A 57,181-nucleotide genomic window follows, 5' to 3' on the forward strand; every position below is an offset into this window, starting at 1 on the left:
CCGCGGCGTAGGCGACGGAGGAGCAAGCCGCGGTGCCTGACCGGCGGCCCCTCCGGGGCCGCGAACTCGAGCGCGCCAGCGCTCCAACAACACAGGAGCAACTGTGCGTGACATGGTCGAGATCGGTATGGGGCGGGTCGCCCGGCGGACCTACGAGCTGGACGACGTCGACATCGTTCCCTCGCGGCGGACCCGCTCGTCGAAGCAGGTCTCGCTGGCCTGGCAGCTCGACGCCTACCGTTTCGAGATCCCGGTGCTCGCGCATCCCACCGACGCGCTCGTCTCCCCGGAGTTCGCCATCGAGCTGGGTCGCCTCGGCGGCCTCGGTGTCATCAACGGCGAGGGCCTGTGGGCGCGGCACGCCGACGTGCAGGCCAAGGTCGACCAGCTGATCGATCTGGTCGACAAGGGGGGTTACGAACGGGCCATCGCGCTGCTGCAGGAACTGCACGCCGCGCCCATGCAGCCCGATCTGCTCGCCGCCGCGGTCGCGCAGGTGCGGGCCGCCGGTGTGACTACCGCCGTCCGGGTGAGCCCGCAGAACGCGCGCGCCCTGACCCCCGCGCTGGTGCAGGCCGGGGTCGACCTGCTGGTCGTGCAGGGCACCATCATCTCCGCCGAGCACGTCGGTGACGGCGAGCCGCTGAACCTCAAGACCTTCATCGCCGAGCTGGACGTGCCGGTCGTGGCCGGTGGCGTGAGCGATCACCGCACCGCGCTGCACCTGATGCGCACCGGCGCGGCGGGCGTCATCGTCGGCTACGGCTCCTACCCGGGCGCCACCACCACCGGCGAGGTGCTCGGCATCGGGGTGCCGATGGCCACCGCCATCGCCGACGCCGCCGCCGCGCGCCGCGACTACCTCGACGAGACCGGCGGCCGCTACGTGCACGTGATCGCCGACGGCGACGTGGCCACCTCGGGCCAGCTGGCCAAGGCCATCGCCTGTGGTGCCGACGCGGTCATGCTCGGTGTGCCGCTGTCGGTCTCGGCCGAGGCCCCCGGCCACGGCTGGTACTGGCCCTCGGCCGCCGCGCACCCCTCGGTGCCGCGCGGTTCGTTCCTGCCGGTCGACGAGTCCTGGCTCGACGGCGCCGACGGCGCGGTCGCCCGCCCGAGCCTCGAGCGCGTGCTCTACGGCCCCTCCGACGACCCGTTCGGCTCGCTGAACCTGGTCGGCGGCCTGCGCCGGTCGATGGCCAAGGCGGGCTACTCCGACCTCAAGGAATTCCAGAAGGTCGGGCTGACCGTCCGCTAACGCACGTGCGCCAGTGACACCCGATCGCGCAGGAACCGCGCGATCGCGGTGTTGACCGGCTCGGGGTGGGTCATGGTGACCGCGAGCCGGGCGCCGTCGATCTCCAGATAGGTCGAGGCGGTGAGCCCGTCGGCCAGCGTGCGCGCCCGATTGCCCGCGATGCCGCTGTGGGTGGCGTGGATGATCAGCGCGGGACAGGTGATCTCGCGCAGCCGGTCCAGCACCGAGTCGCGGCCGAGCAGGCAGCCCACGGCCGCGTCGAGGCCGTTGTGCGCGTCGCCGACCCAGCGGCGGGTCCAGATGTCGCGGTAGAGGACGTCGTCGCCGATCAGCCAGTCGGCCAGCCGGCCTGCGGCTTCCTCGCGGGAGCCGCGGTCGTGCCACTCGTCGAGGAACCGCTGGGTGGCGGTGGACTGCTCGCGGGTCGGTCCGTGCGCCTCGGTGCTGATCAGGATCAGCGCGGCAACGCGTTCGGGCGCGACCAGCGCGGTGCGCAGCGCGGTGAAGCCGCCCTGCGCGGTCCCGCCGACGATGGCGCGTTCGGCGCCGATGCTGTCGAGGACGGTCAGCGCGTCGCGCGCGGCGGTCCAGTAGGTGAACGGCAACCGCTGATCCCTGGTGCGGCCGTGCCCGCGCGCGTCCCACGCCACGATCCGGAACTCGGGGGCGAGGGCGGCCCGCTGGGAGGCGAACATGGTGTGGTCCATGAAGAATTCGTGGGCGAGCAACACCACCGGCCCCGTGCCACCGCTGTCCTCGTAGTAGATGTCGGCATCGATCGCGCGGGCGAATGGCACGTGCACGAGGATAACCAGCCCCACCGTGCGACGCGCAAGGAATGCGGGCGCGTCGTGCTCGGTCACCACGGCGCGTCACGGTGCGAGGACGCCCGCTGCTCGCCGTTCGTACGTCGTCACTAAACTGATCCGGTGGCAGAAACTCAGAGACCGGTCCTCGTCGTCGACTTCGGCGCGCAGTACGCCCAGCTGATCGCCCGCCGGGTGCGCGAGGCCAGAGTGTTCTCCGAGGTCATTCCGCACACCATGACGGTGGAGGAGATCGCCGACAAGCAGCCGCTCGCGGTGATCCTGTCCGGCGGCCCGTCCAGCGTGTACGCCGAAGGCGCCCCGCAGCTCGACGCGCGACTGTTCGAGCTCGACGTCCCGGTGTTCGGCATCTGCTACGGCTTCCAGGCCATGGCGCAGGCGCTCGGCGGCACCGTCGCGCACACCGGCACCCGCGAGTACGGTCGCACCGAACTCAACATCGACGGCGGCGTGCTGCACGGCGGCCTGCCCACGATCCAGCCGGTCTGGATGAGCCACGGTGACGCCGTGACCGACGCCCCCGCGGGCTTCGAGGTCACCGGCACCACCGCGGGCGCCCCGGTCGCCGCGTTCGAGGATCGCGCGCGCCGCCTGGCCGGTGTCCAGTACCACCCCGAGGTGCTGCACTCCCCGCACGGCCAGCAGGTGCTCAGCCGCTTCCTGCACGAGCTGGCGGGCATTCCCGCGCAGTGGACCCCGGCCAATATCGCCGAGGCGCTGATCGAGGACGTGCGCGCGCAGATCGGGGACGGCCACGCCATCTGTGGGCTCTCCGGTGGTGTCGACTCCGCGGTCGCGGCCGCCCTGGTGCAGCGCGCGATCGGGGACCGGCTCACCTGTGTGTTCGTCGACCACGGGCTGCTGCGGGCGGGCGAGCGCGAGCAGGTCCAGCAGGACTTCGTCGCCGCGACCGGCGCCAAGCTGGTGACCGTCGACGCGGTGGACAAGTTCCTCGGTGAGCTGAAGGGCGTCTCCGATCCCGAGGAGAAGCGCAAGATCATCGGCCGCGAGTTCATCCGCTCCTTCGAGGACGCGGTCGCGGGCATCGTGCTCGAGGAGGGCGCGGCCGCCGGCGCCGCCCCGAAGGTCGAGTTCCTGGTGCAGGGCACGCTCTACCCGGACGTGGTCGAGTCCGGCGGCGGTACCGGCACCGCGAACATCAAGAGCCATCACAATGTCGGCGGCCTGCCCGACGACCTCGAGTTCGACCTGGTCGAGCCGCTGCGCCTGCTGTTCAAGGACGAGGTCCGCGCGGTCGGGCGCGAACTCGGCCTGCCCGAGGAAATCGTTGCCCGCCAGCCCTTCCCCGGCCCCGGTCTGGCGATCCGCATCGTCGGCGAGGTGACCGCCGACCGCCTCGACCTGCTGCGCCAGGCCGACGCCATCGCCCGCGAGGAACTCACCGCCGCCGGTCTCGACAAGCAGATCTGGCAGTGCCCGGTCGTGCTGCTGGCCGACGTGCGCTCGGTCGGCGTGCAGGGCGACGGCCGCACCTACGGTCACCCGATCGTGCTGCGCCCGGTCTCCAGCGAGGACGCGATGACCGCCGACTGGACCCGCCTGCCCTACGACGTGCTCGAGCGGATCTCCACCCGGATCACCAACGAGGTGGCCGAGGTCAACCGGGTCGTGCTCGACGTGACGAGCAAGCCGCCGGGCACCATCGAATGGGAATGAGCTAGGCCGGCCGGCGCGGCGGCGTCGCCTGGGTGAGCAGGAGCCTGCCGAGGAGGAAGCCGCCGCCGGTGTTCGGACGGTGCGCCGCCGGGGGCAGAACCTTGGCCACGGGGGTGGCGGGCTGTCGGGCGGTGGTGTTGTCGTCCATTGTCGTTGTCCTTCAACAGCTATGGCCCGTCACTGTGACGGGCCATAGCTGTGTCTCGGTGTTCCTCGATCAGTGTCGTTTGCGGCCGGACGAGAGGGTGAGCACCAGGCCGATGACGATGGCGGTGATCACCACGGCCCAGCCGATGGGCAGGATGCCGCCCTCGTCGGGGGTGGGTGCGCCGAGCAGGGCCCAGGCGCTCAGGGCCAGGGCGAGGATGCCGGTGAGCAGGAGCGAGAAGGCGGGGCGGCGCCGGGTTTCGACGCTCTCGTTCTCAGCCACGGGTCACCTCCACGCTGCCCATGCGCACCACGACCCGCAGGTCGAGGACCGGTGCGTCGGGGGTGTCGGGGCCGGTCAGTCCTTCTTTGCAGTTCGTGGCGTCGCCCGCCCTGACATCACAGGTCGTGTTCACCCGCATTCCTTCCGGCAGTAGGACAATGGCTTCGCCCATGTTCACCGACACCTGGACGGCGCGGGGCTCGGTGAGCGGCATCTCCCGCAGGTCGAGGGTGGCCGAGCCCATGGTCATCGTGTAGTTCGGCTGTAGTTCGGCGACCGAGGTCGGTGCCCAGGTGCGTTCGCCCATGGCGTTGCCCTCGAAGTCGATCGGCCCGATCAGCGAGGCCAGCATCACGAACCCGGCCAGCGGCGCGGTGAGCACCAGCAGGCCGTATCCGCGCCGCAGGAACGCCCCGGCGATGAGGCCGAGTCCGACCACGGCCAGCGCGAAGGCGCCGATCCGCGCGGGCGTCATCCACTCCGCGCCCGAGGCGGCCACCGCACCGGCCACCGCGGCGGCCAGGATCGCCAACCCGATGGTCACCGGGGTGAGCCGGGAGCGTGGCTTCTTCGGCGGCGGTGCGACGACCGCCGCGTACTGGGGTGCGGCTTCGGGCAGCTCCCAGGCCAGCGGTGCGACGGCGAGGGGATCCCAGCCGTGCGGGACCTGGGCGCGGGTGCGGGGGAAACCCGGTGTGGGAGTGGTGGGTTCCTTGCGCAGGTTCGCGGTGGGCGACGGGGTTTCGGCCGACAGTGCGTCGTCGGTCGCGCCGGTGGTTCGCGGCGTGGTGCCGGTGGTCGGCGCGGCGGGTTCGGTCGGGGTCGACGATTCCGCGTCGTGCTTGCCGAGGTCGATGGCGGCGGGTTCGTCGGTCGAGGTGGAATCATCCACCAGGCGAACGTCGCTGGGCGCCGAGGTCGCCGAATCCGCTGCTGTCGCATCGGTGGAGGGTGTGTCCGGGGTGGCTTCCGCCGCGACGGGCTCGACCGTGCCGGTGGCCGAACCCGAGGTATCGGTCGATTCCGGGGCTGGAGAACGCGATTCGGTCGCCGCCCAGTTGAGGTCGGCCGTGCCTTCCGGCGTGGCAACCGGAATCACCTCGGTGGTGCCGGTGTCGTCGACATCTTTGTGCAGGACAACCGTCTCCGTGGCATCCACCCGCAGCAGCGGAGTAGATTCCGCTGTGTCCGTACGGTTCTCCGCGCGCGGCGGTACATTCGTTGCCGGATCGGGAACGTAGGCGTCGGGGAGCTTGGTGTACGGGGTGTACATCCCGGTCGGCGGCTCGGGGGTGTAGGAGTACCCGCTCACGGGAGCCCCGGTCGGGTAGCCCGCGCCGGGATAGCCGGTGGCGCCGACCGCGTTGTGGCGGTAGGCGTCGAAGCCCGTCGGCAGCTCGGGATGACGCAGGTAGAGCATCCACCAGCCGCCCAGCATCAGGCCCATGCTGATCACGCCCGATCCGCCGAGCCCCATCCCGATCGGCCCCATGGTCGAGACCGCGATGGCCAGTGCCACGATCAGCACGATCGTCTTGGTCTGCGACTGCGAGCTGCGTCCGTTGCCGGTCAGCGCCTCGGCCGCCGAGGCCTCGTCACCCGCCGAACTCAGCACCAGCCAGGCCAGCAGATACAGCACGATGCCCGCGCCACCGAAGATGGTCGACACCACGAACGCCACCCGCAACAGCACCGGATCGATGCCGTACCGCAGCCCGAACCCCGCGGCGACACCGGCGATCGGCCCCTGTCGCGGCAGCCGGACCGGCCGCGTGTGCCACATCTGCTGAACCTGGTCGGCAAAGCTCGTTCTGCTGCTCATGCCTTCCATGGTGGGCCGGACCAGCCCTTCCGCACATCGGGGGTAACCCTGATAATTTCCCGGGTTCGCGGGTCAGGCGCAGGGTGGACGGTAGGGCAGGTTGGGGAGCTGGCGGCGCCAGACGGGCTCGGTCAGCAGGTCGCCGGTGGCCGCGCAGATCTGGTCGGCGACCCGGTCGGGGTCGAGATCCCAGACACCGAGGTGGCCGTCGTAGGTGATGACGACGAGGTGCTCCCCGCCGGGATGCAGGACCGCATGGCGCGGTTGTCCGTCGGCGGGACCGATCGACCCGCTGAGCCTGCGTGGTGCGCGCGGATCACGCACGTCCCAGAGCGCGGTCGTGCCGTCGTCGCTGGTGACGGCCAGGGCGGCACCGTCGCGCGCGGTGGAGATCGCCATGATCGGGGCGATCTCGGTGTGGATCTTGTTCGTCGACGAAGTCGACGGGTCGGACACACCCGGGTCCCACAGCTCGAGGTAGTTGGACTGAGCGACGGCCAGTGTCCGGTTGTCGGCCAGGAACAGCGACGGTTGGATGGCCAGCACCGGGTCGACATCGGTTTCGGTGATCGAGCGTGGGTCGCGTGGGTCGTCGAGATTCCAGATCTGCCGCGCGGAGCGATTCTCATCGAGGAGCCGCACCTCGACCCGGGTGCCGTCGGCACTGAATTCGTGGGTGTACGCCATCGCGGCGTTTGCGGTGATCGCTCGCCCGAGTGGGGTGGGCGCGGTCCGGTCGGTGACGTCCCACATCTGTGCCGAGGACTCCTCGACCAGCAGCATCCGGTTGCCCTCGACCACCGATCGGCGCGCGGTTCCGGTGGGCCAGGAAGTCAGCGGACGTGGATCGCGCGGATTGTCGAGATCGAAGACGATGCGCTGGTTGCCCGGGCCGTCGTGGATCGACAGCGTACGTCCATCGGGGCTCAATGCCGGATCCGAGCGTCCGCGCGAACCGGGAACGGTGCTCAGCCGGACCGGGCGAGCGGGCTCGCTCGTGTCCCACACCGTGACGGCACCCTGGGCGTGCAGCATCGCCATCCGGTGTCCTGTTCGGTCGAACACCGGCGGCCCGTCGACGCCGGAAACCTTGTCGAGCATCGAGCGCGGCATCGTCCAGATACGCAGGGCGCCATCGTCGCCGCCGGTCGCCAGCATCGGTTCGCCGGTGCGGAACACCATCGACAGCGGCCCACCCTGGCAGGGGGCGAACGGGTTCTGCGGACAAGGCCCGGAGCTCACCGACAGGTCGGGTCCGGCTTGTACCGGAAGGGCCGGGTCGGTGATGTTCCACAGTCTCGCCGCCCCGTAGGAACCGGTGGCCAGTACCTGCCCGCCCTCGTGGAACGTGATCGAGTTCAGCACGTCGTTGTCGACTCGAATCGGCGCGCCGAATCGGCGCGGGGCGCGCGGGTCGGTGATCTGCCAGAGGTCGACTCGGCTCGACGTCGCGACGGTGAGATCGCTCGACCCGGAGATACCCGTCGCCAGCGTGGTGCCGTCCGGGCTGAACGCGAGCGTTCGGAGGGTCTCGCCGCGCCCGATCGTGATCGCCGCGCCGCTCGGGCGAGGACGATCAGGGTCGCGGACATCCCACAGCTGCACGGTGTCGGGCTCGTTCTCATCGAAGTTGGCGTGCCCGACGGCGAGCAGATCGCCGTCGGGACCGAACTCGATGTGCCGCTGCTGGTTGTCGCCGGGCAGCTGGATGACGGCCGCACGCGTGGGCCGCGACCGGTCACCGATCCGCCAGAGAGTCAGTTCCGACGAGTACACCTCGGCGAGCTGATCCCCATCCGGGCTGACCGCGATCACCTGTCGTAGGCCGGTTCCGAAGGTGTGCAGGAGCACGGGGGACTCCGGCCGGGCGAGGTCCCACCGCTGGATACCCGCCGGGCCGTCGGTGATCGCGTCGGTGCCACCCGGGACGAAGACGAAGCGAGTGGTGCGGACACCGAGGTCGGTATCGAGGCGGCGTGGTCGCGCGGGATCTTCGATGTTCCAGAATACGGTGTTGCCCAGGTAGTCGAGGGAGACGAGCAGGTTGTCGGCAGGCCGGTCGGCGAGTGTTCTGACGCCCTGCTCGTGCGCGGGCACCGTGACGGCCAACGGCAGCTCCTGCGTGTTCAGCAGCTGGGTGCGCGTCGCTTCGTCGGGCCGCATCCGATACGCCGCCAGCGACAACTGCGCCGACAGCGACGGATCACCGGCCCTGGTCCGCTGGGCCGCCGCCACCAATTCGGCATAGTCGCGGTCGGCGGCGCGCTGGTCGGCGAGTCTGCCGCGGTCGACGGCGACGAGGCCGGTGGCCAGCAGCGCGACGACCACCACCCCCGCCCCGACCCGCCACCGCGCGCCCCGCCGCGCCGAGCGACCGGAGGCGTCGAGGAATTCGCGCACCAGGGGGCTGGTGCGATCGGCGTGTTCGTTCGCGCTGTCGAGCCGGGTGCCGCGGTAGAGCAGCGCGGAATCGCGGTCCGTCGCCGTCCATTCCGCGGCGTCGCTCTCCAGCCGCTGCCGGACCAGGTATCCGACCCGGTCGGTGTCGATCCACCCGCGCAGGCGTGGCCACGCGGTGAGGACGATCTCGTGGGACAACTGCACCGAGTCCGCGTCCAGCGCGATCAGCCGGGTGGCGGCGAGCACTTCGAGCACCTCGGTCGCGGCGGCCGGATCGCCGCCGCGCGCCACCAGCTCGGCCCGGCCGACGGTGCGGCGGGTGTCGCGGGAGTCCCGCCCCACGGTGACCAGGGCGCCGAGCAGTTCCCGCGCGGCATGCTGCTGGGCGTCGGTGAGTTCGCCCCAGGCCAGTTCGGCGGTCGCGGCGACCGAGCCCGCCACGCCACCGGCCTTGCGGTACCCGCCGACGGTCAGTCGGCGGCCTTCGCGCTGCTGCCAGGTCGCGGCCATCACATGTGAGAGCAACGGCAGCGCGCCGGGGTCGTAGCCGGCGGTCTCCGGGTGACCGTCGAGCCCGCGCAGTTCGGCGATGACCAGTTCTTCCAGGCCCGGTTCGAGGGTGAGGCCGGTGGCGGCGAGCGGTCCGGTCAGCGCCCGCGACACCTCGTCCATCCGCATCGGTCCGAGCAGGTAGCCGCGGTGCTGGAGGGCGTCCTGGAGCACCGCGTAATGCAGGCAGCGTTCGTAGAAGTCGGCGCGCAGCGCCAGCACCACGGTCAGTGGTTCCTCGGTCCGCGTGGCCAGGTTCGCCAGGGTGGTGAGGAATTCGTCGCGGTCGGCGTCGTCGGTGCACAGCGTGAACAGTTCCTCGAACTGGTCGACGACCAGCACGCGGCTCCCGGCGGCCATGGCGTCGGTGAGCCGGGCGCCGGGGTGCGTACCTGGTGTGATGGTGGTCGTCGGCCGGTCCAGCGTGGGCACCAGTCCCGCGGCGAGCAATGACGACTTACCGGCGCCGGAGGCTCCGATGAGGATGACGATGCCGCTCGCGTCGGTGACCAGCGCGGCGAATTCGGCGGTGACCCGGTCACGCCCGAAGAACAGCGCGCGCTCCTCGGTGCGATAGGCGCGCAGACCGGGGTAGGGGCAGGCGGATTCCTCCTCGCTGTCGGCGGTCCAGGTGACCGAGGCCTGCCACCTCTGCTGCCAGGCGTGCGGGTCGGCGAGTCCGCGGGGCACCGTGCGCTGGGCCTTCTCGGCGAGTTCGACGAGGGTGAGGATCACCGGCAGCAGTGATTCGAACCGGGCGGGGACGTTGCGCCCGGCCTTCCAGTCGCTGATCCGCTGTGGTGACGCTGTGCTCGTGCCGGTGCCGCGCATCCGCCGCTCGGTGGCTGTGGCGACGCGACGCAGTGTCGGATTGCCCGCCAGCGCATACAGTTCGGCGAATCGTCGCGCGAAAACAGCTCGCGGCGAAAGCTTTTCCCCATCCTCGACGTGCAAGGATCCCCCCGTTCGATGAAAACGACCGAGGGGAATGATATTTGGGTGATCGGGACCCGGCCAATGGACGGGTCCCGATCGGTCGTCAGAGGAACATCGTGTCGCCGAACACCGAGTTCTTCGCGCTCACCGCCACGGTGTCGGCGGTGACGGTGGCCCAGGAGTAGATGTTGAGCGGCCCGGCGCAGTCGCCGACCATGAGGTGGAAGTCGCGGTTCACCAGGTAGGTGGTGTCCGGTCCCAGCGACTTGGTCCCGACCTCGATCTTCTTGATCTCCCCCGGCGCGAGCGAGAGATTCAGCGAGATGCCCGCCGAGAGGGAAGGGCCGATGTCGGCGGACATGTCGGGGCCGGACGAGCCGAACCCGATCGAGGTCCCCGCGCCGACAGAGATGCCACCGTCGAGCCCGACCGACAGGGTCAGGTCCACCGCGCAGGCGACGAGATAGCCGGACTCGAGTTCCCCGGTCGCGCCCGGCGGGGCGGTGGCGTACACGGTGTTGTCGAGGAACACCTCCCGGTTGGTCGGCATCGCGTTGAGTGCGGGGACCTGCCGGTAGGACTGATCGGTGTGGCCGATGGTGAGCTCGAAACCCCCTGGGCCGTGATAGGTCTGCTCGTGCGGTGCCATCGGTGCGGCCGAAGCCGTCGGTGTTACCCCGATCGTGCCGAGTGCGAGAGCGGCGGTGCCGAGCGCGGTGACGATGATTTTCAACTTTTCCTCCCCTGACGTGGTGGCCGATGTTCCGGCCTGACATCAACGTAGGAATTCGGCCACTTCCCCGGCGGGCGGACTGTGGCGGTGCAGGTGGAAAAGTCCAGGTGAGGGCGGTGCGGCCGGTTTTCCGGTCCGGCGCTGCGGTGCGTCGGCGCCGGGTCGTGCGGAAAATCGGAAAGCGCAGGTCGGGTCGGGTTTCTGTCCGGACCGGACAGATCAGGGAACCTCGGGGTGAGATCAGGGACTTTCCTGATGTCGGCGCCCGGTCGGCCGTGTCAGTATCGAAGGATGGATCCGTCTGCTCCCGCCAGCACCGCAGCCCAGGGGTCGCCGACCCCCGACGGGCCCGGCGTCGCCCCTGGGAACAACGCCGCTCCTGCTTCGGGCGCCCGTGACGCCGCCTTTCCCGGTCGCGCGTCGACCGGTGCGGCCGGTTCTCCGTCCCATGCCGACCCTGCGGGCCGTCGCGGTTCGTCCGGCAATGCCGCGTATGGAACTCCGCCTCCCGTCGCACCGCCGTTCGCCGGGAACGGTGGGCCGGGGGCCGCGATGGATCCGCGGTTCGCGGGTGGTCAGCGGGCGCGCAATCGGGCGCAGCGGCTCGCCGCGGGGGCCGCGTTCGGTGCCAGGCAGGCCTTCTACGGGCCGCAGCCGATGGTCGCGGCGCAGCAGTTCCGGCCGCCCACACCGGGATACGGGCAGTTTCCGGGGTATCCGGGTGCCGGCGCGGGTTACGGGGTGCCGCGCGGGTATCGGCCGGGGATGATGCCCGCGCCAGGTCCAGAGCCGGCCGGCGCGCCGCTGCCCGAGACACCGCGGATGGTTCGCCGGACCGGTGGTCGCGTGATCGGTGGTGTCGCGGGCGGATTGGCCGATCACCTCGGTGTCGACGTGTTCAAGGTGCGGATGGCGTTCGTGCTGCTGTCGGTGCTGGTCGGTGCGGGCCTGGTGGCCTACAGCCTGCTGTGGATCTTCACCCCCGGCGGCGCGGACGCGGCCAAGCCCACCGGTGACGAGCGCAGGCAGGCGATCGGCCTGGCCCTGCTCGGGCTCGGTCTCACGGTCACGGTGGGGTGGTTGTTCCAGGGGACCGCCGCGAACGTGATCGCCCCGATCGTGGTGATCGCGGTCGGTGCCGCGCTGGTGTGGCGGGAGTACGACGTCGCCGCACCGGGTCCACGCGCCCTGTTCGGGCTGCCCGCGCGACCCTCGGTGGTGACCTGGTCGCGCATCGTGGCCGGGGCGACGCTGATCGTGTTCGGGCTCGGCGTGGTGGTGCTGGCCAGGATCGACCTCAGCTCGCTCGGTTCGGCCCTGATCGCCGTCGCGGTCACCCTGGTCGGCGCCGGTCTGCTGACGGTCCCGCTGTGGCTGCGCATGGTCCGCGCGCTCAATGCCGAACGCGGCGCCCGCATCCGCAACGAGGAACGCGAGGAGATCGCCTCGCACCTGCACGATTCGGTGCTGCAGACCCTCGCGCTGATCCAGCGCCAGGCCGAGGACCCGCAGGAGGTCCTGCGGCTGGCCCGCAGCCAGGAACGCGAACTGCGCAAGTGGCTCTTCGACGACACCGCCCCCGCCCATTCGAGCCTGGCCGCCGCGCTGCGCACCATCGCGGGCGAGGTGGAGGATCAGCACGGCGTGAAGGTCACCCCGGTCACCGTCGGCGATGTCGCGATGGACCCCGGTGACACCGGCGACGGCCTGCCCAAGGAACACTTCACCGCGCTGCTCGGCGCCAGCCGTGAAGCGCTGGTCAACGCGGCCAAGCACGCGGGCGTCCCCGAGATCGACCTGTTCGCCGAGGCCGAGGCCCACCAGGTGAGCATCTTCGTCCGCGACCGCGGCGCCGGGTTCGATGTCTCGACGGTTCCCGAGGATCGCCGCGGGCTGGCGAAATCGATTCGCGCCCGCATCGAGCGCCGCGGGGGCACCGCCGAGATCGACTCCACGATCGGCCGTGGCACCGAGGTTCGCATCGTGATGCCGCGCACCGATTCCGGCGTCGTCGCCGACACTCCCGATGAGCAGGATGCGTCTGCCGAGCGGGATGCGTCTGCCGACCGGGACGCGCCGGCCGACCGGGACGCGCCCGCCGCGCAAGATGCGCTCGCCGAGCAGGACGCGCCCGCTGTCGATTCGGAGGAGCGCTCGGAAGCGGGGAACCGCTGAGGGTGCCTCGGCACGGAAGTCGCGCCGATGTCCACGTCCGGACACGGCACTGTGGTACCGATGACAGCGAGTCGATCGCGCGGGTTGGATGAGGAGAGTTGTCAGTGAGTGTTCGGGTGTTTCTGGTCGACGATCACGCGGTGTTCCGGTCGGGGGTGCGGGCGGAGTTGAGCCGGGAGACCGATATGGAGGTCGTCGGTGAGGCGGGCGCGGTGGCCGAGGCCGTGGCCGGCATCGATGCCGCGCGACCGGATGTGGTGCTGCTCGATGTGCACATGCCCGACGGCGGCGGGGTCGCGGTGCTGTCGCGGATCGGGGCGGGCCCGGTGTGCTTGGCGCTGAGCGTGTCCGACGCCGCCGAGGACGTGATCGCGGTGATCAGGGCGGGCGCGCGCGGGTACGTCACCAAGACCATCTCCGGCGCCGAACTGGCCGACGGCATCCGCCGGGTGGCGGGCGGTGACGCGGTGTTCAGCCCCCGCCTCGCGGGTTTCGTCCTCGACTCGTTCACCGGCCGCTCCCCGGTCCCCGAACCCCCACTCGACCCGGAACTGGACTCGCTCACCCCGCGCGAACTGGAAGTCCTTCGCCTGCTTGCGCGTGGCTACACCTATCGCGAGATTGCCGAGTCACTGTTCATCTCGGTGAAGACGGTGGAGACCCACGCCTCCAACGTGCTGCGCAAGACCCAGCAGTCCAATCGCAATGCCCTCACCCGCTGGGCGCACAACCGCCGAATCGACTGAGCGCCGGGACAAGCCGGCGTCGCGGCCGTGCACGCACACCTCGGAGGGTCCGATTGCGACCGCCCAGGAAACGTTCAGCACCTGTCGAACTGGCCGGTCAGATCACATGACCGCGATGATGATCGCGATCAGGATGACCAGCCCGATCAGCACACCCGCGCCGATGGCCAGCGGCGCCCCGTTGGGCAGATTGTCGATGAAGCTGCCGGTGCGCGGGGCCGCGGTGGGCGCCGCCGCCACCGGTGCGGTGCGCTGCGGGCGCGGCAGGGGTGCGGAATGCGGGCTGCGCAGGCCGCTGGCGGAGTTACGGGCCGCCCAGGCGGGGATGGTGCCGTCCTCGGTGCGCAGGGGCAGACCGAGGATGTAGGCGCCGGTGCCGGGACCGAAAGCGGCGGTGAGGATCTCGTCGCGCGCCTCGGCCATGGTCGGCCGACGCTGGGGCGCGGGCTCGAGCATGTGCAGCAGCGGCTGGGTGAGGATGCCGCTGCGGCTGGGCGGGATGATCCGGCCCATCGCGGCCCTGGTGACGACATCGTTCTCGCCGTCGTCGAACCCGAACGGCGGCTGGCCCTCGAGCGCGGTGTAGAGGGTGGCGCCGAGGGAGAACACGTCGCTGGCCTCGGTGGGCTGCGCGCCGCGCGCGACCTCGGGCGGCAGGTAGGCGGCGGTGCCGGTGATCGTGCCCTCCGGGTCGTCGCCGTGGGCGTCGCCCGCGCCGCGCGAGATGCCGAAGTCGCTGAGCTTGGCCTTGCCCACCTCGGGACCGCGGTCGGTGACGAGGATGTTGCCCGGCTTGATGTCGCGGTGCACGATGCCCGCGGCGTGCGCGGCGGCGAGTGCGTCGGCCACCTGGGCGCCGATCTGGGCCACCTCGATCGCGGGCAGCGTGTCGACCAGCGCGAGCGCCCGCGCCACGCTGCGCGAGGGTAAGTACTCCATGATCAGCCAGGGCTCGCCCGCCTCGATCACCACGTCGTAGACGGCGATGGCGTGCTCGTGCGAGAGCTTGGCGGCCACCCGGCCCTCGTGCACGATGCTGCTGCGCAGCGCCTCGGCCTCGGCCTCGCTCAGTCCCGCGGTGGACAGCACCTGCTTGATCGCGACTTCCCGGTTCAGCAGCCGGTCGGTCGCGAGCCAGACCGCACCCATGCCACCGCCGCCCAGTTTCGACTGCAGGCGGTAGCGGCCCGCGACCAGGTAGTCGGGGCCGATATGGGGACGAGCACGTTCGGTCACGGGTGCGAGGGTAGTCGAACATGCCGCTGACTGGCCGGTATCCCCGCGCCCGGGTATAAGGGCGCCCCGCTGTGGACACGAGGTGGGGGTGGATGTCACCCTGGTCGCATTCGAACGTATATTCGAATACGATCGATAGCTGGAACGGTGCTGGTTGTTCCGGCGTGGAGCGGTTCGCCGCTCGCGGGTCCATCGTGGAAGTAGGTGGTGTTGATGGGTTCGGATGCGTTGTCGCCCGATCAGGGCACGCTCGACGAGCTGCGCAGGCGGATGGCCGCGATACCGGGGCGCGGTGCGTCCGTATCCGGTCGAATACCTCGTGAGCAGCGACTTCGTCGCGACATGCTGCCGGTTCCCGCGCCACTGGCCGACCTGCTGCCCGACGGTGGACTGCCCAAGGGCGCGGTGATCGCCTACTCCGGCGCGCATTCGCTGCTCACCGGCCTGCTCGCCGAGGTGACCGCGCACGGCGGCCACGCCGCGGTCATCGGCCTGCCCCGGCTCGGTTTGCTGGCCGCCGCCGAAATGGGTGCCCAGCTGTCCCGGCTGGCCGTGATCGCCGACCCCGGCCCCGACCCCGCCGAGGTCGCCGCGGTCCTGCTCGACGGCCTCGACCTGGTTGTCCTCGGCCTCGGCGGCCTCGCCGTGCCGCCCGCCCGCTGCCGCGTCCTGGCCGCCCGCGCCCGCAATCGCGGCGCCACCCTGGTCGTCGCCGGCGGCGAGTGGACCAACCCCGCGCTGCGCCTGGACTCCCGCGTCACCGGCTACCGCGGCCTCGGTCGCGGTCGCGGCCGCCTGCACTCGGTCTGCCTCGACGTGCGCGTCAGCGCCAAGGCGGGCCCACCCCGCCACGGCCACATCGACCTGTGCGCCCGCCCCGGCCGCACCGAATGGCAGACCCGCGAAACCGTCCGTGTCGCCGAGATGCCCGCATTACACGAGGCGGTCTCGTGACCGCCCTGCTCGGCCCGGATCGATGGAGGTGACGCGGTCCACCGATTCCCCGGTGCCTGCCGGGTGGCCTCCGCCGGCCTCGCCCGAGACTTCGGCAGTGGGTGAACACGCCGGGGGCCCAACGCTGGCCCGGTCCGGCGATGGGCCGGCCGTGATGGCGGATCGGCCCGCGGTGTTGTGTGTCGGGCGGTGGCGTTGTGGCACACGGTGATCGGGTGTTGGCGGTGTGGTGTCCGGACTGGGCGGCGGTCGCGGCGGGGGCGATGGCCGGGGTGGGGGCGGAACGGCCGGTGGCGGTGTTGCGGGGGAATCGGGTGGTGGTGTGTTCGGCGGTCGCGCGGGCCGAGGGGGTGCGGCGTGGGATGCGGCGGCGGGAGGCGCAAGGGTGTTGTCCGAAACTGGTTGTCGCCCAGGATGATCCGGATCGGGACGCGCGGTTGTTCGAGCCGATCGTCGGTGCCGTCGACGCGACGGTGCCGGGGGTGGAGGTGTTGCGGCCCGGGCTGATCGTGCTCGGGGCGCGGGGTGCCGCGCGGTATTTCGGGTCGGAGGAGGCCGCCGCGGAGCAGCTCGTCGACGCGGTCGCGGTGGCGGGGGCCGAGGCGCAGATCGGGATCGCCGACGCGCTGTCGACGGCAGTGCTCGCGGCCAGGGGCGGGGCGATCGTGGCACCGGGGGAGGGGGCGCGCTACCTCGCGTCGCTCCCGGTCTCGGAGCTCGCGGTGGAGCCGAGCCTGGCCGCGCCGGAACGGGCCGAACTGGTCGACCTGTTGCACCGCTTGGGTTTACGCCGCATCGGCGATTTCGCGCGCCTGTCACCCGCCGAGGTGGCGTCGCGGTTCGGTGCCGACGCCGTGCTCGCGCACCGCATCGCCCGGGCACTACCGGAACGACCGCCCTCGGCCCGGCCACCCGCGCCGGAGCTGACCGTCGAACTGGACTGCGATCCGCCCATCGACCGCGTCGACGCCGCCGCCTTCGCGGGCAGGCAGCTGTCCACCCGGCTGCACGCGGTCCTGTCGGCGGCGGGGGCGTCCTGCACCCGGCTCGCGATCTCGGCCCGCACCGAGGCGGGGGAGGAGCTCACCAGGATCTGGCGCTGCGCCCGCCCGCTCACCGCGCCCGACACCGCCGACCGCGTCCGCTGGCAACTCGACGGCTGGCTCACCCACCGCGACCGCCCCACCGCCCCGATCGTCGCGCTGCGCCTGGAACCGGTCGAGGTGGTCGCCGCGGGTGCGCTCCAGCTCGGCCTGTGGGGTGGTGAGGGCGAGGAGGCCGAACGCGCCCGGCGCGTCCTGGTCCGGGTGCAGGGCCTGCTCGGCGGCGAAGCGGTCCGCATCGGGGTGCTCAGCGGCGGTCGCGGCCCCGCCGAACGCGTCACCATGATCGCCCTCGGCGACGAACTCGCCCCCGCCGCCGACCCGGCCCAGCCCTGGCCCGGCCGCCTCCCCGAACCCGCCCCCACCGTGCTGCTCCTGCAACGCCCCACCGTCGGGCTGACCGCCGCCGACGGCACCCCCGTCGAAGTCACCGACCGTGGCCTGTTCACCGCCGACCCCGCCCGCCTGCGCTGGGGCCACAAACAGTGGGCACTACTCGGCTGGGCGGGCCCCTGGCCGGTCACCGACCGCTGGTGGTCCACCGCCGACCACCCCACCGTCGCGATCCGCGCCCAGGTCCAACTCGACGCCGAACCCACCGAGATCCGCGCGGTCCTGCTCGTCTTCGACGCCCACACCTGGCACGCCGAGGGCGTCTACGAGTGACCACCGATGCTGGACGGTTGATCACCAGGCTCCCGGGTGAGCGATCGGTCGCGAGAGCGCGCCACCAGAGCCCGGTGATCAATGGTCCAGATCGGCTCCGAGGGGTGCTGTCTCGGCTGGCGGGGTCGATGCGGTGCTATCCGCGTCGGCTGGGGGGTGCGATCGCGACGCCGCTCGAGGGCGAGGGGGTATCGCACCACGTTGGTGCGTCCACCCACCGACTCGGCCGGCCCCGCCGCGGTTCTAAAGTGAAATGGACGCCTATCGGACTCTCGAGCTTCGAGTCGCCGCGGAAGGAGACGCCCCGTGACCCCATTCGACGGTCTGTCGTGTACCGCGGCCTCGGCCGATCTCCCGATGCTCGGCACCGCGGCCCACGTCACCGGCTGGTTGTGCATCGAGCACCCCGGCGCCTGGGGTCGCGACGTGATCGGCGACGAGGTACTCGGCCCGGAGATCACCGCCGAACTGGCCGCGCGCACCACGGCCGCGCACGTCCGCCCGACCCTGATCCGCCGCCCCGGCCGCAACGAGTTCACCGGCACCCGCACGGTCCTGCTGGCCGCCTCGCGCCCGCAGGGTTCCTGGTGTGAGCGTTTCGAGATCACCGATCTGCGCGAACTGTTCGACATCGACCTGCACCTCGTCGACGGACCGGCCCCGGGAATCGGTGCCCCCGTGGACGATCCGGTGGTCCTGGTCTGCGCCCACGGCAAGCGCGACCAGTGCTGCGCGCGCCTGGGCCGCCCGATCGCCGCCGCCCTGGCCGCCGAGCACCCCGGCCGCGTCTGGGAGGCCTCCCACACCGGCGGCCACCGCCTCGCCCCCGCCGTCGTCCTGCTCCCCTCGGGCCTCACCTACGGCCGCCTGGACATCCCCGCCGCCCACGCCGCTCTCACGGCCGCCGAAGCAGACCAGGTCTCACTGACCGGCCTGCGCGGCCGCGGCTGCTACGACCCCATCGCCCAATTGGCCGAAGTGGCGGTGCGCCAGCAACTCCCACCCACCCCCATCGACGACCTCACCGTCCACCCTGACACCACCCCCACCACCGACCCGACCGTCGCGGGCACCGCCCTCGTCACCCATCGCGACGGCCGCCGCTGGCGCGTCACCGCCCGCACCGTAGCCGCCGCCCCGCGCCAAGCCAGCTGCAACGGCGCTCCCAAGCCGGCCACCTACTTGGAACCCGCAGCCGTAGAACAACTTCCCGACTTGTCGCCCGTCGAACATCCCGCCACGATCTGACCGCTCGGGGAGACGGCCACCGCACCGCGGCAGTGGACTGCCGAGGCCCACCGCCTCTACCACCGCAACCACCTCACCATCACCGCCCACCACCTCACTCTCGAACTCTGGCATCAAGATCATCAGGCTCTGGTGGCGGGCGGCTCTCGGCCGATGCCGCCACCAGAGCCTGATGATCAGCTGTCCAGGCTCACCAATGGGTGCCGGGGACCCAGCGGGCGGCGCGGCGAAGGGCGGTGCCGGTGACCTTGCGGGCCTTGGAGGGGGTGGGGTGCTCGCGGGGTGTGGCCGGCTCGGGCTGAGGGGTGGAACCGGCCTCGGGGGTCGATTCGCCCTTGGCGGCCGGGGAATCGGGGAGGGCGCGGTAGTAACGGTGCAGGATGCGGTCGCGGAGTTTGGGGGTGATGATGCCGCCGTACTCGGCGATCGTGCCGAGGGGGACGTCGATGCGCTTGGGGCGCTCGGTGAGGGCGCGGACGATGGTGCCCGCCGCCCACTCGGGGGACTCGGAGGGGCCCTGGTCGCCGCTGGGCGTGATCATCGGAGTGCGCACCAGCGGCATGTGGATGGTGGTGAAAGTGACACCGTCGGCGAGGGTTTCGACGGCGGCGACCTCGGTGAACTTGTCCAGCGCCGCCTTGCTGGCGAGATAGGCGGAGAAGCGCGGGGTGGCGACCTGTACGCCCGCGGAGGAGATGTTGACGATGTGGCCGAAGCCGCGCTCGCGCATCTGCGGTAGCAGCGCCAGGGTCATGCGCAGCGCGCCGAAGTAGTTGACCGCCATGGTGCGCTCGTAGTCGTGCAGGCGGTCGGTGGAGCGGTGGATGGCGCGGCGGATGGACCGGCCCGCGTTGTTGACCAGCATGTCGACGTGGCCGTGCTGGTCGAGGATGGTCTTGACGGTCGACTCGACGGATTCGGAATCGGTGACATCGCACTGGTAGCCGTGGGCGTCACCGCCCGCGTCGAGGATCTCGGTGACCACCGCGGCCAGTTCGTCACCGCGGCGGGCGAGGAGGAAGACCGAGGCGCCCTTGTCGGCGACCGCGAGCGCGGCGGCCCGCCCGATCCCGGACGACGCGCCGGTGATCACGACATGCCTGCCGGTCAGATCGCGTCGCCGCCGCCCACCACGGCCTTGTTCAGCTGGAGAAACCTGAGACATCACTGCTCCTTTGCAGCTCGTTCCCTATGAACTTACTCCAAAGTAAGTTCGGGAACCAGGTCCTTCGAAAAACTCGAAAATATGTTCGAATGCCTCTCGCCAACATTCGAACATATGTGCGATACTGAACCCATGGCGGACGATCGGATGGCGGACATCTATGCCGCGGTGCGGCTCGGCGGATTCGACCCGGAAGCGGCGCGCAGAGCGCTCACCAAGCTCTGGGACGACATAGGGGAAGGCGGCGACCCGTTGCATCGCTGCGTGATCGCGCACCACCTGGCGGATGTGCAGGACCAGCCGGATGACGCGTTGCTGTGGGATCAGCGGGCGCTGGCCGCGGTGTTCGGGCCCGGCATTCCGCTGGACGAGGGCCTGCGCGGCTTCCTGCCCTCGCTGTATCTGAACCTGGCCGACAGTCACCGCCGCGTCGGTGATTTCGAGATGGCGCGGATGCAGCTCGTCATCGCGCGCGGGCATCTGGACGTGCTCGCCAACGATGCCTACGGCGCGGTGATCCGCGCGGGTCTCGGCCACGTCGAGGCGGCGCTGGAGCTGCGGTCGATGGAGCGGTTGCCCGCGAATTGAGCGCCTGGCGCAGGGGGAAGGTGGATGTGATGCGGGGGTCGTGAGAGGAGCGGGCGCGTGGGCTGGAGCAACGGTCCGCCGACCTGGTCGGAACTGGAACGGGTGCTCTCGGGCAAACCGAGCCGTCGCCCCGCCGAGGAAATGCATCCCGGCGACGGCGGCGACAGCCCGGCCTGGTCGCGCAAACGAGGTGCGTACCAGGCGGGCTCGCTCGACCGCCCCGCCGAGCCGACCGTGCCTTACGCGGAATTACACGCCCACTCGGCCTACAGTTTCCTCGACGGTGCGAGCCAGCCGGAGGAGTTGGTGGAAGAGGCGGTACGCCTCGGCCTCGAAGCGCTCGCGCTCACCGATCACAACGGGTTCTACGGGACCGTCCGGTTCGCCGAGGCGGCAAGGGAATACGGAATGCCAACGGTTTTCGGTGCCGAACTGTCACTGGGAACCGATGCGGAGGCGGCGCCGGGTCGTGGGGATGCGACCCGGCGCCGTTCTGTTCGCCCCGCCCGGGGATCCGGCGAGGGTGCTGCCGATGGCGGCGATGTGCGTGGCCTCGATGTGCTGGGTGAGGGCGCTGCCCGGCGCGGACACCGGGGTGCCACGCGTGGCGAGCTCGCTGGTGCGTCGGGCACGGATGCCGGGCACGCGCGTGCGCCGGATTCGATGCCGCGCACGGGTTCTCCCGATCCGGCCGGTCCGCATCTGCTGGCGCTCGCGCGGGGGCAGGAGGGGTATCAGCGGCTGTCGCGGGAGATCTCGGCCGCGCACATGGCGGCGGGGGAGAAGGGGGTGCTGCGCTACGACCTGGACACCCTCGCCGCGGCGGCGGGCGGGCACTGGCACATTCTCACCGGGTGCCGGAAGGGCCACCTGCGCGGCGCGCTCGAGCAGGATCTCGCCGACGGCGCCACTCGGCTGCCGAAAGCCGAAGCGGCCCTGCGGGATCTGGTCGAGCGCTTCGGCGCGGATCGGGTGAGCGTCGAACTCACCCATCACGGCATCGCCACCGACGACGAGCGCAATGCCTACCTGGTCGCCGTGGCCGATCGTGTCGGCATCCCGGTACTGGCCACCACCGGTGCGCATTTCGCGTCCCCGGCCCAGCGCCGCCGCGCCATGGCGCTGGCCGCGATCCGGTCGCGCAGCAGTCTCGACGAGATGGCGGGCTGGCTGCCGTCCACCGGGGGCGCGCACCTGCGCTCGGGTGCGGAGATGGCTCAGCTGTTCGCCGAGCACCCGCACGCGGTGCGCAACGCGGTGGAGCTGGCTCGGGCGTGCGCGTTCGACCTGCGCCTGATCGCCCCCGAACTGCCCCCGTTCGACGTGCCCGACGGCCACGACGAGGACTCGTGGCTGCGCGACCTCACGATGCGCGGCGCCGCCGAACGCTACGGCCCGCCGGAGCGGAACCCGCAGGCGTACCGGCAGATCGAGCACGAACTCGCGGTGATCGAGAAGCTGACGTTCCCCGGCTACTTCCTGGTGGTTCACGACATCGTGCAATTCTGCAGGAACAACGACATCCTGTGCCAGGGTCGCGGCTCGGCCGCCAACTCCGCGGTCTGCTACGCCATCGGCATCACCAATGTCGACCCGGTGGGCAACGACCTGCTGTTCGAACGCTTCCTGTCCACCGACCGCGACGGCCCGCCCGACATCGATGTCGATATCGAGTCCGACCGCCGCGAGGAGGCCATCCAGCACGTCTACACCAAGTACGGCCGCGACTACGCCGCCCAGGTGGCGAACGTGATCACCTACCGTGGCAAGTCCTCGGTGCGCGATGCCGCACGCGCACTCGGTTTTTCCCAGGGTCAGCAGGACGCGTGGAGCAAGCAGGTGAGCCGCTGGTCGGGTGTCGCCGCCGAGACGGGCACCGACATCCCGCCCGCGGTCCTCGAACTCGCCGGTGAACTCGACGGTCTGCCAAGACATCTGGGCATCCACTCCGGCGGCATGGTGATCTGCGATCGGCCGATCGCCGACGTGTGCCCGGTGGAGTGGGCGCGGATGGCCGGGCGCAGCGTGCTGCAGTGGGACAAGGACGACTGTGCCGTAGTGGGTTTGGTGAAGTTCGATCTGCTCGGGCTCGGCATGCTCTCGGCACTGCACTACATGATCGACCTGGTGGCCGAGCACAAGGGCGAGAAGGTCGAACTGCACGAGCTCGATCTCACCGAAGCCGGTGTCTACGAGATGCTCTCGCGCGCCGATTCGATCGGGGTGTTCCAGGTGGAGTCGCGCGCGCAGATGGCGACGCTGCCCCGGTTGAAACCGCGCGAGTTCTACGACCTGGTGGTGGAGGTGGCGCTGATCCGGCCGGGACCGATCCAGGGCAACTCGGTACATCCCTACATCCGCAGGCGCAACGGAAAGGAGGAGGCCACCTACGACCATCCGGTGCTGAAGAAGACCCTGGAACGCACCTACGGCGTCCCGCTGTTCCAGGAGCAACTGATGCAGATGGCCATCGATCTCGCCGGATTCACCCCCGCCGAAGCCGACCGGCTGCGCCGCGCCATGGGCTCGAAACGCTCACCGGAGAAGATGGCCCAGCTCAAGGACCGGCTCTACCAGGGCATGCGTGACCTGCACGGAATCACCGACGAGACCGCCGATCGCATCTACGAAAAGCTCTACGCCTTCGCCAATTTCGGCTTCCCCGAGAGCCACTCGCAGAGCTTCGCCTCACTCGTCTTCTACTCCGCGTGGTTCAAGCTGCACCATCCCGCCGCGTTCTGCGCCGGCCTGCTGCGCGCCCAGCCGATGGGCTTCTACTCCCCGCAATCCCTGGTCGCCGACGCCCGCCGCCACGGGGTGAAAGTGCACACCCCCGACATCAATGCCAGCCGCGCCGAACCCACCCTGGAGAACGCGGGCACCGAGATCCGCCTCGGCCTGTCCGGCGTCCGCCACCTCGGCACCGACCTCGCCGACCGCATCGTCGCCGAACGCACCGAACACGGCCCCTTCGCCTCCATGCTCGACCTCACCGGCCGCGTGGAACTCACCGTCGCCCAAACCGAATCCCTTGCCACCGCCGGGGCATTGAACACTTTGATCACCGATGGCGAGCCCCGCGTCCCCGAACCCCGGAGTGGTCGGTCTGGCCGTGCCGAACCGCGTGGCGCTGATTCCGGTGGTGGTGAACTCGGCGATGCCGAATCCTTCGGTGTCGAATGCGGCGGTGACCTGCTGGGTGACGGCGCGTCCGGCGGAGCTGAACTCAGTGGCGCCACAGCACCCCGCACCGTCGGACCGGCAGCCGCCCGGCGGGCCGCACTGTGGGCGGCGGGGGCAGCGGCGCAGGAGCGCTCGAGCCTGCTGCCGGGGACCGGTCCGGCCGTCGCGGCACCAGCCCTGCCCGGCATGACCGCGCTCGAACTGGCCGCCGCCGATGTCTGGGCCACCGGCATCTCACCCGACAGCTATCCCACCGAATTCCTGCGCGCGCACCTGAATTCGCTCGGCGTCGTCCCCGCCGCCGACCTGCTGCTCGTCGAGGACGGCGCCCGCATCCTGGTCGCCGGCGCCGTCACCCACCGCCAGCGCCCCGCCACCGCCGCCGGAGTCACCTTCCTCAACCTGGAAGACGAGACCGGCATGGTCAACGTGGTCTGCTCGGTCGGCCTGTGGACCCGGTACCGCCGCCTGGCCCAGAGCGCGACCGCCCTGATCATCCGCGGCCGCGTCCAGAACGCCGAGGGCGCGGCCAGCGTCCTCGCCGACCACCTCGACCACCTCGACCTGCGCATCGTCGCCCGCTCCCGCGATTTCCGCTGAAACGTCTGCCCGGGAACAGCCTGCGCCTACCTCGCTGACGAAAACGGAAGTGCGCACTACGCTGCGAGCATGCGCAAGCTTGCCGTGGTGATGATCGGGTTGCTCGGACTGCTGTTCGTGGCCGGGTGCGGGGCCGACAGCGAGGACAGTGGGGGAGCTCAGGCGCCGACGATGTCGCCGCCTGCCGCCGCGGTGGCGCCGGGGTTCCGGGAGAACGCACCGGCCAAGGACAGTCCGGCCCCGGCGAATTCGGATCGCAAAGAGGTGATCACCGGCTCGATCGACGTTTCCGCCGCCGATCCGATCGCCGCCGCCGCGACCGTCACCGACCAGGTGACCGCCGTAGACGGCCGGATCGACAGCCGCACCGAACAGCCGGGCACCGACAAGCGCAACGCCAGGGCGGTGCTCAGTGTGCGGGTGCCCGCGGACAAGACCGATGCCTTCATCACCGGCCTCGGCGGGGTCGGCACCGTCACCAGGGTCAGCACCAACCGTGACGACGTCACCATGCAGTGGCAGGACCTCGACGCCCGCATCCGCGCCCTGCAGTCCTCGGTCGACCGGTTGCGCGCGCTCATGGCGGGCGCGGCCAACACCGCCGACCTGATCGCCGCCGAGGAGGCGCTGGCGAGCAGGCAGGGCGAACTCGACAGCCTCACCGCACAGAAACGCTCCCTCGACGATCAGGTCGCCCTGTCGACCCTGACCATCACTCTCACCGCCGACGAGGACCGCGCCCCCGGCGACCCCGACAACTTCTGGGACGGCATCGTCTCCGGCTGGCACTCGCTGGTCGACTGGCTGAAGGACGCGGTCGTGTTCACCGGCAAGGCGTTGCCATGGCTCGGCTTCCTCGCCGTGATCGGCGCGGCCCTGTGGGCCCTGGTGCGCCTGGTTCGCGGCCGCCGTCGCGGGTCGACCGCGAAGCCTGCCCCGACCGCACCCACCGCACCCACCGCCACGGCGACACCCGCGGCCACGGCGACACCCGCGGCCACGGCGACACCCGCGGCCACGGCGACACCCGCGGCCACGGCGACACCCGCGGCGACGGCTGCGCCCGCCGCCGCGACCGAGACCGCAGCTCCCGGGGCAGCCGGGACCAGTTCCGCCGGCGCTACCGCATCCACGCCGAAGCCGGATACCGGTGCGGCGGGAAAGCATTCGGCATCCGAGAAAGGAAAGGGAACCAGCGGTGCCGACGGTGCGGGCGACGATCAAACCGAACAGCCGTAAAGGCCCCCTCGTCGAAGTCGCCGACGACGGCACCCTCACCCTCTACGTCCGCGCCCCCGCCGTGGAGGGCAAGGCCAACAAGGCCGCCATCGAACTACTCGCCGCCCACTTCGGCGTCGCGAAGTCGTCGGTGCGCCTGTCCGCGGGCGCGACCTCCCGCTTCAAACGCTTCGAGATAGACACTTGAGCGCTGGCACGCTATTCGCCGTCGGGCGTGATCAGCTGCAACCGTGGGAAATACGTCCGGAATCGAGCGGAATCACGGGTGAGTAGCCGATAGTTCGCGACTGCCGCATGCGCGCCGATGTAGAAATCAGGAAGCGGGCTGCGCTTTTCCCCGCCCCGCCGGCGGTAGGCGACGAATGCCTTGCTCGCCACGAATCCAGCCTGGAAAGGCAACGGAACCCGTTCCAGCTCGGACTCGGGTATCGCGGCGTCCAGATCCTCGATGGTGTCGAAGCCACCGGCGACTTCGGCATAGATGATCGGGTTGATGACTGTCAGCCCCGCGTCCCGCGCTTCGGCCAGCGCGTCGTCGGACCAGTCCGCCCACTTCGGATCATCGGTGAGCACATCGAGCAGCACACAGGAGTCCACCAGGGTGACAGGTTGCTGCTCGGGAGCCAGTCGCAATGCTCGACCGCTAGTCGCCACGGAACAGATCCATCAGCTCATCAGTGCTCATCGTGGTCGTCGCCCGGCCGCGCATATGTCCCGTCAAACGCTTTCCCCGGCGTTCGGTGCCTTCGCGGCGCACGATTTGCAGGACGTTGCCGACCTCGACGACCTCGACCTCGTCACCCTCCTCGAAGGCGTACTTTCGTCGTAGCTCGGCGGGAATCGTCACCTGCCCTTTGCTGTTCAGCCGCACGGCACCAGCACCTCCACTATCGGTTTCGACCTGACACGTATTACGTGCGATACGTGTCAGATCATACGCCGGAGCCGGTCACACCGCCCCCGGAAATCCCAGCTGCCGCCACGCCTCGTACACCGTCACCGCCGCCGCGTTCGACAGGTTCATCGACCGCCGCCCCGGCAGCATCGGGATGCGCACCTGGTCGGTGATCGCCGGGTCGGCCAGCACCTCGTCGGGCAGGCCGGTGGGTTCGGTGCCGAACAGCAGGGCATCACCGTCGCGATAGGCGATGTCGGTGTAGCGGGTGGTGGCCTGGGTGGTGAAGGCGAACACGCGGGTGGGGGCGATCGCGGTCCAGGCCGTGGCCAGGTCGGGATGCACGGTCACCACCGCGAGGTCGTGATAGTCCAGGCCGGCGCGGCGCAGCTTGGACTCGGACAGGTCGAAGCCGAGCGGCTCGATCAGATGCAGCGCACAGCCGGTACCGGCGGCGAGACGGATCGCGTTGCCGGTGTTCGGGGGAATCACAGGATTGTGAAAGATCAGATGCAGCACAGCGGATCACTCTCCCATGTGGCTGTGCGCCCGCCCGCAGGCGGCATCTGGAACAATCGGGCCCGTGAACAAGGCGGAGACCACCGGCAGGCACCGGGTCGTGCGGTTGAGCGCGGGGGAGCAGTACCTGCGCAGTCACCTGCCGATGACCGTGGTGAGCGCGCTGATCGTGGTCGCGATCGTGTTCGTGGTGTGGGATCGCTGGCGCCGCGGCGCCCTCATCTTCGGCAGCGCCGCCCTGGTCGCCGCCGCTTTCCGTCTCTGCCTGCCGACCGTCCAGGTTGGCCTGCTCGCCGTCCGCAGCAAGCCCTTCGACGTCGCCGCCCTCACCGCCCTCGGCAGCGCCATCGTCTTCCTGGCGGCCACCATCAACACCCTCGGCGTCAACTGAGCTGCTGGACGGTTGATCACCACGCTCTCAGGTGAGTATCGGCCGAGAAGCGAACGCCACCACAGCGTGGTGATCAATGGTCCAGATCGGAGCTAGGCGGTTTTGTGGTCCCAGAGGCTGCGGTGGCCTTTGGCGCCGTAGCGGTCGCGGGCCTGGCTCGGGGTGATCGTGGTGGCGGTGGCCGGTTCCCCTGAGCGGGCGTGGGCGGCGAGGATCTGGCCGGTCATCGGGGCGATGTACGGCGCGGCCTTGATCAGGCCCAGGTTGTCGCGGCGCGAGGTGAACCAGGCGAGGGCGGAGGCGGGCAGGCGGACGCCGGGGCCGATGATCCGGGGCAGGTCGAAGCGGCCGAGTTCGCGCATCCAGATCGGCAGGGTCGCGATCGTGGCGAGGGACAGCAGCCGGCTGCCGATCGCGAACGGCAGACCCTTGCTCGGCGGGGTCCACAGCAGGTAGTGCATGCCGCGCACCGCGCGCTCGGAGGCGCACAGCTGCGGGCGGACCCGCTCGAAGTACGCGCGCACCTCCTCACGCGAGCGCGGGACGTCGGCGGGCTTGCAGGTCTGCAGCTCGGCGGCGATCACGCATTCGGCCCAGTACCGGTCCTCTTCGGCGGGGCTCAGCGGGCCCGGCCCGTACATCTCGTAGGCCTTGAGCACCGAATGCCAGCCGGTGACGTGGATCCACAGCTGCGAATCGGGATTGTTGGCGCTGTAGCGCTTGCCGCTGATCGGTTCGATGCCCGTCATCGAGGCGTGCACGGTCATCAGGTGTTCGGAGGCCTGGATGGCGGTGCGTCCGTCGCCGAGCGCGACCAGCAGGAAGTACGACAGCGTGTGGTCGAGGCGGGTCCGCGGGTTGTTGTAGATCCCGTCGGAATCGGCGACCGCGGCGGTCAGGAAGGGGTCGAAGTGTTCGAGGGTGACCGCGCGCTGGAACCCGATCAGCGCGGTCGGCGCCGCCCACACCTTCCAGCTGGGGGAATCCGGTCCGAAGAAGCCGTAGTCGTCACGACGCAGGGTGGTCGGGTCGAAGGCCATGGCACATGCTCCTTTGCAGTGCTGAGGCGAACCTCGCAGTTGAATACAACGCAACCGTAGCAATGGATCGAAATGAATACAACGGTTGTGTAGGATTTACTGCGATGGGCCGCGATCCGGGCCCGGTATCGTCGGGACAGTGGAGGGAGGCGCGCGCGTGACCGCAACGCAGGAGCAACGGCCGCGCCGTCGCTACGCCCCGCGCCTGCCCCCGCACGAGCGTCGCGCCCAGCTGCTCGACGCCGCGTTCACCGTGCTCGGCCGGATGGAGCTGCACGAGCTCAACATGGAAGCGGTCGCGCAGGAGGCAGGCGTCGGAAAACCCGTGCTGTACACGGTGTTCAAGACCCGCGCCGAACTGGTCGAGGCGCTGCTGGAACGCGAGAGCGAACGCGGACTCGCCCAGATCGCCGACACCCTGCCGGAGAACCTGACCGGTACCGATCCGATCGAGGCCGCCTTGGCCACTGTCGAAGCGTTCGTCGGTGTGGCACTGGCGAATCCGACCCGCTGGCGGCTCATCCTCGCCACCCCGGCGAGCGCGCCCGACGAATACCGTGCCGCGCTGCGCGCTTCCCGCGACGAGATCCTCGCGCGCGCGGAATCCCTTGTCCGCGTGGGCATCGCGATGCTGCCGCGCTGGTCGGCGATGGACGCGGCACTCCTGGCGAACTCGACGCTCACCGTCGCGGAGATGCTGGGGCGACTGGCCGTCAACGAACCCGAGGAGTATCCGCGTGAGCGGCTCCAGGACTACGTGCGGTCGATCGTCACCCTGCTGGCGGGCACTGCCAAGCGCTGAACACCCCTGCGGTTCAGCGGTTCTCCCGCGCCAGGCGCATGGTCTCGGTGAGCAGCTTGGCCACCGCGGCGGCCTCGGTGAGGAAGCCGTCGTGCCCGTCGCGCGAGTGCACGATCTCGAGTCCGGCGCAGCCGGGCAGACCCTCGGCCAGCTCGGCCTGGGTGTGCAGCGGGTAGAGGCGATCGGAATCGACGCCGCCCACCACGCACGGCACCGACGTCGAGGCCAGCGCGGCGGCGACGCCACCCCGGTCGCGACCGATGTCGTGGCGGTTCATGGCCTCGCTGAGCAGCACATAGGTGGCCGGGTCGAAGCGGTTCACCAGCTTCTCGGCCTGGTGCTCGAGGTAACTCTGCACCGCGTAGCGGCCGCCCCGCCACGGGTCCTCGTCGCCCTGGGGACGATTGGTGAAGCGGTGGTCGAGTTCGCCCTCGGTGCGGTAGGTCAGGTGCGCGATGCGGCGGGCCAGGCCCATGCCGGTCGTCGGCGCGCGGCCGGTGCCGTGATAGTCGCCGCCCTGCCAGTCGGGGTCGGCCGTGATGACGGCCATCTGGGTGGTCTGGGTGCCGATCTGATCGGCGGTGGCCCGCGCGCCGACGGCGAGTACCAGCGCCGCCGCGACCCGCTCCGGCTTGTCGATCATCCACTCGAGCACCCGCATGCCGCCCATCGAGCCGCCGACCACCGAGGCCAGGCGCTCGACCCCGATCAGGTCGAGCAGCTGTGCCTCGGCGGTCACCTGGTCGCGAATGGTCAGCTCGGGGAAACGCGAACCCCACGGGCGGCCGTCGGGCGCGATCGAGGACGGCCCGGTGCTGCCCTTGCAGCCGCCGAGCACGTTGGTGGCGATCACACACCACTCGTCGGTGTCGATCGGCGCGCCGGGGCCGATCATGCCCTCCCACCAGCCGGGCTGGTCGTTGTCGGCACTGGTGATGACGTGCGAGTCGCCGGTGAGGGCGTGCTCGACGAGCACCACATTGTCCAGGGTGGGCGAGAGCTCACCCCAGCGTTGCACCGCCAGCCGCACATCGGGGACGACGGCGCCGTTCTCCAGCGCCACCTCCCCGATGGCGACCACGCCGAGTCGCCCGTCCGGCGGCGGCAGGGCCACTCCGGTTCCGGGACGGGCGATCGGCGATTCGGTGCTCACAGTCACGTGCGCGCCGCCGCGAATCCGGCCGCCAGATCGGCCAGGATGTCGTCGATGCCCTCGATGCCGACGGCGAGCCGGACCAGGCCGGGCTTGACGCCCGCGGCCAGCTGCTCTTCCGGCGTCAACTGCGAATGCGTGGTCGACGCCGGGTGAATCACGAGGGAACGCACATCACCGATGTTAGCGACATGGCTGTGCAGGCTGAGCGCGTCCACGAACTTCTTGCCCGCGTCGACGCCACCGGCCAGCTCGAAGGCCACGATCGCGCCCGCGCCCTTGGGCGCCAGCTGCTTGGCCCGCTCGTGCCAGGGCGAGGTCTCGAGGCCCGCGTAGTGCACCACGTCGACGCCCGGCTGCTCGGCGACGAACTTCGCGACCACCTCGGCATTGGCCACGTGCCGCTCGACGCGCAGGCTCAGCGTCTCGATGCCCTGGGCGATGAGGAAGGCGTTGAACGGCGACACCGCCGAGCCCAGGTCGCGCAGCAGCTGCACACGGGCCTTGAGCGCGAAGGCGGGCGCGCCCAGGTCGGCGAAGACCGCGCCGTGGTAGCTGGGGTCGGGCTCGGTGAAGCCGGGGAAGCGGGGCTTGCCGTCGGCGTCGCGCACGGTCCAGTCGAAGGTGCCGCCGTCGACGATCACGCCCGCCACCGCGGCGCCGTGGCCGCCCAGGTACTTGGTGGCCGAGTGCACGACGATGTCGGCGCCGTGGGCCAGCGGCTGGATCAGGTACGGGGTCGCGACGGTGTTGTCGACGATCAGCGGCAGGCCCGCGGCGTGCGCGACACCGGCGATGCCGGGGATGTCGAAGACCGCGCTGCTCGGGTTGGCGATGGTCTCGCCGTAGAAGGCCTTGGTGTTGGGCCGGATCGCGGCTTCCCACTGCGCCAGGTCGTCGGGGTCCTCCACGAAGGAGACCTCGATGCCGAGCTTGGGCAGCGAGTAGTGGAACAGGTTGTAGGTGCCGCCGTAGAGGTGCGGGCTGGACACGATGTGGTCGCCCGCGCCCGCCAGGTTCAGGATCGCGAAGGTCTCGGCGGCCTGGCCGGAGGCCACCAGCAGCGCCGCGACGCCGCCTTCGAGCGCGGCGACGCGCTGCTCCACCGCGTCCTGGGTGGGGTTCATGATCCGGGTGTAGATGTTGCCCGGTTCGGCGAGACCGAACAGCGCGGCGGCGTGGTCGGTGTCGCGGAAGGTGTAGGAGGTGGTCTGGTAGATCGGCAGGGCCCGCGCGTTGGTCGCTGCGTCAGGGGCCTGGCCCGCGTGGACCTGCTTGGTCTCGAACGACCAGTTCTCGGGCAGGGCAGAGTCGGACATGTCGGTGCTCCAGGGGGTTGTTCGCCGGGTATCTCGTCAGATGGGTCGGATCGACGGACAACAACACATGGTGGCCTCCTCGAATGCGCGCTTGCCCTCGACCTTCGAGAGCCCGGTCATCACCCGGAGCACCCCACCGCAGCTGGAGGGTTGCCGACCAGCGAGCCGGGGCTTGGCGCTGGTACTCATGACCTTGCCGTCATGTTAACCGGACATCTCGCCCGCGCGGAAATTTCCCCCGATTTCGTCGAGAAGATCACTGGCCCGCGCGGCGTGTTGCCGCCGCGGTCCCGCACAGCGGGCCCTCCCATCGCGGTGAGGTCGGTGGCAGCAGTACGCTTGTCTTGTTTGCACCACACGTCCCGCAGACAACGCGGGGCATATACGTTGTCTGTTGGAACAGCTGGGGTCCGCTCACAAGCGTGTTCGCCTGGCCGTGCAATGAGGGCACCATCCTAGGAGGACACGAAGATCCATGTCCAAGATCAAGGTTGAAGGTACCGTCGTAGAACTCGACGGCGACGAGATGACTCGGATCATCTGGCAGTTCATCAAGGACAAGCTGATCCATCCGTATCTCGACGTGAACCTCGAGTACTACGACCTCGGCATCGAGTATCGCGACAAGACAGACGACCAGGTCACCGTCGACGCCGCGAACGCCATCAAGAAGCACGGCGTCGGCGTGAAGTGCGCCACCATCACCCCGGACGAAGATCGGGTGAAGGAGTTCGGCCTCAAGAAGATGTGGCGCTCGCCCAACGGCACCATCCGAAACATTCTGGGTGGCACCATCTTCCGCGCGCCGATCATCATCTCCAACGTGCCCCGCCTGGTGCCCGGCTGGACCAAGCCGATCATCATCGGCCGTCACGCCTTCGGCGACCAGTACCGTGCCACCGACTTCAAGGTCTACGAGGCGGGCACCGTCACGCTGACCTTCACGCCGGAGGACGGCAGCGAGCCGATCGTGCACGAGGTCGTGAAGATGCCCGAAGACGGCGGCGTCGTCATGGGCATGTACAACTTCAAGAAGTCGATCGTGGACTTCGCGCGGGCCTCGTTCAACTACGGCCTGCAGCAGAACTACCCGGTGTATCTCTCCACCAAGAACACCATCCTCAAGGCCTACGACGGCATGTTCAAGGACACCTTCCAGGAAGTCTTCGACGCCGAGTTCAAGGCCGAGTTCGACGCGGCGGGCCTGACCTACGAGCACCGCCTGATCGACGACATGGTCGCCTCCTCCATGAAGTGGGAGGGCGGCTACGTCTGGGCGTGCAAGAACTACGACGGCGACGTCCAGTCCGACACCGTGGCCCAGGGCTTCGGCTCGCTCGGCCTGATGACCTCGGTGCTGCTCACCCCGGACGGCCGCACCTGTGAGGCCGAGGCCGCGCACGGCACCGTCACCCGGCACTTCCGCCAGCACCAGCAGGGCAAGCCGACCTCGACCAACCCGATCGCGTCGATCTTCGCCTGGACCCGAGGGCTGGAACACCGCGGCAAGCTGGACAACACCCCCGAGGTGATCGGCTTCGCGCAGGCGCTCGAAGACGTCGTCATCAAGACCGTCGAGGGTGGGCAGATGACCAAGGATCTCGCGCTGCTCGTCGGCGGGGATCAGGGCTACCTGAGCACCGAGGAGTTCCTCGGCGCCCTGGACGCCAACCTGGCCCGCGCTCTCAAGTGAGGCGAAGCCGGTGAGAAGAAGGGCGTCTGCACCCACCGGTGCAGGCGCCCTTTCTTCATCGGAGACGGTCCTGCTGCCATGGCCCGCGGAGTTCGGGCGGGACCGGCCGCGCTACGTGCTCGTTGTCGCACTCGCGCTGTTCTGCGCGCTGGGGACGTGGGTGTCGCTGGTCGGGTGCGTCACCGCGATCGGTGCCGCGGACGTGCTGTGGGTGGTGTTCTGGGGATCGAGCACGATGGTGTTCGGGCTGATGATGTTCGCGCTGCCGTTGTTCTGGCGGGTGCGCCGGCGGAAGCTGCCGCCGATCGCCCGTGTCGTGACGCCGGGTGGTGCGGCGCTGTTCGTCCCCGCCCCTCGGCGGACCCAGCTTCCGGCACTGGCGTTTCTCGTCGGTGGGTCCCTGTGGATGGCGTGCTACGTCTTCCTCGGGATGACCGTGTGGGAACCGGATGCCGAGCTCCACCACCTGTGGAACTACCTGGTGTTGCTGCTGGCGCTGGCCATCTGCGTGTTCGGCGGGTACGCGGCGTGGACGACGGCGCGAGCGCTGCGGCACCGGCACGGCTTGCTCCTCGCCCCGGACGGCATCGCGGTGGAGGCCGGATACGCCCAGCAGACGACCGGTTGGGACGACATCGGTTCCATCTGGCCGCGTGCGGACAACAACAACTACCAGGTCATCGTGGTGTCCCATCGGCTCACCACCGTGCGCCGAACCCGGCTGGTGCGCTCGCGCGGTCACACCGCGCGCGAGATCCGGCTCAACGCCGCCACCTACCGCATCGACCCGGCGTTGCTGTTCCATCTGATCTGCCACTATCGCGTCCACCCCGAGCACCGCCACGAACTGAGCACCGGCGACGCCGTCGCCAGAATTCGGCGGGGCGGGCTGTCCTCGACAGCGGACCGCGCGTGATCGCGGTGGGCCGGGGTGGGGTAGCTCACGGTCTTCTCGGGTAGCGAACGGTGGGCAACGGTCGTTGCATGGAGGCGTGAGTTCTTCCATCGTCGCCGTCGAGGCGCCACGTACCGGTTGGCATGTCCCGGCGATGCTGGCCTTGGCGCTCGGCGGGTTCGGGATCGGTACCACCGAGTTCGTGACCATGGGGTTGCTGCCCGATATCGCGAGGGCCTTCGACATCTCCGAGCCCTCGGCCGGTCATGCGGTGTCGGCGTACGCGCTGGGCGTGGTGGTCGGGGCGCCGTTGATCGCCGCGTTGTGCGCGCGGGTGCCGCGCAAGAAGCTGTTGATCGTGTTGATGGCGGCGTTCACCGTGGGCAATGCCGCCACCGTGCTCGCGCCGACCTTCGGGACGCTGGTGGCGGCCCGGTTCGTGTCCGGTCTGCCGCACGGCGCGTATTTCGGTGTCGCCTCGCTTGCCGCCGCGACGCTCGCACCCGTGGGGCAGCGGGCCAAGGCGGTGGCGGCGGTGATGCTCGGGTTGAGTGTGGCGAATGTGCTCGGGGTACCGGGGGCGACCTGGCTGGGTCAGCATCTCGGGTGGCGTAATGCCTATGTGGTCGTCGCGGTGATCGGGGTGGCGACCGTGGCGGCGCTGTGGCGCTACGTGCCCGATCTGACGAGCATGAAGATCAGCAATCCGATGACCGAACTCGGTGCGCTGCGTCGCCCGCAGGTGCTGCTCACCCTCGCCGTCGGCGCGATCGGGTTCGGCGGCATGTTCGCCGTCTACACCTACATCGCCACCACCATGACCGATGTCGCGGGCATGTCCATCGGCGCGGTGCCGATCGTGCTCGCGCTGTTCGGCCTCGGCATGATCGTGGGCAACATCGGCGGCGGCATCCTCGCCGACCGCGGCGTCGACCGGTCGATCTTCGTCGCCATGATCGCCATGGTGGTGATCCTGGCCGGCTTCGTCCTCGCCGCCCACAACCCGATCACCGCCGCCCTCGGCGCCTTCCTGGTCGGCGCGTCCGGTGCCGCCCTCGCCCCCGGCCTGCAAACCCGCCTGATGGACGTCGCCGCCGACGCCCAAACCCTCGCCGCCGCCCTCAACCACGCCGCCCTCAACATCGCCAACGCCGCGGGCGCCTGGCTCGGCGGCCTGGTCATCGCCGCGGGTCTCGGCTACACCGCCCCCGCCATGGTCGGCGCCATGCTCGCGGTCCTCGGCGTCGCCCTGTTCACCGTCACCGTCTGGACCGCCCGCCGCGCCGCTCCCAACACGCCGTAGCCGATTCGAAAGTCTCTTCGAATGACCGTACGTTGCAGCGCATGCCGAGCTACCTTCACGAAGCTTTGCTAGACCTGTTCCGCAACGAGTTGTCCCTGGCGTTCTCGCTACTGGCCGACGAATTCGGAGTCCCCGTCCCCGATTTGGCCAACCTGAGGGCCGAACCCTGCGATTTCACCGATATCGGACCCAAGGAGTTCCGTGGTGACCTGGCGCTGAGCACACACGACGCCCGGGATCGTCCCGTGCTCGGTGTCTGCGTCGAGGTGCAACTCGATGCCAAGGATGTCCGCCGGTGGAAATGGCCGGTGTACCTGACGACGCTGCGGTCCCGGCTCTGCTGCCCGGTGGTGCTGCTCGTGGTGACACCGAGCCCCAAGGTCGCCAAATGGGCCGAGCAGCCGATCGAACTCGACAACTTCGGCTCGGTCGTCCGCCCGCAGGTCCTCGGCCCCGACCGCTTTCCCCTTGTCACCGACCCGGACGAGGCCAGGCGTTCCCCCGAACGCGCGGTACTCTCGGCCATGGCGCACGGTGCCGGACCGCAGCGGGACGAGGTCCTTACGGCGTTCCTGTCCGGCCTGATGAGAACCGACGAAGAACATGCGAAAATGTACTTCGAGCTGGTTGATGGCACCCTGACCACCGCGGCAAGCCGACGCCTGGAGGAACTGATGGAGCGCACTCCCGAACACCGCGGCCGTATCGCCACCAAGTACGTGGCCGAAGGTCGAGAGGAGGGCCGCACAGAAGAAGCTGCCCATGCGCTGCTCACCGTGTTGACCGCGCGGGGGCTCGAACTGTCGGCCGCGCAGCGCGCTCAGCTCGCGGAGTGCACCGACCACGACCAACTCCGCGAATGGCTGAATCAGGCCATCACCGCAACTTCCGCGAGCGAGCTCTTCGGCTGATGCCGACGCCACAGGAGATCGGCACGCAGGAACCGTCGCGGACTGGCAAATACGTTCCACGCGGGCGCATCGCGAAGAAGTGGGTTGCGGAAGGGTATGCGCTGGGCCTCGCGGAAGCGCGCGCGGAAAGACACGTGGCAATAGCCGTGGAGGTGACATTGCGCGCGGTATTCACTGTCCTCGACGTTCGTGGGTTCGAAGTGTCGGACGCGCAACGCACGCAACTCACTGAGTGCCGAGACCCCGGCCAGCTCGACACCTGGTTGGGCAGGGCCGCCGCCGTCGATCACGTCGACGAGATATTCACCTGACACTGTCCGCGGTGATCATTCCGGCTTCGGTGGTTTGCCGTCGGCTGGGCGGGCCCAGCCGAAGCTGAGGTGGACGGCTCGTTGCCAGAGTTCGTATTCGTCGTCGCGGGTGTGGCGGTCGGGGGCGGGGCGCCATTGGGCGGCGACCTTCCAGTTGTGGCGTAGGCCTTGGAGGTCCGGCCAGAAGCCGACGGACAGGCCTGCGGCGTAGGCGGCGCCGAGGGAGACGGTTTCGGTGACCAGGGGGCGCATCACGGGGATGTCGAGGACGTCGGCGATGGTTTGCATGAGCAGGTTGTTGGTCGCCATGCCGCCCGCCACGCGCAGGGAGGTGGCGCGCAGGCCCGCGTCGGCGTTCATGGCTTCGAGGACGTCGCGGGTCTGCCAGGCGGTGGCTTCGAGGGCGGCGCGGGCCAGGTGGCCCTTGGTGACGTAGGAGGTCAGGCCGATGAGGAGGCCGCGGGCGTCGCCGCGCCAGTGCGGGGCGTAGAGGCCAGAGAAGGCGGGGACCAGGTAGCAGCCGCCGTTGTCGTCGACAGTGCTTGCGAGGGTTTCGATTTCGGGGGCGGTGGCGATCAGGCCGACGATGTCGCGCAGCCACTGCACCAGCGAGCCGGTGACGGCAATGGGTCCTTCCAGGGCGTATACCGGTTCCGGGCCGACCTGGTAGCCGATGGTGGTGAGCAGGCCGTGTTCGGAGCGGACCAGTTCGGTGCCGGTGTTCATCATGAGGAATCCGCCGGTGCCGTAAGTGCATTCGGCCTCGCCCGGCGCGAAGCAGGTCTGGCCGAACAGGGCGGCGTGCTGGTCGCCGAGCGCGGCGCCGATGCGGACACCGGGCAGCACTGCGCGCGCGGTCCCGAAATCGCCGGTCGACGGTTCGATGCGGGGGAGCATCGTGGGCGGAATGTCGAAGAACCGCAACAGTTCCGGGTCCCACTGGCGGGTGGACAGGTTCATCAGCAGGGTGCGTCCGGCATTGGTCACATCGGTGACGTGCGCGCCCCCGTCGGGGCCGCCGGTGAGGTTCCAGATCAGCCAGGACTCCATCGTTCCGAACAGCACGTCGCCCCGGTCGGCGCGTTCACGCAGTCCATCGATGTGATCGAGCAGCCAGCGCAGTCGAGGCGCGGCGAAGTAGGTGGCGAGTGGAAGTCCGCTCAGCTCCGTGATGCGTTGCGCACCAGGGGCGTTCCGCAACTGGTCGACCAACTCCTCGGTGCGCACGTCCTGCCAGACGATCGCCGGTCGCACGGGCACCCCGGTGCGCCGATCCCACACCACGGTGGTCTCGCGCTGATTGGCGATCCCGATCGCCGCCACCTGCTCGCCGGTGATCCCGGCATCGCGCAACGCCGCGGGCACGATCCGCTCGACGGTCCGCCAGATCTCCAGCGCATCCTGCTCCACCCACCCCGACCTGGGGTAACGCTGACGCTGTGCACGCTGAGCCAGCCCCGCCAACCGCGCATGCCGGTCGAACACGATGCAGCGGGTCGACGTCGTCCCCTGATCGATGGCGAGTACGAAACGTTGCGTCATCAGCATCGACTCCCATCGGTGCGATCCACGGCGGCAGGCTCGACCGCCGCAGAGTGTCGTGCCCCGCGCGGCGCCATGTTCGCGCAGGGCGTCCAGGTGGCGGTGGAATTTCCGCGTCCGCGGGTTGCCAGGGCGGGCAGCGATGCTGTGCGCTTCATTGCGGCACCGTGAGATCGCGGTGGATGGCGGCGGCGGCAGCGCGGACCTGGTCGACGGCGGTGGACCTGATCTGGGATCGAGTGTCGCACAGCCGATCTGTCGGGCCCGAGATGCCGATGGCGGCGACCACCAGACCGCCTCTGGCACGGATGGGCGCCGCGATGCCCGCTTCGCCGGAGCGGTGCTCGTCGACCTCACCTGCCCAACCGGCCCGCCGCACCTCGGTGATCGCCCGGTCGAGCCCGGCGCGGTCGGTGATCGTGCGTCGGGTGAACGCGGGTAGCGCACCGGGGTCGGTCGCCGCGTCGTAGGCCAGCAGCACTTTCCCCAGCGCCGTCGCGTGGGCGGGCAGCACTTCGCCGAGGGCGAGCAGCTGATCGGTGTTGTCGGGCCGGAACACGTGATGCACCACCGTCACCCCTTCGGGCCGCGAGACCGCGATCCGCACCGACTCCCCGGCGCGCGCGGCGAGCGCGTCGGCCCGGTGGATGGCGCGTGCGCGCAGCACGTTGACGTCGAGATGGTCGGCGCCGAGCTCACCGAGCCCCGCGCCGAGCAGGTACTTGCCCGTCGCCGGGTCCTGTTCGACGAACCCGACCCCCTGCAGGGTGCGCAGGATGCCGTGCGCGGTCGGTTTGGCCAGACCCAACGCGGTGGCGATCTCGCCGACCGCCATCCGCCCCGGTCCGCGCGCGAGCAACCGCAGCACGGCGGCGGCGCGTTCGATCGACTGGATCGGCCCGGGCACGCTCCGGAATCTATCAGCCGGAGCGTTCGGCATTGTCGAACGGCGGCCGTGGCGCGAGGGTTGTCCGGTTCCTAGCGTTGATCTCGGGCCCGGCCACGACCGCGAGCCCGGTGGACGGACTCGACGGCGAGTCCCTCGAAAGGACCACGATGAACCGGTATGTGGGTGCGATCGATCAGGGCACGACCTCGACGCGCTTCATGGTCTTCGATCACGCGGGCGCCGTCGTCGCGCGCCATCAGCTCGAGCACGAGCAGATCATGCCGAAGGCGGGCTGGATCGAACACAACCCCGACGAGATCTGGGAACGTACCCGCACCGTCGTCAAGACCGCCCTGGCCGTGGCCGAGCTCACCGCCGCCGATCTCGCCGCCGTCGGCGTCACCAACCAGCGCGAGACCACCGTCGTGTGGAACCGCCGCACCGGCCGCCCCTACGGCAACGCCATCGTCTGGCAGGACACCCGCACCGACCGCATCATCGCCGATCTCGAGGCCGCCGGACACAGCGAATTCATCCGCGCCAGAACGGGATTGCCGCCCGCACCGTACTTCTCCGGCGGCAAGCTGCGCTGGATCCTCGACAAGGTCACGGGCGTGCGCGCCGACGCCGAACGCGGCGACGCCCTGTTCGGCACCATGGACAGCTGGCTGATCTGGAACCTGACGGGTGGGGTTCGCGGCGGCGTGCACGTCACCGACGCGACCAATGCCTCGCGCACCATGCTGATGGATCTCGAGACGCTGGACTGGGACGACGAACTGCTCGCCCTGTTCGGCATCCCGCGCGCCATGCTGCCGACCATCGCGCCCTCGTCGAACCCGGCGGGCTTCGGCACCACCAATCCCGACGGCCCGTTCAAGGGCGCGGTTCGCATCGCGGGCGTGCTCGGTGACCAGCAGGCGGCGGGCGTCGGCCAGGTGTGTTTCGAGCCGGGCGAGGCCAAGAACACCTACGGCACCGGCAATTTCCTGATGCTCAACACCGGCACCGAGATCGTGCGCTCGACGCACGGACTGCTCACCACCGTGGCCTATCAGTTCGGTGACGACAAACCCGCCTACGCGCTGGAGGGCTCGATCGCGGTGACCGGCTCGGCCGTGCAGTGGCTGCGCGATCAGCTCGGCATCATCGCCGGCGCCGCCCAGATCGAGGATCTCGCCGGGCAGGTCGAAGACTCGGGCGGGGTGTACTTCGTGCCCGCCTTCTCCGGCCTGTTCGCGCCGTACTGGCGACCCGATGCGCGTGGCGCCGTCGTCGGCCTCTCGCGCTACAGCAACAATGCCCACTTGGCCAGGGCGACACTGGAATCCATCGCCTATCAGACCCGTGACGTGGTCGAGGCCATGCAGCGCGATGCCGGGGTGCGCCTGGCGACGCTGCGGGTCGACGGTGGAGTCACCGTCAACCAGCTGGCCATGCAGATCCAGGCCGACCTGCTCGGCGTGCCGGTCTCGCGACCGGTGGTGCCCGAGACCACCGCGCTCGGCGCCGCCTATGCCGCCGGCCTGGCCGTCGGATTCTGGCGTGGCACCGACGAATTGGTGGCCAACTGGGCCGAGGACGTCCACTGGTATCCCACCTGGACCGACTCCCAGCGCGAGAACGGCTACCGCCGCTGGCTCAAAGCCGTCTCGCGCACCCTCGACTGGGCCGAAATCTGAGCACTGCCAACACTTTTCGAAGGAGAATGTCGTGTCCGTCCAACTGGACTCCACCTACCGCGCCCAGGCGATCGCGGCGCTCGGCGACAACGAGATCGACGTGCTGGTGATCGGTGGCGGGGTCACCGGTGCCGGTGCCGCGCTCGACGCCGCCGCGCGCGGACTGTCGGTCACCCTGGTCGAGGCGCGCGATTTCGCCGCAGGCACCTCGAGCCGCTCGTCCAAGCTCATCCACGGTGGCCTGCGCTACCTCGAGCAGCTGGACTTCGCGCTGGTGCGCGAGGCGCTCAAAGAGCGTGGGCTGCTGCTGAATACGCTGGCCCCGCATCTGGTGCGACCGGTGCCGTTCCTGTTCCCGTTGCAGCACCGCGTCTGGGAACGGGCCTACATCGGCGCGGGCATCGCCCTCTATGACACCCTCGGCGGCGCCCGCGCGGTCCCCATGCACAAGCACCTGTCCCGCACCGGCGCACTGGAATTGGCGCCCGCCCTGCGCGCGGACGCGATGACCGGCGCGATCCGCTACTACGACGCCCAGGTCGACGACGCCCGCCACACCATGATGATCGCCAGGACCGCCGCCGAACACGGCGCCACCGTGCTCACCCGCACCTCGGTGACCGGGCTGGAACGCGAGGGCGATCGCGTGGTCGGCGCCCGCGTCCTCGACCTGGAAACCGGTCTGTCGCATACGATCCGGGCCCGCAGCGTGATCAGCGCGACCGGGGTGTGGACCGACGACATGATCAAGCTGACCGGCGTCGACTTCCCGTTCCATGTGCGCATGTCCAAGGGCGTGCACATCCTGGTCCCGCGCGACCGGCTCGACCTGCACACCGGGCTCATCATGCGCACCGAGAAGTCGGTGCTGTTCGTGATCCCGTGGGCCGAGCACTGGATCATCGGCACCACCGACACCGAATGGTCACTGGACAAGAACCATCCGACGGCCACCGCCGCCGATGTCCAGTACATCCTCGACCACGTCAACGGCCTGCTGCGTGAGCCGCTGACCAGGGCCGACATCGTCGGCACTTATGCCGGGCTGCGCCCGCTGATGACCGGCGCGTCCAAGGAGACGGCCAAGCTCTCCCGTGAGCACGCCGTCGCCGAGCCCACGCCCGGCCTGTTCGTGATCGCGGGCGGCAAGTACACCACCTACCGGGTGATGGCGGCCGATGTGGTCGACGCCGTCGCCGAGCGCCTCGGCGGCGCCATCGCGCCCTCGACCACCGCCGACCTGCCGATCGTCGGAGCCACCGGCTACCACGAGCTGCGGGCCGATCTCGCCCCGCTCGCGGCCGAAGCCCGGCTCCCGGTCGACGTGGTCGAACACCTGCTCGGCCGCTACGGTTCGCTGGTCACCGACCTGTTCGCCCTGATCGACGCTGATCCCGCACTGCGCCAACCGATTCCGGGCGCACCGGACTACCTCGCCGCCGAGATCGTCTACGCCGTCACCCACGAGGGCGCCCTGCACCTCGACGACCTCCTCACCCGCCGCACCCGCATCTCCATCGAGGTCCCCGACCGCGGCCTGGCCGCCGCCCCCGAAATCGCCCGCCTCGCCGCCCCCCTCCTCGGCTGGGACCCCGAAACCACCGAAGCCGAGATCAACCGCTACTACGACCGCGTCCACGCCGAACTGGCCGCCAACCAGGCAGGCGACGACGAATCCGCCAACTCGGCCCGGTTGGTCGCGGTGCGCTGAGGCGAGGTTCGGACCGCGCGGCAGCTCGCGCTTCGCTGCGGAAGTCCTCGTGCCGAGGCGGCAGGTCGAGCAGGTGAAGCGGCCGTCCCACGCTTTCGGCAAGCGCGAGCGTTCCGGGCCGGACACGTCGCACGGGGCGGGCGGGGTCGCTAGCGTGAGTGCATGGATACGGAATTCGGGCCAAGGCGGGTCACGCTGCCGGGTGGTCGGTCATGAGCCGGGGCGCCATCGTCATCACCGGGGCAAGTTCCGGGTTGGGCGCGGAGATGGCGCGACAGTTCGCGGCACTGGGCTACGACCTGGGGTTGTGTGCGCGGCGCACCGAGCGGCTCGATGAGCTGCGCACGGAGATCATCCTCGCGCACCCGGAGCGGATCATCTCGGTGAAACAGCTCGACGTCACCGACGACGCGGCGGTGTTCACCGTCTTCGACGAGTTCGCGCTCGAATTCGGCACGATCGACCGGGTCGTGGTGAACGCCGGACTCGGCAAGGGCGCACCGCTGGGCACCGGCCGCCACGACGCCAACCGCGAAACCGCGACGGTCAACTTCCTCGCCGCCCTCACCCAGACCGAAGCGGCCCTGACCATCTTCCGCGCCCAGGGCCGCGGCCACCTGGTGATGATCTCCTCGATCTCCGGCCTGCGCGGCATGCCCAAAACCCTCACCACCTACGCCGCCACCAAAGCGGGTGTAGCGGCACTGGCCGAGGGCCTGCGCGCGGAAGCCATCCCCGGCGTCGACGTCTCGGTCATCTACCCCGGCTACATCCGCTCGGAGATGAACGACCGCGTCAAACACCAGCCCAAGTTCATGGTCGACACCGAACCCGGCGTCCGCGCCATGGTCGCCGCCATCGAAAAGCGCCGCCCCAAGGCCTACGTCCCCACCTGGCCCTGGCTCCCCCTCGGCTACGCCCTCCGCCTCCTCCCCACCCCCCTCGTCCGCAAACTGCTCTGAGCAGCGTGAAAGGTTGAACCGGCCACGTCGTCGCGCACTAACTGGCACGATGTCAATACGACGAGGCCGGCGGGACGCACGGTGCGCGGGATGGTTGCGCTGGGCGGCCGGGAGAGCAGGAGAACGACGATGTTCGAATGGTCCGAGACCGATCTGATGATCCGCGATGCTGTGCGGGCGTTCATCGACAAGGAGGTCAGGCCGAATCTGGACGCGCTCGACAGCGGGGAGATGCTGCCGTATCCGGTTCTGCGGAAGTTGTTCGCGCAGTTCGGGATCGACGCGATGGGTGAGGACGCGGTCGCGAAGATGCTGGCCAAGGAAGCGGCCGGGCCGGGGGAGGGCGGGGAGAAGAAGCCGGGGAGCCCGTTCGGGGATCAGCAGTCGATGATGGCGGTGCTGATCAGTGAATTGTCCGGTGTCTGTATGGGTTTGGTGTCGGCGCTCGGGGTGAGTATCGGGCTCGGGGCCACCACCATCATGTCGCGGGGCACCCTGGCCCAGAAGCAGCGCTGGCTCGCCGACATCGTCACCCTGCGCAAGGTGGCCTCGTGGGCGATCACCGAACCGGACTCGGGCTCGGACGCGTTCGGCGGCATGAAGACTCGCGTCGAACGCGACGGCGAGGACTACATCCTCAACGGGCAGAAGACCTTCATCACCAACGGCCCGAACGCCGACGTGATGATCGTCTACGCCAAGCTCGACGAGGGCGACGGCGCCAACAAGCGCGACCGCAAGGTGCTCACCTTCGTGCTCGACAAGGGCATGGAGGGCCTCACCCAGGGCAAACCGTTCAAGAAGATGGGCCTGCACTCCTCGCCCACCGGCGAACTGTTCTTCGACAACGTCCGCCTCGGCAAGGATCGGCTGCTCGGCGAGACCGAGGACCACCGCGGCGGCGACGGACGCGAAAGCGCCAGATCGAGTTTCACCGCCGAGCGGATCGGCGTCGGGTTCATGGCGCTGGGCGTGATCGACGAATGTCACCGGCTCTGTGTCGATTACGCGCGTAACCGCACGCTGTGGGGTCAGGAGATCGGGCGGTTCCAGCTGGTCCAGCTCAAGCTGGCCAAGATGGAGATCGCCCGAATCAATGTGCAGAACATGGTGTTCAACGTGCTCGAGCGCGGGCGCGCGGGCAAGCCGCCGAGCCTGGCCGAGGCCTCGGCGATGAAGCTGTACTGCTCCGAGGCGGCCACCGAGGTGGCGATGGAGGCGGTGCAGCTGTTCGGCGGCAACGGATACATGAGCGAGTACCGGGTCGAGCAGCTGGCCCGCGACGCCAAGTCGCTGATGATCTACGCGGGCAGCAACGAGATCCAGGTGACCCACATCGCCAAGGGTCTGCTGGGCAAGTAGCCGATCGGACCTGCGCGCGGACTCACACCGCGCGCAGGTGCCCTCGGCTGGCGTAGATGTGTTCGGCGATCAAGGTGGCGATCCGGTCGGGCGCCTCCAGCATCGGCACGTGCCCCACCCCGTGGATCAGGATCCGGTCCGCCGATTCGGGCAGTTCGCGCAGGTAGCGGGTGGCGTAGACACGGTTGGGGATGATCCGGTCGTACTCGGCGAGCAACATCCGCACCGGCGTCGTCAGCTCGCCGAGATCGTCCATGCCGGGGGCGCGCAGGCTGCCGAGGATCAGCGGGAGCATCGCCTCGCAGTGCAGCACGGCCGTGATGATGGTCGCCAGGTCGCGGCGGGCGACGGCCCCGGTGTTCTTGGCCAGCAGGAACGCGGCCACCTGCTGGACCAGCAGATTGTTGATCGCGAAGCCGCCGAGCCGCTTGCCGACCTCGACGAACGGGATCATCGACGCGAACTTCGCCCCGATCCTGACCTGGCTCAGCGACGGCGAGGCCCAGCCGCCCGCCGCGGCGACCGTGGTGAGCGTGCGGGCCCGCCCGCGCCGCGCCAGCTCCAGTCCGACCCAGCCGCCGAGTGAGTTCCCGGCGATGTGACAGGTGCGCCAGCCCAGCTCGTCGAGCTGATCCTCGATCTGATCGGCCAGGGCGTACACATCCAGCGACCAGCCCTCGATCTTCGGCCCGCCCCAGTGCCCGGCGAACGCGGGCGCGTACACCTCGCAGTGTGCCGCCATCCGGTGCGCGACCTGCTCCCAGCAGTGTGGCGACAACATGAACCCGTGCAACAGCAGAACCGGGTCACCGGACCCGATGTGCAGCGCCGCGACGGGCGCGGGCGGGGCAGCGGACTTGGCGGTGCGTGACGTCATCGTCATTCACCCCTTCCTGGACGGCGGTGTCCGGGGGAGCATTCCTTTCTGCATTGTACGGTCGTACCGTGCCGATCATCCTCTCAACCGTCAACGTCAACGGCGTGCGCGCCGCGGCGACCAAGGGCATGTTGCCGTGGTTGGCCGCGACCGAAGCCGACATCGTCTGCCTGCAGGAGACCAGGGCGACCGACGCCCAGGTCGCGGCGGCGCTGGCCCCTGCCCTCGACGCCGGGTGGGTGCTCTCGCACGCCGAGCCGGAATCGAAGGGCCGCGCCGGGGTCGGCATCCTGTCGCGGCGCGCGCCCGACGCGGTGCGGATCGGCTTCGGGAGCACGGAGTTCGCCGCGTCGGGACGGTACATCGAGGCCGACTTCGACGACATCACCGTGGCCAGCGTGTACGTGCACTCCGGTGAGGCGAACACGCCCAAGCAGGACGAGAAGTACCGGTTCCTGGCCGAGTTCGGCGCCTACCTGAAGTCGCGCACCGGCGAGTTCGTGGTGAGTGGCGACTGGAACATCGCCCCCGCCGAAGTGGACCTCAAGAACTGGAAGGGCAACCAGAAGTCCGCGGGATTCCTGCCCGAGGAGCGCGCCTGGATCGCCGAACTGCTCGCCGCGGGCTACGTCGACGTGGTGCGCGCCCTGCACCCCGGCGTGGCGGGCCCCTACAGCTGGTGGTCCTACCGCGGCCGCGCCTTCGACAACGACTCGGGCTGGCGCATCGATTATCAGCTCGCGCTCGGTGAGCTGACCACCCGGGCCAAGCAGGCGGTGGTCGAGCGGGCCGATGCCTACGATCAGCGCTGGTCCGACCACGCTCCGGTCACGGTGCAGTACCGGTGAATCTCTCGCGCAAGACTCTCGGCCTGCTCGGGGGGCTCGTCCTGATCGTGCTCGCCCTCGGGCTCAGCTTGATCGGCGGACGCGGCGACAGCGACACCACGACCGCCGCGACCACCACCCGCGTGGTCGTGGAGACGACCTCCGCCAGCGCGCCCAAGCCCGGCCCGCCCGCCGCGAGTCCGTCGGCGGCGCCGGTCACCAAGGCCAGTGGGGTGCCGGACCGGGCCTATACGACCCTCGTGGAGATCGATGCGGGGCGCTGGCCGGATTCGGCGAACGCGCCGGGGACGAAGGGCGGTATCCACTTCATGAACCGGGAAGGCCGGTTGCCCGCGAAGGATTCGGCGGGCAAATCGGTGACCTATCAGGAATGGGACGTCAATCCCAAGCAGCGCAATCGTTCTCGCGATGCCGAACGCATCGTCACCGGCAGTGACGGCAGCGCCTGGTACACCGGCGACCACTACGACACCTTCACGAGGATGCGCTGATGACGACGCGAATGACGCTGTCGCAGTTCCTTGCTCGTCCCACCGCCGAGGCACCGGCCACCGGTCGGCCACCGGTGCTCGGCGCCCTGCTGGTCGACGCCGCCCAGTTCAGCGGCGTCCGCTACGACGCGCCAGCCGACTACCGCGTGCGCGAACTGCGCGGCCCCAAGATGCGCACCGTCGCCGAACTGTTCGACGAGTTCGCCGCCGCCTTCCAGTTCCCGTACTACTTCGGCGCCAACAAGGACGCCTTCGACGAGGCCCTGCGCGACCTCGACGACTACGTCGGAGACGCCCCCGGCTACGTCGCGGTGGTGCGCACCGCGGCCGACCTGCTGGCCGAACAGCCCACCGAACGCGCCTGGTTCGAGGCCGCCGTGCGCGACGCCGCCGCCTACTGGGGCAAGCGCGAGGTCGCCTTCCGCGTGGTCCTGCAGGGCGACCCGGACGACTTCGACGCGGTCTGGCTGTCCGCCTGATCCGGCGTGCGCGAGGCCGGTCGGCGCGGTGTTCCCGGGCACGACCGCGAAACAGGCCCTAGGGTCGGTTCCGGGCCCGTCGAGACGCGGCGGGCCGGGACGGGAGTTCGGCCAGCGTGATGCGTTTCGCGAAGATCATCGGTCTGGTGGGGGTGCTCGGTCTGCTGGCCGCGCCCGCCCTCGCCCAGACGGCACCCGAGAACAGCCCCTACGCACCGACCATGCTGGTGCTCGACGCCTCCGGTTCGATGCTGGCCGCCGACCCCGGCGGCGGCACCAAAATGGACGCGGCGAAGTCGGCGGTGCGTGGTTTCGTCGACACCGCCCCGGCACAGGCCCAGGTTGGCCTGTCGGTCTACGGCACCGGCACCGGCTCCACCGACGCGGAGAAGGACGCGGGCTGTCGCGACGTGTCGGTGCTGCGCGCACCGGAGACCATCGACCGCGCCGCGCTGACCACCGCCGTCGACGGGATCACACCCAGCGGCTACACCCCGATCGGCACCGCGCTGCGCACCGCCGCGGCCGAACTCCCCACCGAGGGCCCGCGCTCGATCGTGCTGGTCTCCGACGGCCTCGACACCTGCGCGCCGCCCGATCCGTGTGAGGTCGCCCGCGAACTCAGCGGCAACGGCGCGGAGATCGTGGTGCACGCCATCGGTTTCGGCGTCGACGAACCCTCCCGCGTCCAGCTGACCTGCATCGCCGAGACCACCGGCGGCACCTACACCGACGCCGCCGACGGCAAGGCCCTCGAACAGGTCCTGCCCAGGGTAAGCAAGGCCGCCCTGCGCGACTACGCCTCGGCGGGCGAGAGCGTCACGGGCACCGCGAGCTACCAGGACGCTCCCGTGCTGGCGGCCGGGCAGTACCTCGACACCATCGAGCAGCGCCAGCGCCGCCACTACGCGGTCGAGATCCCCGACGGCGCCACGGCGTACTTCGCCGGCACCGTCTCCTTCCCGCGCGGCGAGAACAACCCGCTGTCCAACAACAGCATTCAACTGCGGGTCTTCGGCGCCGACGGCAAGGACTGCAACGCCTTCGAGTTCGAGCAGGCCACCCGGTCCACCGACGGCGTCGCGCTCACGGTGGCCAAGGAGTGGAAGGGCGCGACCGAGGCAGGCGGCACCGACACGTGCAAGGGCGGCGGGCGCTACCACTTCACCCTCGAATGGTCCGGTGTCGCCGACGGGGCGCCCGAGTCGTTGCCGCTGGAGCTGAACGTCGCCGTCGAACCCGGTGTCACCGATGCCGGTCCCGCCGCGAACCCCGCACCGGTCACCTTCGCCGAGCCGGGCGGACCGAGCACCCCGGTGACCGGCGGCGGCTCGTTCAACGTGGCGACCGAACTCGGCGGCTCCGGCGTCTACACCGACACCCTGCAGCGCGGCGAGTTCGTCTTCTACAAGGTGAAGGTGGACTGGGGTCAGGGCCTGGCCTACCGGGTGCGCTACCTCGAGACACCGGGGCGCGGCATCGAGCACGTCTCGATAGTCGACACGACCCTGTACAACCCCCATCGCAAGGAACTCGACCGCGCGTTCACCACCTACACCGGCACGGCCACCACCCTGCCCGCGAACGAACCCGCGCTCGCCACCCCCGAAGCGCGCTACCGCAACCGGGAATCCTCCTCGCCCGATGTCGCCGCGGTCGCCACGGCCGGGTGGTATTACGTCGCGGTGAAACTCGCCCCCGCCAAGGACGACGCGGTGGCCGGTCCCGTCCCGATCGAACTCGACCTCACGGTCACCGGCACCCCGGAACCGGGTCCCAGCTACCGCATCGCCCCGGCCGAACCCACCGGCGAACACCGCGCCGATGCCGCGACGGGCGGTGCGTCGACCGACGACGATGACGGCGGCACCTTTGTTGTCGTCGGCGTCGCGGTCGGCGCGCTGCTTCTGCTCGGCGTCGTCGGCGTCGTGATCACTCTGCGGCGCAGGAGAACTCGCCGCTGACCCGGCGGTCTGGTGTCGTAGCGCGGCCCGGCGGGGTTGCGCCGGGCGACCTGGCGTCCGGCTCGTCTCGGCCGTGCGAAGGGGGTCCGCGGGCCGCCGATGTGGTCAGCGGTAGCGGGTGGCGAGGTCCTCACCCAGGAGGACGAACACGTCGGTGGTCTGGTCGATCAGCTCGGCGCGGGTCAGGCGGAGATCCCCGGCCAGCCAGGTGGTGAGGGTCTGGACCAGGCCGCCGATCAGGTAGTTGGCCCGGAAGTCGACCACGGCTTCCGGCGCGCTCGCCTCCCCGTAGAAGTCGGTGCCCTCGGCCGCGACCAGGCGGGCGAAGGAACTCACCGTGCGGGCCGTGCGGGCCCGTAGTTCGGGGGTGGCCACGCTGGCCACGAGCGCGGCGCGGGCCTTGCGCGGGTCGTCGGTGAGCACGGCGATCCCGGCGCTGATGGCGGCGTGGGCCTGCGCGCGGCTCTGCGCGGGGGAGGAGGCCAGTGCGATGGCGATGGCGGCCGCCAGTTCCTCGGCGATCCGGTCGAGCAGCGCCTCGAGCACGGCATCGCGGCTCGGGAAACTCTCGTAGTAGTAGCGCTCGTTGAGCCCGGCGCGCGTGCACAGCCCGGCGACGGTCAGCTTGGCCTGCCCGTCCTCGGCGACGATGTCGAGCGCGGCGTCGAGTAGCGCGGTGCGCCGCTGGGCCTGTCGCTGCTCGGCCGAGACTCCGCCATAGGTCCGTTGTGCTGCCACGGCTCCCATTCTGCGCCCTCCGCTCGCCGACTTTCTGGTAGAGACTCTTGCCAGATTATCAAATCTGGGGGATTCTATTGCCAGATGCACTCGACGAGGAGGCGCGACATGGTGGCACGACCGGGCGAAGCCGGATATTTCGCCGACGATTCGATGATTCGACGGGTGATGAGCAAGCGCGCGGTCGGCATGACCTACGGCCTGCGGGCGCTGGTCGTCGGCGCGGTGAATCCGCTGCTCTACGTCGGCACGGCCGAGCACACCACCCATCGCGACACGCCCTACACCCGCCTCGCCACCACCGGCGCGCTGTTCGAAGCGGTGTTCCTCGGCAGCAAGACCGAAGCCGACCGGGCGCTCGCCTTCACCCGTCGCAAGCACAGCCGGGTCGTCGGCGCGCTGCCCGAGGACGCGGGTCCGAAGCATCCGGCGGGCACCGCCTACGCGGCCCACGATCCGCACCTGATGTTCATGACCATGGCCTTCACCTTCGACTCGGCCGAGGTCATGCACGACCAGCTGGTCCGCACACTCACCCCCACCGAACGGGAGGACCTCTACCAGGACTACGTGCGCTGGGGCGAACTGTTCGGCATGCCCCGCGAGGCCGCGCCCGCCGACTACCCCGCCTTCCGCCACTACTTCGACGACTACCTGAGTTCGGGTGAACTGTTCCTCACCGACGAGGCCCACCTGGTCGGCTCCTACCTGGCCGGGCAGCGCCGGGCCTACCGCCTCGCCCCACCCGCCGAACAGGTCGGCACCGCGCTGTACCTGCTGGTGCAGGGCAGCCTGCCGCCGCGAATCCGGCAGTTGTACGGGATGGAATGGGGGATCACCGATGAGCTCGCCTACCGCACGCTCAGCACCGGCATCCGCACCGCGCACCTCGCGCCGCCACTGGCTCCCCGGGTGCTCGCCGGGACACTGGCCGGACCGAGCACCCCCTCCTACCAGCTGCTCGCCCGCCGCGAGCAGCGCATGGTCAGGGCGGGCAAGCCGAGCATGCCCGGCGTCGATCCGCGCAACTGGGTGCAGCGAAATTCCGCTTGAGGGGGAACCGTCAGCGCCGCAAGGTGTCGGTGATCGCCTGCAGGAAGGCGCCGGTCTCGTGCTCGCGGTTGGCGGATTCGTCGTCGGCCGTTCCGTAGGTCCGATTGGCGGACAGCTTGACGATCACCGCCTTCGTCGCCGGGTCGACATGGACGAATTGGTTGTACACGCCGATCGCGCTGAACGCGCCACGGTCGCCTGCGGGAATCCACCACTGATAGCCGTATCCGAAATCGAACCGGTGCGTACCGACAATCGGCAGCCCCGGTCGCAGGTGCGTGGCATCGGGAACGACGGAGGCGCGCACCCACGCTTCCGGGACGATCTGGGTGCCCTGCCACCTGCCCCCGTTGCGATACAGCTCGCCGAGCTTGGCGAAATCCCGGGCGGTCATGTTCAGCCCGGCGAAGGCGACCTCCATGCCGACGGCGTCGAGCAGCCAGTAGCCCGGTGCGGTCATACCGAGGGGTTCGTACAGTTTTTCCTGCATGTAGTCGGTGATCGAACGACCGGTGGCGTGAACCAGTAGCGAGCCGAGCGCCTGGGTGTCACCGGAGTTGTAGCGGCAGACCGTCCCCGGTTCACTCTCGCGAACCACGCCCGCGACGAAGTCGTCGAGTGTGCCGACGCCGGCCATTGCCGCGTTGAGCCGGAAGATGTCCGAGGTCGGGTCGCTGTAATCCTCGTTCCACCGCGCCCCGGACGACATCTGCAGCACGTTCTTGATCGAGACCCCGTCGTAGGCGGAGCCGGGATCGACCGGCACATAGTCGCTGATGGGCTGGTCGATGCCGGTGATGTGCCCCTCGGCGACGGCGATACCGACCAGCGTGGAGATGAAGCTCTTCGCCACCGACATCGAAATCCACGGCACCTCGGGTCCGCCGGTCAGCGCGTACCGCTCGTGGCGGATGACGCCGTCCTCGAGGACCAGCAGTGCCGCGGTGTCGGTCTCGACGAAGAATTCCTCGAACGACTTCCGCTCGCCGGCGAACTCGTAGGTGTCGGGAAGTTCGATCGGGTCGCCGGTGCGCCACTGGTGCGGTGTCGACGACGGGGTCAACGCACCCACCGGCAGCAGGTTCCACAGGCGGCAGAAGTTGTCGTGCTGCGGAGCGCCGGTGAACAGGCCAAGCCCTGCCAGGGCGGAGAGGGGGTCGGTCATGACTGCCAAACTAGCAGTACCACTTGGTTAGGACAACCACTTGGTACGCCAAATTTACCGAGGTGACGGCGGGTTAGGATTGCGCGATGGGCACACCTCGCGTGGATGGGCGCACACTGCGGTTTCAGCACCGGCGGCCGGAATTGCTGGCCGCGGCGACGGAATACGTGCTCGATCACGGCATCGGGGACGCGTCCCTGCGGACGATCGCGCAGGCGCTCGGCGTCACCCATGCGACACTGCTGCGGCACTTCTCGTCGAAGGACGAGCTGCTCCTGCAGGTGCTCGGCCGGATCCACGCCGATTTCACGGCGCGCATCATCGGCGACGACGAACTTCGCGGCGCGGAATCCACCTCGGAGTTCGTGCGAACGGCGTGGCGGTTGCTGTGCGAACCTCGGGAACAGCGGCAGTTCCTGTTGCTGTTCGAACTGGTCGGGCGCACCGGGCGAGAGCCCGAGCGCGGTGGGCGACTCGTCCAGTCGATCATCAACGACTGGCTCGTTCCGGTCGAAGAGCGCTTGATCAGGGAGGGGTGGCCGCCCGGTGATGCCGCCGCGTTGGCGACGAGCGTCTTGGCGCAGGTCCGCGGCCTGCAACTCGATCTCATCATGACCGGGGACCGCGCTCGTGCCGATCGCGCCCTCGGCTTCATGATCGAGGCACTCGGTCGGCCAGGCGTCCGGTAACCGCCCGGTGCCACCTGGGTGCAGCGAAATTCCGCTTGATGGGCATGGAAAGATCGGGTCCATGTCAAGTCCTGCCCCGGCTCAGACGGCCGAACGCAAGCAGCGGGTGCTGTCGGGCATCCAGCCCACCAGTGACTCCTTCCACCTCGGCAACTACCTGGGTGCGCTGCAGTACTGGGTGACGATGCAGGACGAGTACGACGCGCTGTACTTCATTCCCGACATGCACGCGATCACCGTCAGCCAGGACCCCAAGGCGCTGCGCGCGCGCACCAAGGCCGCGGCCGCCCAGCTGCTCGCGCTGGGCATCGACCCGGTCAAGTCCACGCTGTTCGTGCAGAGTCAGGTGCCCGAGCACGCCGAGCTGTCCTGGGTTCTGAGCTGCATCACCGGTTTCGGTGAGGCCAGCCGGATGACCCAGTTCAAGGACAAGTCGGTCAAGCAGGGCGCCGAGAACGCGACCGTCGGCCTGTTCACCTACCCGGTGCTGATGGCCGCCGACATCCTGCTCTACCGCCCGCACCAGGTGCCGGTCGGCGAGGATCAGCGCCAGCACCTCGAGCTGACCCGAAACCTGGCCCAGCGCTTCAACACCCGGTTCAAGAAGACCTTCGTGGTGCCCGAGCCGCACATCGTCAAGGGCACCGCCAAGATCTACGACCTGCAGGACCCGACCGCGAAGATGAGCAAGTCGGCCTCGAGCGACGCGGGCCTGATCAACCTGCTCGACGATCCGAAGGTCACCGCGAAGAAGGTGCGCTCGGCGGTCACCGACACCGAGCGCGAGATCCGCTACGACACCGAGCACAAGGCGGGCGTCAGCAACCTGCTGGTGATCCTGAGCTCGCTCACCGCGACCCCCATCGTCACGTTGGAGGAGAATTTCGCGGGCAAGGGTTACGGTGATCTCAAGGCCGAGGTGGCCGACGCGCTGGTCGAATTCGTGACCCCCGTGCAGAAGCAGGTTCAGGAGTACCTCTCGGATCCCGCCGAGCTGGACCGGATTCTGGCCGCGGGGTCGGAGCGGGCACGCGAGATCGCCGGCAACACACTGGCTCAGGTGTACGACCGGGTGGGCTTCCTGGCTCGCTGACCCGGTGCGCGCCTGTGGCTTTCAGCTGAAGGGGCGCGTGTCATGCAGGTCGTCGACAACATCTCCGCCGCTGTCGAGAGGCAGATCGGGCGCAGGCCCTGGCTGGATCATCTGGTCAGGGCGGGCGGGCGGTTCCAGCGCCAGCGCGGCGATTTCTTCGCCGCGGGTGCCACCTATTTCACTGTGCTGTCGCTGTTTCCGCTGCTGATGGTGGCCTTCTCGGTGGCCGGTTTCGTCCTGGCCGGCCAGCCGCAGCTGCTCACCGAGCTGCAGGAGAAGGTCCAGGAGAACATTCCCAGTTCCTTCGGCGAGCAGATCAACACCCTGATCGACCAGGCCATCGACTCGCGTGGCACGGTCGGCCTGATCGGTCTGCTGGTCGGCCTGTGGACCGGTCTCGGCTGGATGGCGAACCTGCGGGCCGCGCTCACCGAGCAGTGGGAGAGCCAGAGTCCGGAGAAGCCGTGGTGGCGCAGCAAGCTGTCGGATCTGGGGGCGCTGCTCGGCCTCGGCGTTGCCTTCGTTGTCTCGCTCGGACTGTCGGCGGTGGCGACCAGCGGCATCAGCAAGCGGCTGCTCGAGCTGATCGGCGCCGATGAACTGCCCGGCGCCTCGGTGGTGCTGTCGCTGGTCTCGATCGTGCTCGGGCTGCTCGCCTCGTGGGCGGTGTTCGCCTGGATGATCGCGCGCTTGCCCCGCGAGCCGGTCTCGCTGCGCAGCGCGGCGCGGGCGGCGGCGCTGGCGGCGGTCGCCTTCGAGATCTTCAAGTTCATCGCCGCGTTCTACCTGCAGACGGTGCTGTCGAGCCCGGCCGGTGCGGCCTTCGGTTCGATCATCGGCCTGCTGGTGTTCACCTACATCACCTACCGGATCCTGCTGTTCGCCACGGCGTGGGCGGCGACCTCGTCCGACAACGAACGGGTCGAGATCGCGCCGCCGAATCCGGTGATCATCCAGCCGCGCGTGGTCGAGCACGGCATGTCGACCGGGGCGGGCGCCGCCTACTTCGGGGCGGGCGCGGTCGCGGCGCTGGCGCTGATGCTGGTCGGCAAGCGCCGCTGACTCACCGCCCGCGCCGCGCGATCCGCCTGCCCAGCAGCAGCAACACCACGACGAGTACCGGCGCGCCGATCAGCGTGGCCACCCGCGCGCCGTTGTGCGGCTGCTGCTCGGTCGCGGCCTGGGTGCCGTCGGCGCGCGGCGGCGGTGAGGCCAGCGGCACGCTGGGTTGCACTGCCGCACTGCCGGTTTCGGGCAGCTTGCCGATCCTGGCGTCGGTGTCGAGGGCGAAACCGTAGTCGAGCAGCCGGGCGGCCTGCTCCCACGGCCGGATCGGGCGCACATCGGCCTTGAGCAGGGTGACGACCAGGCGGTGCCCGTCACGCTCGGCGGCGGCGACGAAGGTCTGGCGGGCGTCGTCGGTGAACCCGGTCTTGCCGCCGATCGCGCCCGCGTAGTTGTAGAGCAGCTGATTGTCGTTGGCGATGGGGTAGCCGGGGCGATCCTTGTCGTCGGGGATCTTCGGATCGGCCGGGTAGCCGGGGAAGTCGACCTGCTGGGTGTGGATGAGCTCGGCGAACAGCGGGATGTCGAGCGCCTCGCGGAACAGCACCGACAGGTCGTAGGCCGAGGTGCTCATGCCGGGGCCGTCGAGGCCGGACGGGGTGGCGGCGCGAGTGTCCATGGCGCGCAACGTCTTCGCCACCTCGTTCATCTTGGCCACGGCCGCCTTGTCGCCGCCGAGCTGGGTGGCGATGGCGTGCGCGGCGTCGTTGCCCGAGGCCATGATCAGCGCTTCCAGGAGCTGGCGGTTGGTGTACTGCCCGCCGGGGCCGATGCCGACCCTGGTGCCGTCGACGTCGGCGTCGGCCTGGGTACCGATGATCACCTCGTCCAGGTCGAGGCTGCGCAGCGCGACGATGGCGAGGGCGACCTTGATGGTGCTGGCGGGCCGGTAGCGCCCGTGCGGGTCCTTGGCGGCCAGGACGCGGCCGGTGTCGAGGTCGGAGACCATCCACGCGGTGGCGGAGATGTCGGCGGGCAGCGGGGGTGCGCCCTCGGGCAGCACCACACCGCATTCGCCGAGGCGCTGCCCGCCGATGGGCGGTGACGGAACCGGCAGCGCGGTCGGGGTCGGCTCGCCCGGTAGCGGCACCTCCGAGGTGTCGATCGGGGGCGGCGGTTGGGTGCGCTGCGCGCAGTCGTCGGTGTTCGGGGTGGTGAACGGCGGCGTGGTCGTCGTGCTCGATCCGCTGTCGGTGTCCGTGGTGGGGACGGCGGTGGCGGGAGCGCCGGTGAGGGCGGCGACGGCGAGGGTGGCGCCGAGGAAACAGGCGGCGCGCACGCCGAGATCGCGGATCTTCATCGCCTCTGAGAGTAGCGAGCCCTCGCGCGCCCGTCGCCACGGCAGTCGCCAGGTATTGACACTCTCTACTAAATGAGAGTTACTATCAAAAAGTAGTAACTCTCACTTTGGAGGAGATATGCGGACGGACGACACCCGCCGCTGGCTGGCGCTCGGCGCGTTGGCCATGGCCATGCTCACCATCGGGCTCGACGTCACCGTGCTCGTCGTCGCGCTACCGACCCTCGCGGTCGACCTGAACGCGAATACCGCCGCGCTGCAATGGTTCAGCAGCGCCTACACCCTCGCGCTGGCCGCGCTGATGCTGCCCGCGGGCGCGCTCGGCGACCGATACGGGCGCAAGAAGGTACTGCTCGCCGCACTGGTGCTGTTCGGCGCGGCCTCGCTGGCCTGCGCCTTCGCCGGATCGGCGAATCAGCTGATCGCGGCGCGCGTGGTGCTCGGGATCGCCGCCGCCGCGATGATGCCGTTATCGATGGCGGTCCTTCCGGTGCTGTTCACCGA

General features: G+C 69.8%; 51 protein-coding genes and 1 riboswitch (1 of these 52 cut by a window edge). Of the genes, 31 read left to right on the forward strand and 20 right to left on the reverse strand.

Translation table 11 applies throughout. The annotated features are described in order from the left end of the window. The first annotated feature begins 103 nt into the window (after positions 1-103). A complete protein-coding gene (locus ACFVVM_RS33900) occupies positions 104-1,258 on the forward strand; it encodes a GuaB3 family IMP dehydrogenase-related protein (protein ID WP_387626703.1) in 1,155 nt (384 codons plus the stop codon). On the opposite strand, the gene ACFVVM_RS33905 is transcribed toward ACFVVM_RS33900, so the two are convergent. After that, the gene (locus ACFVVM_RS33905) at positions 1,255-2,055 is read right to left on the reverse strand and encodes an alpha/beta fold hydrolase (RefSeq protein WP_387626705.1); all 801 of its coding nucleotides are present in this window, start codon (positions 2,053-2,055) and stop codon (positions 1,255-1,257) included. The two genes, ACFVVM_RS33900 and ACFVVM_RS33905, sit on opposite strands and share 4 nt — an antisense overlap. A gap of 132 nt (positions 2,056-2,187) precedes the next feature. On the opposite strand from ACFVVM_RS33905, the gene guaA reads away from it, so the two are divergent. Continuing rightward, positions 2,188-3,762: a glutamine-hydrolyzing GMP synthase gene (guaA, locus tag ACFVVM_RS33910; protein WP_387626707.1), complete on the forward strand. Its 1,575-nt coding sequence runs from the start codon at positions 2,188-2,190 to the stop codon at positions 3,760-3,762. A 1-nt stretch (position 3,763) separates the two neighbouring features. On the opposite strand, the gene ACFVVM_RS33915 is transcribed toward guaA, so the two are convergent. The 5 genes from ACFVVM_RS33915 to ACFVVM_RS33935 all read right to left on the reverse strand — a co-directional run bounded on the left by ACFVVM_RS33915 (position 3,764) and on the right by ACFVVM_RS33935 (position 10,632). Beyond that, positions 3,764-3,910, reverse strand: coding sequence for a hypothetical protein (locus tag ACFVVM_RS33915; protein ID WP_387626709.1), 147 nt, complete (start codon positions 3,908-3,910; stop codon positions 3,764-3,766). Between the two features lie 69 nt (positions 3,911-3,979). Next, positions 3,980-4,192: a hypothetical protein gene (locus tag ACFVVM_RS33920; protein ID WP_387626711.1), complete on the reverse strand. Its 213-nt coding sequence runs from the start codon at positions 4,190-4,192 to the stop codon at positions 3,980-3,982. Continuing rightward, complete coding sequence (locus ACFVVM_RS33925; protein WP_387626713.1) at positions 4,185-6,014, reverse strand: PspC domain-containing protein; 1,830 nt, start codon at positions 6,012-6,014, stop codon at positions 4,185-4,187. Before ACFVVM_RS33925 ends, ACFVVM_RS33920 begins: the two co-directional genes overlap by 8 nt. A gap of 72 nt (positions 6,015-6,086) precedes the next feature. Next, a complete protein-coding gene (locus tag ACFVVM_RS33930) occupies positions 6,087-9,917 on the reverse strand; it encodes a hypothetical protein (RefSeq protein WP_387626715.1) in 3,831 nt (1,276 codons plus the stop codon). 85 nt (positions 9,918-10,002) lie between these two features. Continuing rightward, positions 10,003-10,632 (reverse strand): MspA family porin, encoded by a 630-nt coding sequence (locus ACFVVM_RS33935; RefSeq protein ID WP_387626717.1) that lies wholly within the window; start codon positions 10,630-10,632, stop codon positions 10,003-10,005. Between the two features lie 765 nt (positions 10,633-11,397). On the opposite strand from ACFVVM_RS33935, the gene ACFVVM_RS33940 reads away from it, so the two are divergent. Together ACFVVM_RS33940 and ACFVVM_RS33945 are read left to right on the forward strand one after the other, a co-directional pair. Continuing rightward, positions 11,398-12,807 (forward strand): PspC domain-containing protein, encoded by a 1,410-nt coding sequence (locus ACFVVM_RS33940; RefSeq protein WP_387626844.1) that lies wholly within the window; start codon positions 11,398-11,400, stop codon positions 12,805-12,807. 104 nt (positions 12,808-12,911) lie between these two features. Then, positions 12,912-13,553, forward strand: a complete 642-nt coding sequence (locus tag ACFVVM_RS33945; RefSeq protein WP_387626719.1) for a response regulator — start codon at positions 12,912-12,914, stop codon at positions 13,551-13,553. A 102-nt stretch (positions 13,554-13,655) separates the two neighbouring features. Here ACFVVM_RS33945 and ACFVVM_RS33950 read toward each other — a convergent pair whose 3' ends face one another. Then, positions 13,656-14,789: a serine/threonine-protein kinase gene (locus ACFVVM_RS33950; protein ID WP_387626721.1), complete on the reverse strand. Its 1,134-nt coding sequence runs from the start codon at positions 14,787-14,789 to the stop codon at positions 13,656-13,658. A gap of 213 nt (positions 14,790-15,002) precedes the next feature. Here ACFVVM_RS33950 and ACFVVM_RS33955 point away from each other — a divergent pair, with 213 nt between their 5' ends. The 3 genes from ACFVVM_RS33955 (at position 15,003) to ACFVVM_RS33965 (ending at position 18,760) form a co-directional block, all read left to right on the forward strand. Then, positions 15,003-15,743 carry a hypothetical protein gene (locus ACFVVM_RS33955; RefSeq protein WP_387626723.1) on the forward strand — a complete coding sequence of 247 codons (741 nt, stop codon included), beginning with the start codon at positions 15,003-15,005 and terminating at the stop codon, positions 15,741-15,743. A 263-nt stretch (positions 15,744-16,006) separates the two neighbouring features. Further along, positions 16,007-17,512 carry a DNA polymerase Y family protein gene (locus tag ACFVVM_RS33960; protein ID WP_387626847.1) on the forward strand — a complete coding sequence of 502 codons (1,506 nt, stop codon included), beginning with the start codon at positions 16,007-16,009 and terminating at the stop codon, positions 17,510-17,512. A 357-nt stretch (positions 17,513-17,869) separates the two neighbouring features. Then, positions 17,870-18,760 carry a sucrase ferredoxin gene (locus ACFVVM_RS33965; protein ID WP_387626850.1) on the forward strand — a complete coding sequence of 297 codons (891 nt, stop codon included), beginning with the start codon at positions 17,870-17,872 and terminating at the stop codon, positions 18,758-18,760. 190 nt (positions 18,761-18,950) lie between these two features. Here ACFVVM_RS33965 and ACFVVM_RS33970 read toward each other — a convergent pair whose 3' ends face one another. Continuing rightward, a complete protein-coding gene (locus ACFVVM_RS33970; protein ID WP_387626725.1) occupies positions 18,951-19,925 on the reverse strand; it encodes an SDR family NAD(P)-dependent oxidoreductase in 975 nt (324 codons plus the stop codon). Between the two features lie 132 nt (positions 19,926-20,057). Between ACFVVM_RS33970 and ACFVVM_RS33975 the strand changes: the two genes are divergently transcribed. The 4 genes from ACFVVM_RS33975 to ACFVVM_RS33990 all read left to right on the forward strand — a co-directional run bounded on the left by ACFVVM_RS33975 (position 20,058) and on the right by ACFVVM_RS33990 (position 25,722). Beyond that, positions 20,058-20,513, forward strand: coding sequence for a hypothetical protein (locus tag ACFVVM_RS33975; RefSeq protein WP_387626727.1), 456 nt, complete (start codon positions 20,058-20,060; stop codon positions 20,511-20,513). Between the two features lie 57 nt (positions 20,514-20,570). After that, positions 20,571-24,296 carry an error-prone DNA polymerase gene (locus ACFVVM_RS33980; protein ID WP_387626729.1) on the forward strand — a complete coding sequence of 1,242 codons (3,726 nt, stop codon included), beginning with the start codon at positions 20,571-20,573 and terminating at the stop codon, positions 24,294-24,296. A 69-nt stretch (positions 24,297-24,365) separates the two neighbouring features. Beyond that, positions 24,366-25,535 (forward strand): DUF4349 domain-containing protein, encoded by a 1,170-nt coding sequence (locus tag ACFVVM_RS33985; RefSeq protein ID WP_387626731.1) that lies wholly within the window; start codon positions 24,366-24,368, stop codon positions 25,533-25,535. After that, positions 25,495-25,722, forward strand: coding sequence for a DUF167 domain-containing protein (locus tag ACFVVM_RS33990; protein ID WP_387626733.1), 228 nt, complete (start codon positions 25,495-25,497; stop codon positions 25,720-25,722). Before ACFVVM_RS33985 ends, ACFVVM_RS33990 begins: the two co-directional genes overlap by 41 nt. A gap of 11 nt (positions 25,723-25,733) precedes the next feature. Here the strand turns inward: ACFVVM_RS33990 and ACFVVM_RS33995 are convergent, their stop codons facing one another. The 3 genes from ACFVVM_RS33995 to ACFVVM_RS34005 form a co-directional block, all read right to left on the reverse strand. Then, a complete protein-coding gene (locus ACFVVM_RS33995) occupies positions 25,734-26,189 on the reverse strand; it encodes a type II toxin-antitoxin system VapC family toxin (RefSeq protein ID WP_387626735.1) in 456 nt (151 codons plus the stop codon). Further along, entirely contained in the window at positions 26,179-26,406 is a 228-nt protein-coding gene (locus ACFVVM_RS34000; RefSeq protein ID WP_387626737.1) for an AbrB/MazE/SpoVT family DNA-binding domain-containing protein, read from the reverse strand. The genes ACFVVM_RS33995 and ACFVVM_RS34000 overlap by 11 nt, the downstream gene beginning before the upstream one ends. A gap of 78 nt (positions 26,407-26,484) precedes the next feature. Next, a complete protein-coding gene (locus ACFVVM_RS34005; protein ID WP_387626739.1) occupies positions 26,485-26,949 on the reverse strand; it encodes a tRNA (cytidine(34)-2'-O)-methyltransferase in 465 nt (154 codons plus the stop codon). A 145-nt stretch (positions 26,950-27,094) separates the two neighbouring features. Here ACFVVM_RS34005 and ACFVVM_RS34010 point away from each other — a divergent pair, with 145 nt between their 5' ends. Continuing rightward, entirely contained in the window at positions 27,095-27,340 is a 246-nt protein-coding gene (locus ACFVVM_RS34010; RefSeq protein ID WP_387626853.1) for a DUF3017 domain-containing protein, read from the forward strand. Positions 27,341-27,432: 92 nt separating this feature from the next. On the opposite strand, the gene ACFVVM_RS34015 is transcribed toward ACFVVM_RS34010, so the two are convergent. Next, positions 27,433-28,380, reverse strand: coding sequence for an oxygenase MpaB family protein (locus ACFVVM_RS34015; RefSeq protein WP_387626741.1), 948 nt, complete (start codon positions 28,378-28,380; stop codon positions 27,433-27,435). A 157-nt stretch (positions 28,381-28,537) separates the two neighbouring features. On the opposite strand from ACFVVM_RS34015, the gene ACFVVM_RS34020 reads away from it, so the two are divergent. Further along, entirely contained in the window at positions 28,538-29,182 is a 645-nt protein-coding gene (locus tag ACFVVM_RS34020) for a TetR/AcrR family transcriptional regulator (RefSeq protein ID WP_387626743.1), read from the forward strand. Between the two features lie 13 nt (positions 29,183-29,195). Here ACFVVM_RS34020 and ACFVVM_RS34025 read toward each other — a convergent pair whose 3' ends face one another. Both ACFVVM_RS34025 and ACFVVM_RS34030 read right to left on the reverse strand, forming a co-directional pair. Then, a complete protein-coding gene (locus ACFVVM_RS34025) occupies positions 29,196-30,296 on the reverse strand; it encodes a homoserine O-acetyltransferase (protein ID WP_387626856.1) in 1,101 nt (366 codons plus the stop codon). Between the two features lie 41 nt (positions 30,297-30,337). Then, on the reverse strand, positions 30,338-31,654 hold the full coding sequence (locus ACFVVM_RS34030; RefSeq protein ID WP_387626745.1) for a bifunctional o-acetylhomoserine/o-acetylserine sulfhydrylase: 1,317 nt from the start codon (positions 31,652-31,654) through the stop codon (positions 30,338-30,340). Between the two features lie 82 nt (positions 31,655-31,736). Then, a riboswitch (SAM riboswitch) is annotated at positions 31,737-31,847 on the reverse strand. A gap of 282 nt (positions 31,848-32,129) precedes the next feature. Between ACFVVM_RS34030 and ACFVVM_RS34035 the strand changes: the two genes are divergently transcribed. The 5 genes from ACFVVM_RS34035 to ACFVVM_RS34055 all read left to right on the forward strand — a co-directional run bounded on the left by ACFVVM_RS34035 (position 32,130) and on the right by ACFVVM_RS34055 (position 36,767). Beyond that, the gene (locus tag ACFVVM_RS34035) at positions 32,130-33,347 is read left to right on the forward strand and encodes an NADP-dependent isocitrate dehydrogenase (RefSeq protein ID WP_387626747.1); all 1,218 of its coding nucleotides are present in this window, start codon (positions 32,130-32,132) and stop codon (positions 33,345-33,347) included. A 115-nt stretch (positions 33,348-33,462) separates the two neighbouring features. Next, on the forward strand, positions 33,463-34,263 hold the full coding sequence (locus ACFVVM_RS34040; protein ID WP_387626750.1) for a hypothetical protein: 801 nt from the start codon (positions 33,463-33,465) through the stop codon (positions 34,261-34,263). A gap of 133 nt (positions 34,264-34,396) precedes the next feature. Beyond that, positions 34,397-35,545, forward strand: coding sequence for an MFS transporter (locus ACFVVM_RS34045; RefSeq protein ID WP_387626859.1), 1,149 nt, complete (start codon positions 34,397-34,399; stop codon positions 35,543-35,545). A gap of 41 nt (positions 35,546-35,586) precedes the next feature. After that, positions 35,587-36,456, forward strand: a complete 870-nt coding sequence (locus tag ACFVVM_RS34050; RefSeq protein WP_387626752.1) for a hypothetical protein — start codon at positions 35,587-35,589, stop codon at positions 36,454-36,456. Then, entirely contained in the window at positions 36,456-36,767 is a 312-nt protein-coding gene (locus ACFVVM_RS34055) for a hypothetical protein (protein WP_387626754.1), read from the forward strand. Before ACFVVM_RS34050 ends, ACFVVM_RS34055 begins: the two co-directional genes overlap by 1 nt. A 15-nt stretch (positions 36,768-36,782) precedes the next feature. On the opposite strand, the gene glpK (ACFVVM_RS34060) is transcribed toward ACFVVM_RS34055, so the two are convergent. Further along, a complete protein-coding gene (gene glpK, locus ACFVVM_RS34060; RefSeq protein ID WP_387626756.1) occupies positions 36,783-38,309 on the reverse strand; it encodes a glycerol kinase GlpK in 1,527 nt (508 codons plus the stop codon). Positions 38,310-38,463: 154 nt separating this feature from the next. Next, positions 38,464-39,216 (reverse strand): IclR family transcriptional regulator, encoded by a 753-nt coding sequence (locus tag ACFVVM_RS34065; RefSeq protein WP_387626758.1) that lies wholly within the window; start codon positions 39,214-39,216, stop codon positions 38,464-38,466. Positions 39,217-39,365: 149 nt separating this feature from the next. Here ACFVVM_RS34065 and glpK (ACFVVM_RS34070) point away from each other — a divergent pair, with 149 nt between their 5' ends. The 4 genes from glpK (ACFVVM_RS34070) (at position 39,366) to ACFVVM_RS34085 (ending at position 44,915) form a co-directional block, all read left to right on the forward strand. Next, the gene (glpK, locus tag ACFVVM_RS34070; RefSeq protein WP_387626760.1) at positions 39,366-40,880 is read left to right on the forward strand and encodes a glycerol kinase GlpK; all 1,515 of its coding nucleotides are present in this window, start codon (positions 39,366-39,368) and stop codon (positions 40,878-40,880) included. A 31-nt stretch (positions 40,881-40,911) separates the two neighbouring features. After that, complete coding sequence (glpD, locus tag ACFVVM_RS34075; protein WP_387626762.1) at positions 40,912-42,591, forward strand: glycerol-3-phosphate dehydrogenase; 1,680 nt, start codon at positions 40,912-40,914, stop codon at positions 42,589-42,591. A 212-nt stretch (positions 42,592-42,803) separates the two neighbouring features. Beyond that, positions 42,804-43,553: an SDR family oxidoreductase gene (locus tag ACFVVM_RS34080; protein WP_387626764.1), complete on the forward strand. Its 750-nt coding sequence runs from the start codon at positions 42,804-42,806 to the stop codon at positions 43,551-43,553. A 129-nt stretch (positions 43,554-43,682) separates the two neighbouring features. After that, positions 43,683-44,915 (forward strand): acyl-CoA dehydrogenase family protein, encoded by a 1,233-nt coding sequence (locus tag ACFVVM_RS34085; RefSeq protein ID WP_387626766.1) that lies wholly within the window; start codon positions 43,683-43,685, stop codon positions 44,913-44,915. Positions 44,916-44,937: 22 nt separating this feature from the next. On the opposite strand, the gene ACFVVM_RS34090 is transcribed toward ACFVVM_RS34085, so the two are convergent. Beyond that, positions 44,938-45,792, reverse strand: a complete 855-nt coding sequence (locus tag ACFVVM_RS34090; RefSeq protein WP_387626768.1) for an alpha/beta fold hydrolase — start codon at positions 45,790-45,792, stop codon at positions 44,938-44,940. A gap of 68 nt (positions 45,793-45,860) precedes the next feature. Here ACFVVM_RS34090 and ACFVVM_RS34095 point away from each other — a divergent pair, with 68 nt between their 5' ends. The 4 genes from ACFVVM_RS34095 (at position 45,861) to ACFVVM_RS34110 (ending at position 49,574) form a co-directional block, all read left to right on the forward strand. Further along, a complete protein-coding gene (locus ACFVVM_RS34095; protein ID WP_387626770.1) occupies positions 45,861-46,640 on the forward strand; it encodes an exodeoxyribonuclease III in 780 nt (259 codons plus the stop codon). Beyond that, on the forward strand, positions 46,637-47,131 hold the full coding sequence (locus tag ACFVVM_RS34100) for a ribonuclease domain-containing protein (RefSeq protein WP_387626773.1): 495 nt from the start codon (positions 46,637-46,639) through the stop codon (positions 47,129-47,131). Before ACFVVM_RS34095 ends, ACFVVM_RS34100 begins: the two co-directional genes overlap by 4 nt. Further along, positions 47,131-47,610, forward strand: coding sequence for a barstar family protein (locus ACFVVM_RS34105; RefSeq protein ID WP_387626776.1), 480 nt, complete (start codon positions 47,131-47,133; stop codon positions 47,608-47,610). Before ACFVVM_RS34100 ends, ACFVVM_RS34105 begins: the two co-directional genes overlap by 1 nt. A gap of 119 nt (positions 47,611-47,729) precedes the next feature. Beyond that, the gene (locus ACFVVM_RS34110) at positions 47,730-49,574 is read left to right on the forward strand and encodes a VWA domain-containing protein (protein WP_387626778.1); all 1,845 of its coding nucleotides are present in this window, start codon (positions 47,730-47,732) and stop codon (positions 49,572-49,574) included. A gap of 105 nt (positions 49,575-49,679) precedes the next feature. On the opposite strand, the gene ACFVVM_RS34115 is transcribed toward ACFVVM_RS34110, so the two are convergent. Beyond that, positions 49,680-50,321, reverse strand: a complete 642-nt coding sequence (locus ACFVVM_RS34115) for a TetR/AcrR family transcriptional regulator (protein WP_387626780.1) — start codon at positions 50,319-50,321, stop codon at positions 49,680-49,682. Positions 50,322-50,420: 99 nt separating this feature from the next. On the opposite strand from ACFVVM_RS34115, the gene ACFVVM_RS34120 reads away from it, so the two are divergent. After that, on the forward strand, positions 50,421-51,365 hold the full coding sequence (locus tag ACFVVM_RS34120; RefSeq protein ID WP_387626783.1) for an oxygenase MpaB family protein: 945 nt from the start codon (positions 50,421-50,423) through the stop codon (positions 51,363-51,365). A gap of 10 nt (positions 51,366-51,375) precedes the next feature. Here ACFVVM_RS34120 and ACFVVM_RS34125 read toward each other — a convergent pair whose 3' ends face one another. Beyond that, complete coding sequence (locus tag ACFVVM_RS34125) at positions 51,376-52,530, reverse strand: serine hydrolase domain-containing protein (RefSeq protein ID WP_387626785.1); 1,155 nt, start codon at positions 52,528-52,530, stop codon at positions 51,376-51,378. Between the two features lie 86 nt (positions 52,531-52,616). On the opposite strand from ACFVVM_RS34125, the gene ACFVVM_RS34130 reads away from it, so the two are divergent. The 3 genes from ACFVVM_RS34130 to yhjD all read left to right on the forward strand — a co-directional run bounded on the left by ACFVVM_RS34130 (position 52,617) and on the right by yhjD (position 55,374). Next, complete coding sequence (locus ACFVVM_RS34130) at positions 52,617-53,219, forward strand: TetR/AcrR family transcriptional regulator (RefSeq protein WP_387626788.1); 603 nt, start codon at positions 52,617-52,619, stop codon at positions 53,217-53,219. 61 nt (positions 53,220-53,280) lie between these two features. Then, positions 53,281-54,312, forward strand: coding sequence for a tryptophan--tRNA ligase (trpS, locus tag ACFVVM_RS34135; protein WP_387626791.1), 1,032 nt, complete (start codon positions 53,281-53,283; stop codon positions 54,310-54,312). Positions 54,313-54,354: 42 nt separating this feature from the next. After that, complete coding sequence (gene yhjD / locus ACFVVM_RS34140) at positions 54,355-55,374, forward strand: inner membrane protein YhjD (protein WP_387626793.1); 1,020 nt, start codon at positions 54,355-54,357, stop codon at positions 55,372-55,374. A gap of 1 nt (position 55,375) precedes the next feature. Here the strand turns inward: yhjD and ACFVVM_RS34145 are convergent, their stop codons facing one another. Beyond that, positions 55,376-56,677: a D-alanyl-D-alanine carboxypeptidase family protein gene (locus ACFVVM_RS34145; RefSeq protein ID WP_387626796.1), complete on the reverse strand. Its 1,302-nt coding sequence runs from the start codon at positions 56,675-56,677 to the stop codon at positions 55,376-55,378. Between the two features lie 118 nt (positions 56,678-56,795). Here ACFVVM_RS34145 and ACFVVM_RS34150 point away from each other — a divergent pair, with 118 nt between their 5' ends. Continuing rightward, positions 56,796-57,181, forward strand: partial view of an MFS transporter gene (locus tag ACFVVM_RS34150; RefSeq protein ID WP_387626799.1) — the 5' end (the start) only. Its footprint extends 1,117 nt past the window's final position; only the first 386 of its 1,503 coding nucleotides appear in the window; the start codon lies at positions 56,796-56,798; its stop codon lies beyond the right edge, outside the window.

Source organism: Nocardia sp. NPDC058176 (assembly GCF_042883805.1).
Classification (GTDB): Bacteria; Actinomycetota; Actinomycetes; order Mycobacteriales; family Mycobacteriaceae; genus Nocardia.

Coding starts and splice junctions, on each gene's coding strand:
- ACFVVM_RS33960 (WP_387626847.1), top strand. CDS start 16,007: ATGGCCGGGGTGGGGGCGGAACGGCCGGTGGCGGTGTTGCGGGGGAAT.
- yhjD (WP_387626793.1), top strand. CDS start 54,355: ATGCAGGTCGTCGACAACATCTCCGCCGCTGTCGAGAGGCAGATCGGG.
- ACFVVM_RS34145 (WP_387626796.1), bottom strand. CDS start 56,677: ATGAAGATCCGCGATCTCGGCGTGCGCGCCGCCTGTTTCCTCGGCGCC.
- trpS (WP_387626791.1), top strand. CDS start 53,281: ATGTCAAGTCCTGCCCCGGCTCAGACGGCCGAACGCAAGCAGCGGGTG.
- ACFVVM_RS33925 (WP_387626713.1), bottom strand. CDS start 6,014: ATGAGCAGCAGAACGAGCTTTGCCGACCAGGTTCAGCAGATGTGGCAC.
- ACFVVM_RS34035 (WP_387626747.1), top strand. CDS start 32,130: ATGTCCAAGATCAAGGTTGAAGGTACCGTCGTAGAACTCGACGGCGAC.
- ACFVVM_RS34030 (WP_387626745.1), bottom strand. CDS start 31,654: ATGTCCGACTCTGCCCTGCCCGAGAACTGGTCGTTCGAGACCAAGCAG.
- ACFVVM_RS34085 (WP_387626766.1), top strand. CDS start 43,683: ATGTTCGAATGGTCCGAGACCGATCTGATGATCCGCGATGCTGTGCGG.
- glpK (WP_387626756.1), bottom strand. CDS start 38,309: ATGACGCAACGTTTCGTACTCGCCATCGATCAGGGGACGACGTCGACC.
- ACFVVM_RS34045 (WP_387626859.1), top strand. CDS start 34,397: ATGCTGGCCTTGGCGCTCGGCGGGTTCGGGATCGGTACCACCGAGTTC.
- ACFVVM_RS34130 (WP_387626788.1), top strand. CDS start 52,617: ATGGGCACACCTCGCGTGGATGGGCGCACACTGCGGTTTCAGCACCGG.
- ACFVVM_RS34090 (WP_387626768.1), bottom strand. CDS start 45,792: ATGACGTCACGCACCGCCAAGTCCGCTGCCCCGCCCGCGCCCGTCGCG.
- ACFVVM_RS33965 (WP_387626850.1), top strand. CDS start 17,870: ATGCTCGGCACCGCGGCCCACGTCACCGGCTGGTTGTGCATCGAGCAC.
- ACFVVM_RS33955 (WP_387626723.1), top strand. CDS start 15,003: ATGGGTTCGGATGCGTTGTCGCCCGATCAGGGCACGCTCGACGAGCTG.
- ACFVVM_RS33915 (WP_387626709.1), bottom strand. CDS start 3,910: ATGGACGACAACACCACCGCCCGACAGCCCGCCACCCCCGTGGCCAAG.
- ACFVVM_RS34110 (WP_387626778.1), top strand. CDS start 47,730: ATGCGTTTCGCGAAGATCATCGGTCTGGTGGGGGTGCTCGGTCTGCTG.
- glpK (WP_387626760.1), top strand. CDS start 39,366: ATGAACCGGTATGTGGGTGCGATCGATCAGGGCACGACCTCGACGCGC.
- ACFVVM_RS34055 (WP_387626754.1), top strand. CDS start 36,456: ATGCCGACGCCACAGGAGATCGGCACGCAGGAACCGTCGCGGACTGGC.
- ACFVVM_RS34115 (WP_387626780.1), bottom strand. CDS start 50,321: ATGGGAGCCGTGGCAGCACAACGGACCTATGGCGGAGTCTCGGCCGAG.
- ACFVVM_RS33940 (WP_387626844.1), top strand. CDS start 11,398: ATGATGCCCGCGCCAGGTCCAGAGCCGGCCGGCGCGCCGCTGCCCGAG.
- ACFVVM_RS34015 (WP_387626741.1), bottom strand. CDS start 28,380: ATGGCCTTCGACCCGACCACCCTGCGTCGTGACGACTACGGCTTCTTC.
- ACFVVM_RS33970 (WP_387626725.1), bottom strand. CDS start 19,925: ATGTCTCAGGTTTCTCCAGCTGAACAAGGCCGTGGTGGGCGGCGGCGA.
- ACFVVM_RS34080 (WP_387626764.1), top strand. CDS start 42,804: ATGAGCCGGGGCGCCATCGTCATCACCGGGGCAAGTTCCGGGTTGGGC.
- ACFVVM_RS34125 (WP_387626785.1), bottom strand. CDS start 52,530: ATGACCGACCCCCTCTCCGCCCTGGCAGGGCTTGGCCTGTTCACCGGC.
- ACFVVM_RS34120 (WP_387626783.1), top strand. CDS start 50,421: ATGGTGGCACGACCGGGCGAAGCCGGATATTTCGCCGACGATTCGATG.
- ACFVVM_RS34050 (WP_387626752.1), top strand. CDS start 35,587: ATGCCGAGCTACCTTCACGAAGCTTTGCTAGACCTGTTCCGCAACGAG.
- ACFVVM_RS33975 (WP_387626727.1), top strand. CDS start 20,058: ATGGCGGACGATCGGATGGCGGACATCTATGCCGCGGTGCGGCTCGGC.
- ACFVVM_RS34010 (WP_387626853.1), top strand. CDS start 27,095: ATGACCGTGGTGAGCGCGCTGATCGTGGTCGCGATCGTGTTCGTGGTG.
- ACFVVM_RS33985 (WP_387626731.1), top strand. CDS start 24,366: ATGCGCAAGCTTGCCGTGGTGATGATCGGGTTGCTCGGACTGCTGTTC.
- ACFVVM_RS34105 (WP_387626776.1), top strand. CDS start 47,131: ATGACGACGCGAATGACGCTGTCGCAGTTCCTTGCTCGTCCCACCGCC.